The organism is Kitasatospora sp. Root107, from assembly GCF_001424875.1.
Taxonomy (GTDB): Bacteria; Actinomycetota; Actinomycetes; order Streptomycetales; family Streptomycetaceae; genus Kitasatospora.
In genome coordinates this window covers 504,304-559,893 of record NZ_LMCT01000012.1, presented here as the reverse complement: position 1 = coordinate 559,893, position 55,590 = coordinate 504,304, and the positions used below count along the sequence as shown (strand labels likewise).

Here is a 55,590-nt window from a genome sequence, read left to right as displayed (position 1 = left end):
CCTGGCGGTTGGGGGGCCGGGGCCGGGCGCTGCCGGTGGTGTGGGAGCGGGACGGCGCCCCGTACGCCCACTGGCAGCCCGCCCCGGAGCGGGCTGACCGGCGGGAAGCGGACGCGCTGGTCCGGGGCTGCCCGCCGGCCGTGCTGGCGGAGGGCCGGACCGGGGCTGCCGAGCTGGTCGCCGAACTGCTCGACCGCTTCGTCGACCAAGAGATCAGGACCGCGCTGGACGGGGTGGTGGCGCCGGTTCCTGACGGTGCGTCGGCGGCCTGGTGGGCCGCGCTGCACCGCGCCGACGGGCGGTTCCAGGCGCCTGAGGCCGAACTGGCCGAGCTGCGTGAGCAGTTGGCGGTCTGGCTGGCGGGCTCGCCCCCGGCGGACAGCCCGGTCCGGCTCTGCTTCCGGCTCTCCGAACCGCTCGGGCCCGCCGACGACAACCCCGAAGGGCGGCCGTCCGACGACGACTGGCGGCTCGACTTCCTGATCCAGGTGGTCGAACAGCCCTCGCTGCTGATCCCGGCCGCCGAACTCCTGGACGGCGGACCGGCGTTCGCCGCACTGGCCCGGCAGCTCGCCGACCCGGTGGAGAGCTACCTGGCCGAACTGGACCGGGCCGCCCTCCGTCGGCCCGAACTGCGCCCAGGCCGACGCCCGACCGGGTTGAAGCTCGACCGGGCCGGGGCGCTCGACTTCCTGCGCAATGCCGCACCCACCCTCACCGAGGCGGGCTTCGGCGTTCTGTTGCCGGCCTGGTGGCAGCGCAGGCCGGCCCTCGGTCTCGCCCTGACCGCCACCAGGACCGCACCGCCCGGCACGGTGGAACGGGCCGCCCAGGTCGACCGGGACGCCGTGGTGGACTTCCGCTGGCAGGCGGCGATCGGCGAAGTCAAGCTCAGTCAGCAGGAGTTGACCGACCTCGGGGCCGCCCAGCAGGGCCTGGTCCGGCTGCGCGGCCGCTGGGTCGAGGTGGACGCCGGGCAGATCGCCGCGGCCGTCGGCTTCCTGGCCCGGCACGGCTCCGGCTCGCTGCCGACCGCCGAGCTGCTGCGGCTCGCCCTCGACCCGGCGGCCACCGTCGCCGGTCTCCCGGTCACCGAGGTCACCGCCACCGGACCGCTCGGCGAACTGCTGGCCGGCCGGACCCAGGACACCGCTGCGCCCGCCCTGCCGCCGGACTTCGGCGCCACCCTCCGCCCGTACCAGGAACGGGGGTTGGCCTGGCTGCACGGGCTCGCCCGGCTGGGTCTGGGCGGCGTGCTGGCCGACGACATGGGCCTCGGCAAGACCGTCCAGACGCTGGCCCTGCTGGCTGCCGAGCAGTACGCGGGCACCGCGACCGGCCCCACCCTGCTGGTCTGCCCGATGTCGCTGGTCGGCAACTGGCAGCGCGAGGCGGCCCGGTTCGCACCGATGCTCCGGGTGCACGTCCACCACGGCAGTGAGCGGGGCTCGTCGATTCCGTCCGCCGACCTGGTGATCACCACGTACGGGGTGCTCCAGCGGGACGCCCGGGCGCTGGCCGGGACCAGCTGGCGGCGGGTGGTCGCCGACGAGGCGCAGTACGTCAAGAACTCCGCCACCGCCCAGTCCAGGGCGCTGCGTTCGCTGCCGGTGACGGTGCACCGGATCGCGCTCACCGGCACGCCGGTGGAGAACCGGCTGTCCGAGTTGCACGCCCTGCTGGACTTCGCGAACCCGGGTCTGTTCGGCAGTACGGAGTCGTTCCGGGAGCGGTTCGCCGTGCCGGTCGAGCAGCACGGCAGCGCGGACGTCGGATCCCGACTCCGGCGACTCAGCGGCCCGTTCGTACTCCGGCGACTGAAGACCGACCCGCTGATCGCCGCCGAACTGCCCGCCAAGCAGGAGATCACCGTCTGGTGCAACCTCACCGCCGAACAGGCCGGCCTCTACCAGGCGGTGGTCGCCGACGTACTGCACCGGGAGCAGGGCATCCGGGGCGTCGAGCGCAAGGCCACCGTGCTGGCCGCGATCGGCAAGCTCAAGCAGGTCTGCAACCACCCGGCCCAACTCCTGCACGACCGCTCGCCGTTGGGGGACCGCTCGGGCAAGGTCGCCCGGCTGGAGGAACTGCTCACCGAGGCGCTGGCGGAGGGCGACCGGGTGCTGGTCTTCACCCAGTACGCCGAGTTCGGCCGGCTGCTCCAGCCGCACCTGACCGAGCGGCTCGGTGAGGAGGTGCTCTACCTGCACGGCGGCGTCCCCAAGCACCGGCGGGAGGAGCTGGTGGCGCGCTTCCAGGCCCCCGGCGGCCCCCGGGTGTTCCTGCTCTCGCTCCGGGCCGGCGGCACCGGGCTCAACCTCACCGCCGCCAACCAGGTCATCCACCTGGACCGCTGGTGGAATCCGGCGGTCGAGGACCAGGCCACCGACCGGGCCTTCCGGATCGGCCAGCGGCGCGACGTCCAGGTCCGCCGCCTGGTCTGCGTGGGCACCGTCGAGGAACGGATCGCCGACCTGATCGAGGCCAAACGCGCCCTGGCGGAGGCCGCCGTCTCCACCGAGGAGCAGTGGCTCACCGGCCTGGACCCCAGCACCCTGCGGGAGTTGGTCACCCTCTCCGCCGAAGCGATCGGAGCCGACTGATGGAACCCGACCCACTCGCCCGCTTCTGGGACGGCGACTTCACCCTGCGCGCCGCCCCGCCCGCACCGGCCCCGGTCGAGGGCTTCCCGACCGAGGGCCTCGGCCCGGCCGGTATCCGGATCGGCGGCCGGGACCTGGGCACCCTGCTGGCCGAGACCTACCGCCGGCTGTCCGAGCAGGACGGGAGCAGTGCCTGACACCGGCTCAGCCCTGCGCTTGGTAGGGTGCGGTCTCGGCAGTACACGACGCGACCCCGGAGGTGACACCCATGACCGCTCGACCCGCACGGGTGCTCTCCTCCGTCGCCCCGCCGCACTGACCGGCAGGCCACGAGGGCGCCCTTCGTCCGCTCGAAAGGCCGCTGTCATGTCGTACGCCACCATCGTCACCACCCTCCGCGCCGCCGGCTGTGTCTTCGCCGAGGACGAGGCAGACCTCCTGCTCGCCACCGCCACCACCCCCCAGCAGCTCGCCGCCATGGTCGACCGCCGGGTGGAGGGCCACCCGCTCGAGCACGTCCTCGGCTGGGCCGAGTTCTGCGGCCTGAAGCTCGCCGTCACGGCCGGGGTCTTCGTGCCGCGCCGCCGCACCGAGTTCCTGGCCGTCACGGCCGCCGCCCTGCTCCGCCCGGACGGCGTCGCCCTCGACCTCTGCTGCGGCGCGGGCGCCGTGGCCGCCGTGCTGGCCGCCACCGTGCCCTCGGCGGAACTCCACGCCGCCGACCTCGACCCGGCCGCCGCCGCCTGCGCCCGCAGCAACCTCCCGGCCACCGCCACGGTGTACCAGGGCGACCTCTACGCCCCGCTGCCCGCCGCCCTGCGGGGCAGGATCACCGTCCTGGTCGCCAACGCCCCGTACGTCCCCACCGACGCGATCCCCTACCTCCCCGCCGAGGCCCGCGACCACGAACCGCACTTCACCCTCGACGGCGGCACCGACGGCCTGGCCGTCCAACGCCGCGTCATCGCCGAGGCCCCCCAGTGGCTCGCCCCTGGCGGCCACCTGCTGATCGAGACCAGCACCCGCCAAGCCCCCGGCACCGCTGCCGCCATGGCCACCCACGGCCTGACCCCCACCACCCACACCTCCGAGGACCACGACGCCACCGTCGTGATCGGCACCCTCGGGGTCTGACCGCCGCCGTCCCCCGGGCACCTGTACCGGGGGACGGCCTGGTAGCGTCGCGCTCTTCGCCGGTCGCCCGGACGGAGTCCCCCGGCAGGCAGCCATGACGGACCTTCAGCAACGTTTGACGCTGGCTCTTGACGACCTCACCACCGCCCTCGGGCCCGACCGGCCAGTCCCTGTCGTGGGATGCCTGCACTGCTACAGCGAGGACGACCTCCGGCGGCTCTCCGGATCGGTCGATCAGCTGCCCGAGCGGCTGTTCAGCTCCGTGGCGGCCAAGAACCCCGACCACTGGGACGACTTCCCGGCCCTGTACCGCCGCCTGCTGCCGCGGATTCTCCGGACCTTCGCCCGGGGCGAACTCCTCCTGGACGCCGGGCTGGTGGCGACCCGGATGTGCCAGGCCGGCTGGCGGGCGTGGTCCCTGCCCGAACGGGCGGCCGTGGCCGAAGTGTGGCAGGCACTGCTGGAGCTGACCCTGCATCAGCACCCGAGCCCGACGCCGATCGCCGAGGTGCTGGAACTGATGGCGGTGAGCACCGGGGTCCTGCAGCCCTGGCTCGACTCCTGTGCCGACACTCGCACACCCTCCGCCGACCGGCATCTGACGGACCTGATCGACACCTGGGTGGTTCACGACCATCCGGCCGGTCTGAAACTGGGCTTCTATGGCGAGATGCCCGCCGCGCCCGAACTGCTGCCCTGGCTGCGACGTCTGGACCCGGCCCGGCTGAGCGAGACCCAGCGCTACCTGCGCGACCTGCACCTGGCCGAGTGGGACGCACTGCCGCCGAGATGACCGTTGTCGACTCAGCTCACGTCGGCCAGGAGGTCGCGCAGGCGGCGGGCGTAGGCGCGCGGGTGGGAGAGGTTGCCGTTGTGGCCGCCGGGGAACTCCCGGACCTGCTCGCCGACCAACTCGGCCAGGGCGTCCGCACACTGGCGGTCGAAGACGTTCCGGGGCGTGCTGCGCCCGGCGGCCGGGATGATCCGGGTGGGGGTGGTGCGCAGGGTGTCGGGCTCCAGGGTGTCGTGCACGATCGCGCTGAAGTCGTGCCGGATGAAGTGGTCGAAGTTGGCGATCCGGCGGGCGTCCATCGGGTGCGGCGTCAGGTCCTGCTCCGTCGCCGCCTTGAGGTCGATGCCCAGCACCCGGGCCATCTCGGGCAGGGTCGGGCCGAGGCCGTGCTGCCGGTAGTGGTGCTGCAGTTCTTGCAACTCCCCCTCGTGCTTGGTGCGTTCGGCAGGCGGCAGCAGGAGCGGCGTAACGGGCTCGTGGGCGATCAGCGCGCTCAGCTGCTCCGGGTGGCGGGCGGCGAGGTGCAGCCCGATCGCGGCGCCGAGGCTGCACCCGAGCATCAGCGCGGGCGCATCGGTGACGGCGGCCAGCAGCCGGTGCACGTCCTCGGCGTGCTCGGCCAGGCTCGCGCCGCGCTCGGGCTCGTCCAGCCGGCTGCGGGACAGGCCCCGCCGGTCGTAGGTGACCACGGTGTACGCATCGGTGAGCCCCGCCACCAGGCCGGTGCTGCGGTCGGCGTCGCCCTCGCCGCTCTGCGAGACGAGCAGGACCGGGCCGGTGCCGCGCACCTCGTAGTGCAGGGTCGCGCCGGGGACGGTGAGGCTGTCGGTGGACATGGTGGATTCCCCCTCCGGGCGCTGACGGTCCGTCCGTTGCGCTTGCCTTCACCGTAGTGCATCCAAATGGATGCATCAATATAGATGGATCAATTTGGATGTACCGTGTCCTCATGAACGGCGTCGAACTCTTCCTGTTGGGCCGAACCCTGATGAAGATCGGCGAGAGCGCCATCCCGGAGCCCCCGGGCGGCACCGACGGTCAGCCGGGCAGTACCCGCGCGGTCCTGATCGTCGCCACCGACATCGCCGCCCATCCGGGCACCACCGCCAGCGAGATCGTGGCCCGCACCGGCCTCCCGCAGAGTCAGGTCTCCACCGCCGTCGCCCGTCTCCGGGAAGCCGGCTCGATCAGCACCGCCGCCGATCCCGCCGACGGCCGCCGCACCCTGATCCACCCCGCCGCCGAACCGTCCCCCCGGGTCGCCGAGATCCGCGCGAGGACCATCGACGACGCCCTCGCCGCCACCCTCGGCGGCAGCGACCCGGCCCGGTTGCGCGAGGTCACTGATGCTCTGGCCGTCCTGGCCCGGCATCTGACGCCCGGTCGGCGCTGAACGGAGCTGCGGGGCTGCGGGCCGGTCACTCCGCCGCCCGGCGGGCCTCCCGTACCGCGCGGTGGATCGCCCAGGCGTCCGCCACCGGGCCCAGGTGCCCGAGCTTGTCGGGGTTGAGCACCAGGCGGATCGCCTGGATCCGGCCGTCGAGGACCTCGAGCGTCAGGGCCTGGAGCACCTTGCCGTCCCGGTCGCGGAAGATCGCACCCGGCTGTCCGTTGACCTCGTGCGGCTCGAAGGTCACGTCGATCCGGGCCAGCAGGGGGAAGACGGCGGCGAGCAGTCGGGCCACGTTCTCGGTGCCCATCACGGCCCTGGCCAGCTGGGGTGTCTTGCCGCCGCCGTCGCCGACCATCGAGACGTCGGCGGCGAGCAGCTCCTGCAGGCCGAGCACGTCGCCCTCGCGGAGGGCGTCGAAGAACCGGGTCGCCAGCTCCTGCCGCTCCTGACGGTCCGCCTCGAACCGGGGCCGCCCGGCCTCCATGTGCCGCCGCGCCCGTACCAGCAGCTGCCGGCAGGCCGCCTCGGACCGCTCCACCGTGGTGGCGATCTCGTCGAAGCCGAAGCCGAACACCTCCCGCAGCAGGAAGACCGCCCGCTCCAGCGGGCTGAGCCGCTCCAGCAGCAACAGCGCCGCCATCGACACCGAGTCGGCCAACTCCGCCGAACGCGCCGGGTCCTGGTACGGATCGCTCAGCAGCGGCTCGGGGAACCACGGCCCGACGTACGCCTCCCGCCGCACCCGCGCGGAACGCAGCACGTCGATCGAGATCCGGGTCACCGCAGCCGACAGGAAGGCCTTGGTCGATGTCGGGACAGTTGCCGAACCGTCAAAACGCAGCCAGGTCTCCTGCACCGCGTCCTCGGCCTCGCTCACGCTGCCCAGAATCCGGTAGGCAATCGAGAACAGCAGCGGCCGCAGCTCCTCGAACTCCTCGATCTTGCTCATGCCGAATCCCCCTGAAAAAGCTGTCTTCCGATGATCATCCGGATCACCCGCGGGCCAGCGTAAACGCCCCGGGTTCGGGGCTCGGAGTCCGCCGTTGGACTCCGAGCCGGTTACTGATGTCCGATCAGTGGAACTGCCCGACCTGGTAGTTGCCCGCCGGCTGCCGGGTGATGATGTTCACCCGGTTCGCCATGTTCATGAAGCAGATGTGGATCACCAGGGCGCCGAGCTGCTCCTCGTCGTAGTGCTTGGCGGCGTTCGCCCACACCTCGTCGCTGACCCCGCCGGCCGCGTCCGCGACCCGGGTCCCCTCCTCCGCCAGCTCCAGCGCGGCCCGCTCGGCCTCGGTGAAGACCGTGGCCTCCCGCCAGGCCGCGACCAGGTGCAGCCGTACCTGGCTCTCGCCGGCGGCGGTGGCGTCCTTGGTGTGCATGTCGATGCAGACGGCACAGCCGTTGATCTGGCTCACGCGCAGCGCCACCAGCTCCTGGGTGGCGGCCGGCAGCGGGGAGTCCTTGATCACCTTGCCTGCCGCCATGACGTGCTTGAGGACCTTGCCCGCGGTCGGGTTGGCGAAGAAGTTCAGTCGCGCGTCCATGGGGTGCTCCCTCGTGGTGGTCGGTGCCTGTGCAACCTGAGACGAGACGGCCCGCTCACCTGTGACACGGCCGGATGTGACCTGCGTCTCCCGGCGGTCGGTGTCTGGAAGGATCGTCCTCATGAACTGCGCCGCACTGCTCGTCGATGCGCTCGGCCGGGTCCGTGAGGCCGTCCACGGGGCGGTGGCCGGGCTCGAGCCCGACGAGTTGGCGGAGCGCCTGGACGCGAAGGCCAACTCGGTCGCCTGGCTGGTCTGGCACCTGACACGGATCCAGGACGACCATGTGGCCGACGTCGCGGGCACCGAACAGCTCTGGACCGCCCAGGGGTGGCACGACCGCTTCGGCCTGCCCTTCCCCGTGGCCGCCACCGGCTACGGGCACACCACCCGCGACGTCGCGGCGGTCCGGGTCGACTCCGCCCGACTGCTCACCGGCTACTACGACGCCGTGCACGAGCACACGCTGTCGTACGTGAGCGGGCTCAGCGGTTCATCCCTCGACCGGATCGTGGACGAGAGCTGGACCCCGCCGGTGACGCTGGGCGTCCGGCTGGTCAGCGTCGTCTCCGACAGCCTCCAGCACGCGGGCCAGGCGGCGTTCATCCGTGGCGTACTCCGGCGGCGGTAGCCTGCCCCGCGAAGAGGCTCTGTTCGACGTGCTGGGTGTCGGTGTACTCCCGGACGGAGACGATGGCGCCGCCCCGCACGACGAAGACGCCGAGGCAGGTGTTGTCGTACACCCGGCCGGTCGCAGCAAGGCCCTTGGAGGTCCATTCGGCGACGACCTGCTCGCCGTCCGCGATCACGTTGGTGAGCGTCACGACGGGGATGCCGCCCGGGGCGAATAGGCTGCCGGCGCCGCCGAGGAAGTCGTTGACGATGGCGTCGCGTCCGCTCCACACACCAGTCAGCGGGACGTTACCGGGGTACGTCCAGCTGGCGTCCTCGGCGAAGCTCGCGACGATCGTGTCGAGGTCGCCCTCGGCGACGGCGTTGACGTAGCGGGTGACGACGGTACGGGGGTCGAGCTCGGTCATCGGAGTGCTCCTCGGAAAGCTGGGTGACGGTGGATCAGGAGATGCTGAGGACGGCGTTGCCGCGGATCCTGCGGTCCCGCAGGTCGGCGAGGACTCCGGGGGTGTGCTGCCAGTCGGCGGTGCGGCCGAGCTCGGGGTGCAGGCGGTCCTCGGCGACCAGGCGGACGAGTGTTTCGAGGTCGGCGGCGTCCGGCTCGTCCACATCGGCGTAGCTGAAGTGGCGGACGGTGGCGGAGACCGGGCCGGCGAAGAAGTCGAAGAAGTCCAGGACGGCCGGCTCCCGGCTCGCCTGGCCGAACCAGACCAACTGCCCGCGCGGGGCCAGCCGGCAGAGCGCCGACGGGAGGTTCTTGCCGCCGGTGGACTCCAGGACGAGGTCGAAGGTGCCCTGCGCGTCGTCGACCTCCGGGACGACGGCAGCGGCGCCGAGCGCGGCGAGCCGCTCGCCCCGCTCGGCCGACGCGCTCACCGCCGTCACCGACGCGCCTGCGGCGGCGGCCAGTTCGGTGAAGTAGTGGCCGACGCCGCCGGACGCCCCGGTGAGCAGGATGCGCCGGCCCGCCACGCAACCGGCCGTCCGCAGCAGCCGCAGGGCGGTCAGCCCGGCCAGCGGAAGTGCGGCGGCCTGAACGGCCGTCACCGAGGCCGGCAGTAGGGCCAGACCGCCGACCGGCACCGCGACGAACTCGGCCCAGCCGGAGGAGGACGGGTGGCCGACCACGCGCTGCCCGACCTGGGGCCCGGAGCCGTCCGGCGCCGCCTGCACGACCAGCCCGGCGATGTCCTTGCCGGGCCGTGCGCCCTCCGCCGACTGCTCCAGCTGGAAGATCTCGCCCCGGTTCACCGAGTACGCGTCCACCTTCACCAGCGCCTCGTCGGGGCGCTGGACCGGCTCGCCGACCTCGGTCTGTCGGATCAGCGCCGCCGGGTCCCCGGTTGCCACGAATGCCTTCATGTCGCTCTCCTCCTGCTGTTCCCGTCGGTGCTGCCCGACCGGTGTCCAGCAAACCGCCGGGGCTCGTCGGCGGTCCAACAACCGGATGCCGGTGGTGACAACCAGCGGTTGTCGGCCAGGATGGCGGGCGTGGATCTCGATCTCGTCCGGGTGCGCGCCTTCGTCATGACGGCCGAACACCTGCACTTCGGCCGGGCGGCGCAGGCGTTGTCGCTGAGTCAGCAGGGCCTGTCCAAGCGGATCGCCCGACTGGAGGAGGGCCTCGGGGTCGCCTTGTTCGAGCGGGGCGCCGGTGGTGTCGGCCTCACCCCGGCCGGCATTCGCTTCCTCGGGCCGGCCAGGGCGCTGCTCGCCGCCGGGGAGGCAGCCGTGGCGGCTGCCCGCGAGGAGGAGCGGCCCGTCCGGCTCGATGTCTGGGGCCATCTGTTCGCCCCACTGCGGACGGTGCGGGAGGCGTTGGACGACGTGTCAGCCGAGGCCCTGCACGCCGAGGTCGGCCCCGGCCGTGACCTGCCGGCGGTGGCGGCGGCTCTGCTGCGAGGGGACGCCGATGCCGGCTTCGGGCGGTACCACCCGTTCGGGGACCGCCGCGACGAGGCACTCGCCCACCGCCTGGTCCGGCTGGAGCCGGTGGACGCGATCCTCGCCGCCGACCACCCGCTGGCACGTTCCGAGGCACTGCGGCCGACCGACCTGACGGCCAGTCGACTGGTCCTCCCGGCAGCGGCCGGACGCCTCGACTTCCTGCGGCGGTTCGCCGAGCAGTTCGCCGTGCCGATGCTGCCGGGCGAGGCCAACCTCGGCTTCGACCACCTGTTGGAGCGGATCCGCAACACCCCGGGCGGCTTCACCCTGTTTCCCGCCGAAGTGCCGTTGCCGGAAGGCTCCGGGCTGGTCGCCGTCCCCCTGGTCGAGCCGACTCCGCTGTACGCCTGGTCACTGCTCTGGCCGCGTCGTCAGGCCGCTTCGGGCGTGGCCGAGCTGGTGCGGGGGTTCGCCCGGAGCGGCCGGCGGCGGCGTTGGCTGGAGTACCGGCCCGGCCGGGACTGGCTGCCGGAGGCCGATCAGGAACAGGTACGGGCGCTGTGAGGCGGTGCCCTGCGGAGCGTCGGAGCGTCCCGGTGGCGCGGGCTGTCCTGTCTCGGTGAAGGTGAACCATGCCGAGCCGGCTCCGCCGTCAGGCGAGCGGCGGAAGCTGTTCGCCCGGACGGCCTGGAGGTCGATCCCGACGCGGACCGTGGTGCCGCCGACGCCGACGGCCCGGCGCGCACGCCACGGGTGGGTGGCGTAGCTGCCGGGCCGTCAGTCACTCACGCGGTCTCACTTCCCGTGCAGAGCCTTGCGGCGACGTCCGCGAAGCACCAGGACGCTTCCGGCAGCGACGGCCAGCAGGCCACCGACGGCGCTGTACGTGACAGCGTTGCTCATCCCGGTGGCAGCCAGGCCGCCGGACGTGCTGCTCGGGCTCGGGCTCGGGTGGCCGACAGGTACGCCTTTCGCCGCCTGCGCACGGGTGCCGATCGTGCCGGAGGCGGAGACAACCGGCGTGACGGCGGTCGGCATGGCAGCGGTCGGCGTGGGGGCGGGCGACGGCTTGGCAGCGCCGGCAGTCCCCGACGCGGGCTTCAGCTGAAGAGTCGTGATCGAGTACGGCGGCAGCGTCTGCGCGACCGCCGTGCCCCGCTCCGCCGTCGTCAGGGCGGTGCCTCCCGTGGCATACGAAACGGTCGTGACCGCCCCTGCGGCCGGGGTGAATCCGGCGTACGAGAGCGACACCTCCGCCGCGTTCTCCGGGCTCTTGTTGGTCAGCATGACGTTCAGACCGCCGTTGCTGCTCCGCACCGCGTGCACAGTGACCGACGAGTTGCCCGAGGACGACTTGACGATGGTGTCGCCAGGCTGCGCCAGTGCGGTCAGCGAGCGGATGCCCCAGTAGGTGGGGAAGGTTGTGTCGCGCGGCGGTTGGCACTTCCCCCCGGCGCAGGTTCCAGCGGAGAGAATGCCCCCGTCCTGGTAGTCGGTCTGGCCGTGGACGGTGGTGGGTGCTTGGTCCGTGCCGTTGTGCAGGTTCCACCAGTCCACGTGGGTGGCACCCTGCTCGAACCAGGTCATGTAGGTGTCCGGCGCGAACAGGGCCGCGGCCTGGCTGGTCAAGGCGGGCGAGCCGACGCTGTCGGTCTCGGTGACCGCGATCTCCACCGAAGCGGCGCGCGAGCCCGTGTACTTGGCGATCAGCGAGCGCAGCTCGGACGTGGTAGCGGCGATGTTGGAGGGGGTGTTCAGCAGGTCGGCCGTGGTGGTGCCGCCCGGATACCAGTGGACGATGACGAAGTCGATCGAGCTTCCCGCGATGGAGAGCACCGTGTTGTTCCAGTCGGCGGTGTCACCGGGAGCCTTCTCCTTGTCCGGCCAGCCGCCGGGGGTGGTGAGCACCGCTCCGATCTTCACCGTCGGGTCCACGGCCTTCATTGCCTTCGAGTAGGCGACCAGGTTCTTCCCGTACTCCCTCGGGCTCTTGTCGGCGTGATCGTCCCTTTCCCAGCCCTTGCCGTTGCCGTAGTGCCCGTTGCCGTAGACCTCGTTGCCGATCTCCCAGTACTTAACGCCGTAACCCTTGTCGACGTTGGAGTACTTGACCCAGTCGGCGGCCTCCTGGACGGTGCCGGAACCGTAGTTCGCGGTCAGGATCGGCTGGGCGCCGACCGTCTTCGCGGTGGCCATGAAGCGGTCGAAGTTGGTGTTGGAGGGGATCCAGCCGCTGCCGTCGCCGGAGGTGTGGGTCTTCCAGTGGTAGTCGTCCGCGCCGGAGCCGCCGGGATAGCGCAGCTGCCGAACTCCCGCGGCCTTCATCAGCGATGTCACGTTGGCGTCGCCCATGTGCTCGTCGCCGAAGCCCGTGTTGAGGCCGACACCACTGCTGGGCACCGTGCCCAAGGAGGTACCGGCATCCACACTGATGCGGACGGTCGGCGCGGCGCCCGCGCTGGGCGCCAGGGCGCCGACACCGGCCGAGGCGGCGAGCAGCGCCGCCGCCCCCACGGCAGAATGCCGGAGCATCCGGCTACGGCGGGGCGTGCGACCCCAAGGCATCGGCTGCTCGGCGGATCGCGGGTCGTCTGGTGACACGTGGGGCTCCGATCGGGTGTTGACACAGATGGCGTAGCGCCGCTGACCACGGCTGGCCCTCGTCGGTACACCCCTAAGTGGCCACTCGGAGCGGAAAGGTTGCCGTCCGTCTCAATAGTTTTTTCGCCGAGACGCGGTCGCACCGTCTCACCGGACCCCGTGGCCTGGTGACACGCCCGGGCGTCCTTGGTGCGTACGCCGCAGCGCGATCAGATCGCGGTCCACGTCGTCCAGGAAGAAGAAGCGCTCCAACCCCGGGCGCGTCGGCTCCTCGACGAACCTCCCGTACGCCTCGGCCTGGTCATCCGTCAGAAATTCCACCGGCGTGCGGCGGAGCCGACCACCCGCCGCTACAGAGACCCCGGCCGGGTGGTTGCTGGTGTTAGCACCCTGCTTGCAATTGCAAGCAGGGTGGGGCAGAGTGCTGGCATGGCTTCACTGAAGGTCGGCTCGCTCGGGGAGTACATCCGGGAGCAGCGGCGGAACGCGCAGTACTCGTTGCGCCAGCTGGCGGAGGTGGCGGGGGTTTCGAACCCGTACCTGAGTCAGATCGAGCGCGGGCTGCGGAAGCCGAGTGCGGAGATCCTGCAGCAGATCGCCAAGGCGCTGCGGATCTCGGCGGAGACGCTGTACGTGCAGGCCGGGATGCTGGAGGAGCGGCAGGGTGAGGGGCTCGAACTGCGGGCCGCGATCCTGGCCGATCCGTTGATCAGTGAGCGGCAGAAGCAGGCGCTGCTCGCGGTCTACGACGCCTTCCTGAAAGAGAATCAGGACAGCGTCGGGGAGCCCGGGAAAGCAGGAGAGGGACAGGCCGACCGCCGGACTGTCGAGGGATAGCAGGAGGACCGGTCATGCCGATCACCGACGAGATCAAGAAGACGCTGAGCGACCCGACCCCGCTGTACGCGATCGCGGGCGCCGGGGACCTGGCGTACGAGAAGCTGCGCGAGGTGCCGGCCAAGGTCGAGGCACTCGCGGCCGACCGCAAGGGCGCCCAGGAGAAGGCCACGGCCCGGCTCCAGGAGGCGCAGACCCGGCTGGTCGAGGCGCAGGCGAAGGTGACCGAGACGGTCTCCACGCTGCCGGGTGACCTGAAGGGGCTGCAGGAGAAGGCGCAGGGCTTCGCGCTCCAGCAGGTCGGACTGGCACTGGAGTTGGCCGTGAAGGCCAAGGAGGCGTACGAGGAGCTGGCGGTCCGGGGCAAGGCCGTGGTGGAGGGTCAGCAGACTCCCCCGACGGAGCAGCCGGCCGCCGAGGTCGAGGTGGACGGTGAGGTCGAGGTCGTGGTCGAGGCCGTGCTGGTGGACTTCGAGCCGGACCTGGAGTCGGAGCCCGCCGCCGAGCTGGCACCGAAGCGGGCGCCCCGGGCGCGGAAGAGCAACGGCGACACCGAGAAGTAGCCCAAGCGGAAGCCGGGAAATCAGGCGGGGCACAACCGGGCGTACCGGTTCGTTGTCCCGGGTACGGTCGTCCGGCCGTGCCAGGATGGGCGGCGGTGTCGCCGGAGCCGCAGTGAGGAGTCCGCAGTGTTCGAGATCCTGCAGTTGGATTACCTGGATCCGTTCTGGTGGCTGGCCGTGGCGATCGTGGGCTTCAAGCTGTTCGCCTTCGTGGACGCGGTGACGCGTCGGGAGGATGCCTTCCGGGCGGCGGACAAGAAGACCAAGCCGTTCTGGCTGATCATTCTCGGGCTGGCGCTCGGGCTGGACCTGCTGCTCGGCGCGGCGGTGTTCAGCATCCTGACCCTGGTCGGGCTGGTCGCCGCGATCGTCTACATGGTCGATGTCCGGCCCGCGATCAAGCAGTTGACGGACGGTCGGGGCAACGACAGCAAGCGGAACATGGGGCCGTACGGACCCTGGTGACGAAGTGTCACCGTCGATGGGGAGCAGCCACCCGGCTGCTCCCCATCGGCATGTCAGCCCATGATGACCGGGGCGGGGTTGCGCTCCAGCAGCAGCACCGCGACGTCGTCGGTGAGCGCGCCGCCGTTCAGCTCCTCGACCTCGGCGATCGCGCTGTCGACCAGCCGGCCCCTGGTCAGGCCGTCGGCCTGGTGGTCGCCGATCAGCTCGACCAGCCCGTCCTGGCCCAGTCGGCGGGAGCCGGCGCCGACCCGGCCCTCGACCAGGCCGTCGGTGTAGAGCAGCAGGCTCCAGCCCGGGTCGAGGGTCAGCTCCTCGGCGGGCCAGGCGGCTCCGGGATCGTCGCAGTGCAGCAGCCCGAGGGCCGGGCCCGCCTGGTCGGCGGAGAGCAGGGTGGGTGTGCCGCCGGGGCCGAGCAGCAGCGGCGAGGGGTGCCCGGCGAGATAGAGCCTGGCCTGGTCCCGGCCGGCCAGGGCCGCAGGGGTGTCGGTCTCTGCGGGGGAGAGCACCAGCATGCAGAGCGTCGCGAAGATCTCATCGCTGCGCCGCTCGTGCTCCAGCACGTGCTGGAGGGTGGTGAGCAGGGCCTGCCCGGTCAGCCCGGCGAAGACCAGCGAGCGCCAGGCGATCCGGAGCGCGACCCCGAGGGCGGCCTCGTCCGGCCCGTGCCCGCAGACGTCGCCGATCACCACGTGGACCATGCCGTCGTCCGTCCGGACGGCGTCGTAGAAGTCACCGCCGAGCAGTGCCCGGCTGCGGCCGGGGCGGTAGCGGCGGGTGAAGGAGAGCCCGGCGCCGTCGAGCAGCGGGGTGGGCAGCAGGTGGCGCTGGAGGCGGGCGTTCTCCTGGCCGCGCAGCTCGGCTTCGACCAGGCGGCGCTGGGACTCGTCGGCCCGCTTGCGCTCCACCGCGTACCGCAGTGCGCGGGCCAGCAGGGGCCCGTCGGTCTCGTGCCGGATCAGGAAGTCCTGGGCTCCGGCCGCCACGGCGGCGGCGCCCAGCTCGGCCCCGGCCGCGTCGGTGAGCACCACGACGGCGGTCTGCGGGGCGTGCCGGAGCAGCTCGCGGAGCCCCTCCAGGCCTTGCAGCGGGCCTCGCTGGTCGGCCGGGTCGGCGAGGTCCAGCAGGACGCAGCCGAACTCGGCCTCGCGCACTCGGCCTCGCCGGGGGCCGGGCCGGGTCAGCCGGGTGGTGGCGGAGGCCACGCCCTGGGCCCAGTGCAGCTCGATCGCCGAGCCGCTGTCGGCGACCAGCTGCTCCAGGAAGGCCGCGTCGGTGAAGTCGTTCTCGATCACCAGCAGCCGGAACGGGGCGTCCGGTGTGCCGGCGGTGGCCCGGGGGTGCGGTATCGGACTGTGCCCAGCCTCGACCGCCTCCGCGCGCGTACTGCGCGTTTCGGTGAGGGCGCCCGGCCGGTGCGTGGCACGTGGTGCCCGCCCGTCTCCCGTTGCGGGCATTGGTCGGTCCTCCCTTTCCCCGACTGGGCAACGGCTGAGGTCCGCGCGCAGTGCCCGCATGGCACTGTGTGTCGGGGAGCTTCCCGCGACCATAACGTGATCTCCGGAGTTTTCTCCGGCCGACCGGCGACTCTGTGGCTATTGCCACGCCGCGGTGGCCGAGCGTTCGGCTGACGGCGGGCACCGCGACTACGGTGCTCGACAGGGAATGTGACGGAAGGTCGGTACGGTGACGCGGATCACTCTGGTCGAGGGTGACATCACGGAGCAGCGGGTGGACGTGGTGGTGAACGCCGCCAACTCCTCACTGCTGGGCGGCGGCGGGGTGGACGGCGCGATCCACCGCAAGGGCGGTCCGGAGATCCTGGCCGACTGCCGCAGGCTGCGCGCCTCGCACTACGGCAAGGGCCTGCCGACCGGCCGGGCCGTGGCCACCACGGCCGGCCGGCTGCCGGCCCGCTGGGTGGTGCACACGGTGGGGCCCGTCCACCTGCCGGAGGAGTACGAGGAGCGGGCCGGGCTGTTGGCGTCCTGCTATCGGGAGTCCCTTCGGGTCGCGACAGAGCTGGGTGCGCGGACGGTGGCCTTCCCGGCGATCTCGACCGGGGTGTACCGGTGGCCGTTGGAGGACGCGGCGCGGATCGCCCTCGCGGCGGTGGCGGAGTTCACGGACGGTGGGTCGGAGCTGACGGAGGTGCGGTTCGTGCTGTTCGGCCGGGAGGCGTACGAGGCATTCGAGCGCGCTGCGGAGCAGAGGAGCTGACCGAGGCTGGGACAGCCGCCGGCCGCTCGTGCGGTGTCCCTATGGTGGCGTGACGAGGCGTCAGCACACCAGAGGTATTCGATAACTCGTTCGAGTGAATCGTGGCGGGCCATAGAACGGATGACCGAGTAGACGGTCTACGGGGCCAACGCACTCCACGGCACGGTGACCTCGCCCTGCCGCCACCGCCCGCGCGCGTCCACCAGCGGCCAGCTCCCGCCCAGCGCCCCGCACGCGGCCACCCAGCGCTGCCTGGCCCCGAACGCCCCGTACGGCGCCGCCGCCGACCAGGCCCGGTCGAAGTCGGCGAGGAAGGTGTGCACCGGACGGCCTGGCACGTTGTGGTGGATCAGCGCCTTCGGCAGCCGTTCCGCCAGGTCGGACGGCCGCTCCAGGCTGCCCAGCCGGGCCGCGAAGGTGACCGTCCGGGGGCCCTCGGGGCCGAGCGCGACCCAGACGTGCCGCCGCCCGATCTCGTCGCAGGTGCCCTCGACCAGCAGCCCGCCGGGCGCCAGCCGTCCGCACAGCCGCTCCCAGACCGCCGCCACCGCCGACTCCTCGTACTGCCGCAGCACGTTGGCGGCCCGGATCAGCAGGGGCCGCTCCCCGCCGTCCAACGGCACCTCGAAGCCGCCCCGGCGGAAGGTCAGCAGCGGCGGATCGGCGTACGGCAGCGCCGCCGCGACCCGCTCGGGCTCGATCTCGATGCCGACCGTCCGGACGTCGGCCCGTACGGCGCGCAGCCGGCCGGCCAGCTCGACGGCCGTCCACGGCGCGGCGCCGTAGCCGAGGTCCACGGCGACCGGCGGCCGGTCGGCGGAGCGCAGGGCGGGCCCCAGGGTGTGGGCGATCCAGCGGTCCATCCGCCGCAGCCGGTTGGTGTTGGTGGTGCCCCGGGTGACCGTTCCGACCGGTCGGTCCCGCCGCCCACGGGCGGCGGAGCTGGAGGGATCGAACGAGGCGGCCATGCCGAGCAGCCTACGGCGGGGCCGTCGGACAGTCCCACCAGGTGGGCGGGAATGCCGTCCGCACCTTCGGCGGTTGTCACACTGGACGAATGCCCACGTGCCCGTGGGCGGCAGACGGGGAGCAACCAAGGAGGCCTCCGCAGGTGACCCAGCACCCTGCTCGAACGGCTCSCCGTGCCCAGCTTCTGCCCCCCGCGCGGGGGCGGTTGCAGGCTCTGGTGGGTGGCCGTTCCCGTCGGCCGCGCCGGATCGCGATGCTGAGCGTGCACACCTCCCCGCTGCACCAGCCGGGCACCGGCGACGCGGGCGGAATGAACGTCTACATCGTCGAGCTGGCGAAGCGGCTGGCCCAGCTCGACATCGAGGTCGAGGTCTTCACCCGGGCGATCAGCTCCGACGACGCGCCGACCGTCGAGCTGGCGCCGGGGGTGCTGGTCCGGCACGTCACGGCCGGTCCGTTCGAGGGCTTGGTCAAGGAGGACCTGCCCGCCCAGCTGTGCGCCTTCACGCACGCGGTGCTGCGCACCGAGGCGGGCCACCGGCCCGGCCACTACGACCTGGTGCACTCGCACTACTGGCTCTCCGGCCAGGTCGGCTGGCTGGCCGCCCAGCGCTGGGGCGTCCCGCTGGTGCACACCATGCACACCATGGCCCGGGTGAAGAACGCCGCGCTGGCCGAGGGCGACACCCCCGAGCCGGCCGCCCGGGTGATCGGCGAGAGCCAGGTGGTCGAGGCCGCCGACCGGCTGATCGCCAACACCGCCGAGGAGGCCGCCGAGCTGGCCTTCCACTACGCGGCCCGGCCTGACCAGCTGGCCGTGGTGCACCCCGGCGTCAACCTCGACGTGTTCCGCCCCGGCGACCGGCAGGCCGCCCGGGCCAGGCTCGGCCTGCCGCAGGATGCCGCCGTGCTGCTCTTCGCGGGCCGGATACAGCCGCTCAAGGCGCCGGACGTCCTGCTCCGGGCGGTCGCGGTGCTGCTGGACCGCGAGCCCGAGCTGCGCAGTCGGCTGGTCGTGCCGGTGGTCGGCGGCCCGTCCGGCAGTGGCCTGGCCAAGCCGGAGAGCCTGCAGAAGCTGGCCGCCGAGCTCGGCATCTGTGACGTGGTCAGGTTCCACCCGCCGGTCGGCCAGGCCGAGCTGGCCGAGTGGTACCGGGCGGCAACGGCCCTGGTGATGCCCTCGTACAGCGAGTCCTTCGGGCTGGTCGCGCTGGAGGCGCAGGCCTGCGGTACCCCGGTGGTGGCGGCCGCCGTCGGCGGGCTCCCGGTCGCGGTCCGGGACGGTCGGACGGGTGCTCTGGTGAGCGGCCACGACCCGGGCGACTGGGCCGGGGCGCTGCGTCCGTACGTGACCGACACCGAGCTGGTGCACCGTCAGGGGGCGGCCGCCGCCGCCCATGCGGCCGCGTTCGGCTGGGAGACCGCCGCGGCGAGCACCGGCGAGGTGTACACCTCGGCGATGCACCGGTCGGGGCTGCGCGGCGGCCTTCGGCTGGCCTGAGGTCAGCTTGAGGGCCTGTCCCGGGTCCGGCCTGACGGGGAGTCATCACGCCGGCCGCGGTACCGCCGAGTAACGTCTCCCCCATGGCAATCCGTACCAAGGACGACGCCCTCGCGCTGCTCCGGACCGCGCTGGACGAGGCGGGCGTGGCCTGGGAGCCCGCCGCGACCGATCCGTACACGCTGGTCGCGACGCTGCCCGGGACGCGCAAGCTGGCCACCCCGTGCGCCCTGCGGGTCGGTGACCACACCCTCTCGGTGAACGCCTTCGTGGTCCGGCGGCCGGACGAGAACCACGAGGCGGTCTACCGCTGGCTGCTGGAGCGCAACACCAAGCTGTTCGGTGTCGCGTACGCGATCGACGCGCTCGGCGACGTCTACCTGGCGGGCCGGCTGCCGCTGGAGGGGCTGACCACCGAGGTGGTGGACCGGCTGCTCGGCACCGTGCTGCAAGGGGCCGACGAGCCCTTCAACACCCTGCTGGAGCTCGGCTTCGCGACCGCGATCCGGCGCGAGTGGGCGTGGCGCACCAAGCGCGGCGAGTCCACTGGCAACCTGGCGGCCTTCACCCACCTGGCCGGTCCCACCGGGGAACGGCCGGAGACCGACTGACCGTCAGACGACGGCGGGCCGGCGCTCCGGCTCGGCCGCCGGGACCGGGGTGGCGGGGCGGCGGCCGACCAGCAGGAACCCGAGCGCGGCGGCGGTGCCCAGGCCCGCGCAGGTGCCCCAGACCGCGACCCCGCCGCCGTGTTCGAGCAGCAGCCCGCCGCCCACCGGGCCGAGGAACGCGGCCAGCGACCAGGAGAGCGAGAACACGCCCTGGTAGCGCCCCCGGGCCAGGGCCGGGGAGTGCTCGGCGATCAGCGCCATCATGGTCGGGGTGTTCATCATCTCGCCGACCGTCCAGACCACCACGGTGAGCGCGAAGAGCACCGCCGAGGAGCCGGCGAACATGGTCAGCCCGAAGCCCCAGCCGGTCAGCAGCACGCTGGCGACCAGCATCGCGGTGCGGTTCCGGCCGGTCATCAGGCGGGTCAGCGGGAGCTGGAGCAGCACGATCAGCAGTCCGTTCAGGCCGATCACCAGCCCGTACTGCGAGGCCGGGACCCCGGCCTGGCGCATGTCGAGGGCGAGCGTGCTGTTGCTCTGCTGGACGATCAGGGCGAGCAGCAGGTTGATGCCGACGATCGCCATGAACCGGCCGTCCCGGAACACCGTGCCCAGGCCGACGGTGGGCGCCGAGCGCTCCACGGCGGTGACGGCGGGCTTGGTCTCGGGGATCCGGACGAAGATCACCACCGCGCAGGCCAGCGTGCTGGCCGCGTCCAGCAGGAAGAGCGTCAGATACCCGTGCCCGGCGAGCAGCCCGGCAGCCGCCGCAGCGACGCTGAAGCCCAGGTTGATCGCCCAGAAGTTCAGCGAGTACGCCCTGACCTGGTCCTCGGCGGGCACCAGGTCGGCGATGATCGCCGACACGGCCGGGCGGGAGGCGTTGCTGGTCAGACCGACCAGGAAGGCCACCACCGCGATCGCGACCTGGCCGTCGGTGAAGCCGAGCACCGCCATGCTGACGGCGGTGGACAGCTGGGCCGCGAGCAGCGTCGGCCGCCGTCCGATCCGGTCGGTCAGCACCCCGCCGCCGACCGCCGCGATCGCCGAGCCGAGCCCGAAGAGCGAGGCGACCAGGCCCGCGTACGTGGTCGAGTAGCCGCGCTCGGAGGTCAGGTAGAGGGCGAGGAACGGCACCACGAAGCCGCCGATGCGGTTCACCAGTGTGCTGACCCAGAGCCACCAGAACGCCCGGGGGAGTCCACCGGCCGTCTCCGATAGTGAGACGCGCAGGCGTTGCAGAGCGGGCATGTGGGGGCTCCCGGGTGGCACGGAGTCCCGCTGAGCGGTTCGGGGCAGGGCAGGGCGGCCGCTCAGCGCGACGGTAAGTGGCTAAATTCCGATGCGAACATTACTGCTGGACCTCCGTCCCGACCAGCGGTTATTCGCCTCTATTAAGCTGACCCCCATGGCTGACACGACCTACCGACTGATCCTGCTCCGTCACGGCGAGAGCCAGTGGAACCAGAAGAACCTCTTCACCGGCTGGGTCGACGTCGACCTCAACGAGAAGGGCGAGAAGGAGGCCGCACGCGGCGGCGAGCTGCTCGCCGCCGAGGGCTACCTCCCCGACGTGCTGCACACCTCCCTGCTGCGCCGCGCGATCCGCACCTCGCAGATCGCCCTGGACAAGGCCGACCGGCACTGGATCCCGGTCAGCCGCAGCTGGCGGCTGAACGAGCGCCACTACGGCGCCCTCCAGGGCAAGGACAAGGCCCAGACCCTGGCCGAGTTCGGCGAGGAGCAGTTCCAGCTCTGGCGCCGTTCATACGACACCCCGCCGCCCGCGCTCGAGGACGGCACCGAGTACTCGCAGTCCGGCGACGCCCGCTACGGCGACATCCCGAGCGAGCTGCGTCCGCGCACCGAGTGCCTCAAGGACGTCGTCGACCGGATGCTCCCGTACTGGTACGACGCGATCGTCCCCGACCTGGCAGCCGGCAAGACCGTCCTGGTCACCGCGCACGGCAACAGCCTGCGCGCGCTGGTGAAGCACCTCGACGGCATCTCCGACGAGGCCATCGCCGGCCTGAACATCCCCACCGGCATCCCGCTCGTCTACGAGCTCGACGCCGACTTCAAGCCGCTCACCAAGGGCGGCCGCTACCTGGACGCGGACGCCGCCGCGGCCGCCATCGAGGCGGTCAAGAACCAGGGCAAGAAGTAAGTCCGACGCACTGACGGCCCCTCACCTGCGCGGATCGCGCGGGTGAGGGGCCGTCGCCGTTCCCGGGCCCTCTGTGGGCCGTCGGCCGACGAAAAAGTTCGTGCGGCGCCTGCCGGGCAGGGGCAGGATCGCCCCATGACGGACATGCGAGCGTTCCGGGACGCGGTCACCGGTTGGGCGGCGGGCGGTCCCGGCGGGCCGGCGGGTGAGCTGGCCGCGCGGCTGGGGGTGCGGACCGCGGTGCTGTTGGAAGGGCCGAGCGACCTCGCGGCCGTGGAGACGCTGGCCGCGCGCCAGGGCCGGGACCTGGCGGCCGAAGGGGTGTGCGTCACGTCCATGGGCGGAGCGATGAGCGTCGGCCGCTACGCCGGCCTGCTCGGGTCGCCGGGGCTGGGACTGCGGCTCGCCGGACTGTGCGACGAGGGCGAGCTGGGGTACTACGACCGCGCCTTCGAGAGCGCTCGCGCGCCGCGCCACGGGTTCTTCGTCTGCGTGGCGGACCTGGAGGAGGAACTCATCCGCGCGCTGGGCGTGGCGAGTGTCGAGGAGATCCTCCGGGCCGAGGGTGACTTCGTGGCCTGGCAGATCTTCGGGCGCCAACCCGCACAGCAGGGCCGGCTCCCGGAGCGGCAGTTGCGGCGTTTCCTCGGTACGAAGAAGGGCCGCAAGATCCGCTACGGCCGCCTGCTGGTCGAGGCCCTCGACGCCGAGCGGGTGCCTGCTCCCCTGCGCGATCTGCTCGCGAGCCTGTGACCTGAGCCCGGGAGGTCGGCCCGAGCTCGGCCGACCCCTGCGTCAACTCGCCGCTGTGGGGCGGTGGTTCAGACCATTGACGGGTCGGCTGTGCGCTCCTACGGTATGCACCAGCGCTGGCGCGAGCACGCCAAGATCCCCCACCGGCGGCCGTTCGCCAGTCATGCACTCCATCCACCCCCACAGCTCGCTCCGGCCTGCCCGGAGACGAGTCCGGAAGGAGCACCATGCGTAAGCGCCACCTGTTCGCGGCCCTCGTCGGGGCCCTGGCCGTACCGGTCGCCACCGCGATCCCGGCCTTCTCGCACGGCTACATCAGCGGCCCGCCGAGCCGGGCCGCGTACTGCGCCGCGGGCACCGTCACCGGCTGCGGCGACATCCAGTGGGAGCCGCAGAGCGTCGAGGGGCCGAAGGGCTTCCCGAGCGGCGGCCCGGCCGACGGCAAGCTCTGCGCGGGCGGCAACAGCCGGTTCGCCCAGCTGGACAACCCGCGGAACGGGGCCTGGCCGACCACCAAGGTGACGGCGGGTCAGAAGCAGAACTTCACCTGGAAGTTCACCGCCAGGCACGCCACCGCCCAGTACCGGTACTTCCTCACCAAGCCGGGCTACAGCGCGGCCTCGGTGCTGAGCCGGAGCAACCTCAACCTCACCCCGCTGCTGACCGTCCCCGGCAACAACGCCCAGCCGCCCAGCACCCTCACCCACAGCGTGCCGCTGCCGGCCGGGCTGACCGGGCACCACGTGTTGCTCGCGGTGTGGGACGTCGCCGACACCACGAACGCCTTCTACTCCTGCGTCGACCTGCAGTTCTGAGACCGGAGCCGCAGACCTGCACCGGCCGGGCATACGTCGGCCGGGCGCCCCGCTCAGGACAGGGGCGCCCGGCCGACGGGCGGGACGGTGGGACCGGCCAGGGTCAGTGGCCGCTGCAGCAGCCCCCGGTGACGCCGCCGCACTGGCAGGGCGCACCCGACTGGCAGCCGCAGCCGCAGCCGCCACCACAGCCGCACCCGGCGGCGAGGATCGGCAGCAGGGCGGGGGTGGTCGGCTCGACGACGCTCGACGGTGAACTGGTCGGAGCGGTGGTTGCCTTCATCGCGCTGGGCCCTCCTTGGCACTGGCACACTGCGGCGCACACGGAGGTGTGCCCACCCCCTGAGTGAAGCCCCGCCGGTGACGGGGCGTCAACGGGCGCGCAGGGGCGGTTCAGGACCGCCCCGTGCGCCCCCGCGCCGTTGCCGGTCGGACTGCCGGGTCGGACTGCCCCTACTCCGCGGACTCGGAGTTGGCGACGAATTCGGCCACGTGCTCGCCGGTCACCAGGAAGACCACACGCTTGGCCACCGAGACCGCGTGGTCGGCGAAGCGCTCGTAGTACCGGCCGACCAGGGTGACGTCCACCGCGGTCTCGATGCCGTGCTGCCAGCGGTCGTCCAGCAGGTGCGAGAACAGCTCGCGGTGCAGTGCGTCGATCGCGTCGTCGTCCTGCTCCAGCTCCAGCGCCTTCTCGACGTCCTTGGTGGCGATCACCTGGCCGGCCTTGGCGACCAGCCGCTGGGCGAGCTGCCCCATCTCCAGCACGATCGGGTGCAGGTCGTTCGGGACGGCGGTCTCCGGGAAGCGCAGCCGGGCCACCTTGGCCACGTGCCGGGCCAGGTCGCCGCAGCGCTCCAGGTCGGAGCTCATCCGCAGCGAGGTGACCACGATCCGCAGATCGGTGGCGACCGGCTGCTGACGGGCCAGCAGGTCGATGGCCCGGTTCTCCAGGTCGTGGTGCAGGGCGTTGACCTTGTCGTCGGCGGCTATCACGCTCTCCGCCAGCGCCAGGTCGGCGTCGAGCAGCGCGGTGGTGGCCCGACCCATGGCCGAACCGACCAGCCGGGCCATCTCGACCAGGCCGTCGCTGATCGAGTCGAGTTCCTCGTGGTACGCGTCGCGCATTGCTGCTCTCCTCAGTAGCTCTGTCGGTGGCGGTGCCGACCGGCCATCTCACATGACAGACGAGCCCGTCTGACGATCGGGACGGCCGCTGCTGGTGGCGGCATCGTAGTGCCGTCACCGCCCGGACGGGCTGCGCCACCCACCCTGGGCCGTTTGGGCGACCACGCACGGCCGGTGTAGTGAACCGGTGGCAGCGTGAAGGTGAATTCTCGGCAACGCGCGGCCGATGCCTTGATCTCACCCCGGGGGTGGGCCGCCATCATGCGCTTACGCTGGCCACATGGACGTGAACGTGGCTCTCGCCGCAGCCTGCGCCATAGCCGGGCTCGGTGTCGGTCTCACGGCCGCGATCGCCTTCCGCTGGAGTGAGCGGGAGCAGGCCAGGGCAGGTAGCGGAGGCAAGGTCGGAAAGACAGGCGTAAGCACGCCGACGCAGGAACCGCCGCTCCCGCCGGGGGTGGACACCGTGCTCTCGGTGCTGCGCTCGTGCGCGATCGTGCTCGGCGAGGGCGACGAGGTGGTCAAGGCCAGCTCCGCCGCCTATGCGATGGGCCTGGTCAGGGGAGGGGCGATGGCCGTGGAGCAGATGCTCTCGCTGGCCCGCGCCACTCGCCGGGACGGCGAGATCCGCCAGGTCGAGCTGGAGGTGCCCAAGCCCGGTGCGGCCCGCGCCACCGACCCGCTGGCGGTCTCCGTCCGGGTCGCCCCGCTCGGCTCCCGGCTGGTCCTGGTGCTGGTCGAGGACCTGACCGAGCGCCGCCGGATCGAGGCGGTCCGGCGGGACTTCGTGGCCAACGTCTCGCACGAGCTGAAGACCCCGGTCGGCGCGCTCTCGCTGCTCTCCGAGGCGGTCGCGGACGCGTCCGACGATCCGGAGGCGGTGCAGCGCTTCGCCGGCCGGATGCAGATCGAGGCGACCAGGCTGGCCAGCCTGGTGCAGGAGATCATCGACCTGTCCCGGGTCCAGGACGACCAGTTGATGGTCGACCCGGAGCCGGTCCCGGTGGACACCCTGATCGCCGAGGCGATCGACCGCTGCCGCCAGCCCGCCGCCGCCAAGCAGATCCACATCGCGGCCGGCGGCATCGGCGGCCTCTACCTGCACGGCAACCGCGGCCAGCTGGCCGCCGCGCTGGGCAACCTGGTGGAGAACGCGGTCAACTACAGCCCGCCCCGTACCCGGGTGGCGATCGCCACCCGGCGGATCTCCAGCGCCGCCGCCCTCGGTGAGGCGGACGGCGAGCTGATCGAGATCTCGGTGACCGACCAGGGCATCGGCATCTCCGAGAAGGACCGCGAGCGGATCTTCGAGCGCTTCTACCGCGTCGACCCGGCCCGCTCCCGGGCCACCGGCGGAACCGGCCTCGGCCTCTCCATCGTCAAGCACGTGGCGGCCTCCCACGGCGGCACCGTGTCGGTGTGGAGCGTCGAGGGCCAGGGTTCCACCTTCACCGTCCGACTCCCCGCCGGTCAGGCTCCGGCGGCGAGCCAGCAGAGCCCCATCATCCTCCCCAACCCCCATCCTGCCCCGGAGGCCCGATCGTGACCCGAGTACTGGTGGTCGAGGACGAGGAGTCGTTCAGCGACGCCCTGTCGTACATGCTCCGCAAGGAGGGCTTCGAGGTGGCCATCGCCGCCACCGGCCCCGACGCGCTGGAGCAGTTCGAACGCAACGGCGCCGACCTGGTGCTGCTCGACCTGATGCTCCCCGGCCTGCCCGGTACGGAGGTCTGCCGTCAGCTCCGGGTCCGCTCCAACGTCCCGGTGATCATGGTCACCGCCAAGGACAGCGAGATCGACAAGGTGGTCGGCCTGGAGATAGGTGCCGACGACTACGTCACCAAGCCCTACTCCACCCGCGAGCTGGTCGCCCGGATCCGCGCGGTGCTCCGCCGCCGCGGTGAGGACGGCGGCCCCGGCGAGAACGGTGGCGGCCCCGGTGCCCTGGAGGCCGGTCCGGTCCGGATGGACGTCGACCGGCACGTGGTGACGGTGGACGGCGCCAAGGTCGACCTGCCGCTCAAGGAGTTCGACCTGCTGGAGATGCTGCTCCGCAACGCGGGCCGGGTGCTCACCCGGATGCAGCTGATCGACCGGGTCTGGGGCGCCGACTACGTCGGTGACACCAAGACCCTGGACGTCCACGTGAAGCGCCTGCGGGCCAAGATCGAGCCGGACCCGGGGGCCCCGCGCTTCCTGGTGACGGTCCGTGGCCTGGGCTACAAGTTCGAGCCGTAAACCGACGTACCGAAGGCCCCCGCTCGCACCGAGCGGGGGCCTTCGGCATGACGTGCGGTCAGTGCGAGGCCGCGGTGGTCGACGCCGACGGCGAGGTCGACGCGCCGGCGGACGGCGACGCGGAGCCGGAGGCACCGGCCGAAGCGGACGCCGAAGCCGAGGCCGACGGCGACGCGGAGGCGGAGGCGGACGGCGATGCCACGTGGTCGGTGGCCGGGCCGTAGCCCTCGTACACACCGGTGGCGGGGTGCACCTGGGCCCTGACGCCGACCTTGCCGGCCTTGGCGAACGAGAACGCGGTGGGGGCGAAGCCGCCGACCTCCAGCTTGGCCGAGGCGAACTTGGCGACCGGCTGGCCCTCGCTGCCGATCGCCACGGCGCTGCCGGCCGGAATGACGATCTCGGACAGCGCGGCGCCCTTGGCGTCCGTGAAGGTCGCGGTGACGCCCTCGCCGACGATGACCGACTGCAGGGTCTCGGCGGTCGGGCCGGTGTTGCTGATGTTCACCGCGAGCTGGGCCGGGCCGGCGTGCTCGGAGCTGGAGCCGGCCGCGGTCACCACCACGATGTTGTTGAGCTTGAGGTTGTCCCCGATCGACGTCGCGGCGTTGTCCGGCTTGATCTGCAGGGTCTCCGGGGTGTTCCCGGCGGCACAGGCGGACAGCGGGAGGATCGCGGCGAGGGCGATCACGGCGATCGCGCCGCGTCGAAGGCTGCGGCTCACGGCGGCGGCATCTCCTTGGTATCTCGGGTCGGTGGTCAGGGTCAGGTTACCGACCGCAGTTATCCGGTTCTCACGGGGTGGCCCCGTGTCGCGGGTGGAGTCCGGGGAGGGGGCCCCGCCGAGGCCCGCCGGGGGCCGCGACCGCGTATACGGCAAAAACCCATGATCCAATCATGGTTTCGGGAGTGTTGCCAGAGGTTTCGTCAGGTGTGTATACCGCCTCCGACCTGCGGTAAGGCCCCGTCGAACACCGGTCGCAGCACGCCGAAGGGGCCCTTGTCAAGCCCCGAGACCGGCTCTGACCTGCGAAAACGCCCTTCGGGTGGGCTGGGAACCGTGTTATTCTGGTAAGCCACGGAAGGGGCCCTGTCACATGACGTTCAAGGTTGGCGACACGGTGGTCTACCCCCATCACGGGGCTGCGCTGATCGAGGCCATTGAGATTCGCCAGATCAAAGGTGTGGACAAGACCTACCTGGTGCTGAAGGTGCAGCAGGGAGACTTGACGCTGCGCGTGCCCGCGGAGAATGCGGAGTTCGTCGGTGTGCGCGACGTAGTTGGCCAGGAAGGCCTCGACCGAGTGTTCGAGGTCCTGCGTGCGCCTTACACGGAGGAGCCGACCAACTGGTCGCGCCGGTACAAGGCGAACCTCGAGAAGCTCGCCTCCGGCGATGTGATCAAGGTGGCCGAGGTCGTCCGCGACCTGTGGCGTCGCGAGCGTGAGCGCGGTCTCTCGGCCGGAGAGAAGCGGATGCTCGCCAAGGCGCGCCAGATCCTGGTCAGCGAGCTCGCACTCGCGGAGAACACCAATGAGGACAAGGCGGAGACGCTGCTCGACGAGGTCTTGGCTTCGTAGTTCAGCCCCCGCAGGTCGAAGCGCCCGATGTCGGTGCGTCACCATGGTCACGTACGTGATCCAGGTGGTCACCCGGCACCTCGGGCGCTTCGGCGTACCCGGGCACTGGTCGAACGGTCTGACGGAGACCCGGTGCTTGCGGAAGGGGCCGGGGCACCGTCGGGCGTTCGCCTGGGCCATACCCATCGCGCCGAAGGCGCGAAACCTGACCGCGAAACTTGGAAGAACCGGCACAGCGCCGAAGGAGCGAAACCCTGAACGGCACAGCAGCAGTCGCAGCAGCCGTGGTCCCCGCCGCAGGGCGGGGCGAGCGGCTCGGCCCCGGTGCCCCGAAGGCGCTGCGTGAGCTCGGCGGGGTTCCCCTGCTGGTGCACGCGGTCCGGGCACTGGCGCGCAGTCGGGCGGTCGGCCTGGTGGTGGTGGCGGCCCCGCCGGAGGGGGTGGCCGAGGTGATCGCCCTGCTGGACAGTCACGGGCTGGACGGCAAGGACATCCGGGTGGTGGCCGGCGGTGACACCCGGCAGGAGTCGGTCCGGCTCGGCCTGGCCGCGATCCCGGCCGAGGTCGGCATCGTGCTGGTGCACGACGCGGCCCGGCCGCTGGTCCCGGTCGAGGTGGTGGACGCGGTCGCCGCGGCCGTCCGGGCCGGAGCCGAGGCGGTGGTGCCCGCGGTGCCGCTGGCCGACACCGTGAAGCTGGTCGAGCCGCAGAGCGGCGGCCGTCCCGAGCCGGTGCTGGACACGCCCGACCGTTCGACGCTCCGCGCGGTGCAGACGCCGCAGGGCTTCCGCCGGGACGTCCTGGCGGCGGCGCACGAGCGGGCACTCACCGAGCCGGTGGCGGTCACCGACGACGCCGGGCTGGTGGAGCAGTTCGGCGGCAAGGTGGTGGTGGTGCCGGGCCACGAGGAGGCGTTCAAGGTGACGCGTCCGCTGGACCTGGTGCTGGCCGAGGCCGTCCTCGCCCGGAGGAGGGCTTCCGATGGCTTCTGACACTCCTCTGATCCCGCTGGTCGGGATCGGCACCGACGTGCACGCCTTCGAGGCCGGCCGCCCGCTCTGGGTGGCCGGGCTCGAGTGGCCGGAGGCCGAGTTCGGGCTGGCCGGGCACTCGGACGCGGACGTGGCGGCGCACGCCGCCTGCGACGCGCTGTTCTCGGCGGCCGGGGTGGGCGACCTGGGTGCGCACTTCGGCACCGACCGCCCCGAGTGGTCCGGCGCCTCCGGTGTCGCGCTGCTCACCGAGGCGGCCCGGATCGTCCGGGCGGCGGGCTTCGAGATCGGCAACGTCGCGGTCCAGGTGATCGGCGTCCGGCCGAAGGTCGGCAAGCGCCGGGCCGAGGCGCAGGCCGCGCTCTCGGCGGCGGTGGGCGCGCCGGTCTCGGTCTCCGGCACCACCACCGACGGTCTCGGCCTGACCGGCCGGGCCGAGGGTCTGGCCGCGATCGCCACGGCGTTGGTGTACCGGGTCTGAGGGCCGCTCTTCCGGATCGGCCTGCTCTCGTCAACGTGCCGGACCACCCGTACCGGTGCCTGGAGCTGCACCGGGAGGTGACCCCGTGGTGGTCCGGCTGTCGCCCCGCAAGGCGGTCGGCAGCGCCTGAACCCGGCGCAGTTGACGTCCCCGTGGGCGAAAGGTGGCGGGGCACCCCCTGTAGCCCACTACGCTTGACGCTGTGAGCCTTCGCCTGTACGACACCAGCACCCGCCAGGTACGCGACTTCGTCCCGCTTGTACCGGGCTGTGTCTCCATGTACCTGTGTGGCGCGACCGTCCAGGCGCCCCCGCACATCGGACATATCCGGTCCAACCTCAACTTCGACGTGATGCGCCGGTGGTTCGGCTACCGCGGCTACCAGGTCACCTTCGTCCGGAACGTCACGGACATCGACGACAAGGTGATCGCCAAGGAGCGCGAGCTCGGCACCCCGTGGTGGCAGATCGCGTACACCAACGAGCGTGCCTTCAACGAGGGTTACGCGGCGCTGGGCTGCCTGCCGCCCTCGGCGGAGCCGCGGGCCACCGGCCATGTGCCCGAGATGATCGAGATGATGCAGACGCTCATCACGAAGGGCCACGCCTACGAGTCCGAGGGCAACGTCTACTTCGCGGTCACCACGTACCCCGAGTACCTGGCGCTCTCCAACCAGGAGCTGGACAACCTCCGGCAGCCGGAGAGCACCGGCGAGACCGGTAAGCGGGACGCGCGTGACTTCGCGATGTGGAAGCGCTCCAAGGAGGGTGAGCCCAGCTGGGAGACCCCGTGGGGCCGCGGCCGTCCGGGCTGGCACCTGGAGTGCTCGGCGATGGCGCACAAGTACCTCGGGAAGTCCTTCGACATCCACGGTGGCGGGCTCGACCTGATCTTCCCGCACCACGAGAACGAGATCGCGCAGTCGAAGGCCTTCGGCGACGACTTCGCGAACTTCTGGGTGCACAACGCCTGGGTCACCATGAGCGGCGAGAAGATGTCGAAGTCGCTCGGCAACTCGGTGCTGATCTCCGAGATGGTCCAGCGCTGGCGCCCGATCGTGCTCCGGTACTACCTGGCCGGGCCGCACTACCGCTCGATGATCGAGTACAGCGAGGAGTCGGTGCGCGAGGCGGAGACCGCGTTCGCCCGGATCGAGGGCTTCATCCAGCGGGTGACCGAGCTCTGCGGTCCGGTGGACGCGGCCCCCGAGGTGCCGCTGGCCTTCGCCGAGGCGATGGACGACGACCTCGGGGTGCCGCAGGCGCTGGCCGTCGTGCACACCGCCGTCCGCCAGGGCAACAGCGCCCTGACCGCGGACGACAAGGAGAACGCGGTGGCGCGTCTGGCCGAGGTCCGTGCGATGCTCGGTGTACTGGGTCTCGACCCGCTCGACGACCACTGGGCCGGCGCCGAACGTGGCGACGACCTGCACGGGGTGGTGGATTCGCTGGTCCAGCTGGTGCTGGAGCAGCGGCAGGCCGCCCGGGGCCGCAAGGACTTCGCGACCGCGGACGCGATCCGCGACCGGCTGGTGCTGGCGGGCCTGTCCATCGAGGACGGCCCGACCGGCTCACGCTGGACGCTCAACAACCAGTAACCCCGCTTTCCGGGGTGAGGGTGGGCCGTACCGGACCGGTACGGCCCATCCGCATGACGCAGAGCATGCCGTCGGCGGTCGCCGCCGGGGCGTGCGAGACAGACAAGGGAAGTACAGCCATGGCCGGCAACAGCCAGCGCAGGAACCGACGCAACCCCGACTCGAAGAAGGGCGCGAGTGTCGGCACCGGCGGGCACAGCCGGAAGGCGCTCCAAGGCAAGGGTCCGACCCCGCCCGCCTCGGCTCGCAAGGGTCACATCAAGCAGCGGCAGGCCAACGCCGCCGTGAAGCGGGAGATGGACGCCAAGTCGCGGGCCGGCATGCGCCGGGCCGGGGCCGGTGGCCGTGGCGGCCGTGGCGGATCGGGCGCGGCCGAGCTGGTCTTCGGCCGTAACTCGGTGGTCGAGGCGCTGCGCGGCGGCGTGCCCGCCACGGCGCTGTACGTGCTCCAGTTCATCGACACCGACGACCGGGTGCGCGAGGCGCTGCAGGCCGCCACCGAGCGCGGTGTGCCGCTGATGGAGGCGCCGCGCGTCCAGCTCGACAACATGACCGGTGGGATGAACCACCAGGGCATGGTGCTCCAGGTCCCGCCGTACGAGTACGCGCACCCGGAGGACCTGCTGGCCGACGCCGCCGACAAGGGCGAGGACGCGCTGGTGATCGCGCTGGACGGGGTCACCGACTCCCGCAACCTCGGTGCCGTGGTCCGCTCCGCCGCCGCCTTCGGGGCGCACGGCGTGGTGATCCCGGAGCGCCGGGCCGCCGGTATGACCGCCGGGGCGTGGAAGACCTCCTCGGGCGCCGCGGCGCGACTGCCCGTGGCGCGCGCCACCAACATGACCCGCGCGCTGGAGGCGTACCAGAAGGCCGGCCTGATCGTGGTCGGCCTGGCGGCCGACGGCGAGGCGGAGATCGGCGATCTGGCGGCGCTCACCGGACCGGTCGTGATCGTGGCCGGCAGCGAGGGCAAGGGCCTCTCCCGGCTGGTCTCGGAGACCTGTGACATCCGGGTGCGGATCCCGATGCCGGGGGCGACCGAGTCGCTGAACGCCGGTGTCGCGGCGGGCATCGTGCTCTACGAGGCCGCCCGGCTGCGGGCCAAGGGCGTCTGAACCACCGGAGCTTGACGCTCATTTGTCGTAGTGAACCGATCGGGCCTGGTCAGGCCCGGTCGGTTTACTCATGATCACTTCAATCCGGGTCAGGAATCCACCCGGGAGAGTGTCCTAACCGGCCGTCACCCGGTTAGACGGGTGTGGACACCAGAACACCTCGGCGCCCCGCCCCGGGCGGCATGGCGGGAATAGATGCCGGCCCCGGCCTCAACACGGTCAAGGTGCCGTCCGACCCGGCTCGGCTCAGCAGTACCCAGGCCAGCTTCCGGGTCCGGCTGGCCGCCCCGGTGGCCCCGCTGATCGACACCCCGGCGGGCGCGGCCTTCGGCGATCCGTACGCAATGGCGGGCTTCACCCCTCGCCCGATGGTCACCCCCCAGGTCGTGGTCGGCGGCCTCCAGGTCCCGGCGCTGGCCGGTGCGGGCGGCGCGGTGGTGGCTGGTGCCACCCCGATCCGGCGCAAGGGGCGGGTCACCGCCGTCACCTGGAGCGGCCAGGCGGCCCCCGGCGACATGGCGGCCACCCAGCTGCTGGAGGCGGTCCGCCTCAACACCGTGCCGGCCCCGGCCGGGCCGGTCGGCGGCGACGACACCGAGCAGCTCCGGGCGTACCGGCAGAGCCCGGCCCGTCCGCCGCTGCCCGAGCCGGTGGAGAGCTGGGCCCCCGCGGGCGAGCTGCCGGAGGTCTCGGCGACCGGCCCCGACTCCAGACACGCCTGGTACCCCGGCCGCAAGGTCGACCTCGGTCTGGTGCTGCTGCCGCTGCGGATCGTGCTCGGCTCGCTCTCGGTCTACGCCGGGTTCAGCAAGCTCTGCGACCCGGTGTACTTCGACGGCGGCGACCGCGGCTCGATGATGCGCTGGCTGGCTTCGCTGCACCCGTGGGGGGTGGCGCAGCCGCTGCTGGACTTCGCGATGGCCCACCCGGTGGGCTCCGGGCTCGCGGTCGCGTTCATCCAGATCGTGGTCGGCGTGCTGTCGATCCTCGGCCTCTGGCAGCGGGCCGCGGCCGGGACGGCGATGGCCCTGTCGGCCGCGCTGCTGTTCACGGTCAGCTGGCGGGCGGTGCCGGTCTACGACACCCCCGACCTGATCTTCCTGGCGGCCTGGAGCCCCCTGCTGATCGCCGGGGCGCCGTTCGGTTCGCTGGACGGCCGGATCGCGCTGGAGGCCTGGCGCCGGTACGGCTCCTCGGCCCCGGCCGCGCTGCGGCGGCGGATCCTGCGCCGCAGTGGCGTGGTGACCGCCGTGGTGGTCGGGCTGACCCTGCTGCTCGGCTCCATGCTCGGCGCGGCGGTCCGTACCGGCGGCCGGCCCGACCCGGCGCCGGTCAAGCCCCCGACCGACTTCGGTTCGCCGATGTGGCCCGGCAACGGCCCCTCGCCGACCCCGGCCCCGGTCACCCCGGCACCGAAGACGCCCGCCCCGACCCCGACGCCCGCGCCCAGCAAGAGCGGGAGCGGCAAGCCCCGTTCGACCAAGTCGGAGTCCGGTTCGGTCGCCCCGGCCGCCACCCCGGCCAAGGGCAGTTCGGCCGGCTCCACCACCACCGGTACCGGCACGGGCGGCACCGCACCCAAGCCGGCCTCCAGCAGCAGCTCGGGTGGGCTGCTGGGCGGGGTGCTCGGCGCCCCGCTGCTGGTGGGGATGGGATCGGGGACCGGTCCCAGCGGGGTGGACGCCTGAGCGGCGGCCTCTCCGGAAGCGGTTGAAGCGCGGTGGACCTCCCCGGTCCACCGCGCTTCTGCCTGTCCGAGCTCTGAGCTGCCGTCAGGAAGCGGTCGCCGCCAGCTCCTTGGCCGCCTCGGTGAGGTCCTTCGCGGTGTCGATCGCCCGCCAGTAGCACCCCTGCGGCAGCTGGTAGCCCGCCAGCCGCTTGCTGCGGGCGAGTTGGGGGAAGGTGGTGCGCTCGTGGTCGCCGACGTCCGGCAGCAGCTCCTGGAAGCCGGGACCGAAGACGTACAGCCCGGCGTTGATCAGGAAGGGCGAGGGCGGCGACTCGATGAAGTCCAGCACGTTGCCGAACTGGTCGGTCTCCACCGCGCCCCAGGGGATCCGCGGCCGGGCCAGCGCGAGCGTCGCGAGGGCGTCCCGCTCGTGGTGGAAGGCGGCCATGTCGCGCAGGCTGAACCTGGTCCAGATGTCGCCGTTGGTGGCGTACCAGGGCTCGGTGGGGCGGGGGAGCGCCTTGGCCGCGTACTTCAGGCCGCCGCCCCGGCCGAGCGGGACGGTCTCCACCACGGTGCTGACGGCGAGCGGCAGGTCGGCCTGGTCGAGCCACTCCTGGAGCACCTCGGCGAGGTGCCCGCAGGAGATCACCACGTCGGTCACCCCCTCGGCGGCGAGCCAGCCGAGCTGGTGGCCCAGGATGGGCATCCCGGTACCCGGGATCTCGACCAGCGGCTTGGGCCGGTCGTCGGTGTACGGGCGCAGCCGCGAGCCCTGCCCGCCCGCCAGGATGACGGCCTGGGTCACGGCGGGGGAGTGCGGGTGCGATGCGGTCGAGTCAGCGGTCATGACAGCACTCTAGGGCTGCCGGGGTGACCGTACGGGGCGCGTGGGTTCCACGCCCCGCGGGTGGCTGCTCCCTAGCCGACCACGCCCGCCGCGAACGAGCCGTCGCAGACCGGGCGGGCGAACGAGCGGGCCCGCTGCGCGTCGCCCTGGTACTTGCGCACGGCGGCCTTGCCGAGGTCGGCGGCCAGCGTGCTGCAGTACGGGGTGAGCGTGGGCTTCTCCCGCATGGTGCGCTCCAGCAGGTCGAGTGCGGTACCCGGGTTGTGGGTGCGCAGCTCGTCCATCAGGTCGACCCGGAGGGCGTCCTGCGGGGCCATGCCCTGCGTGTTGGTGGCGGCCGCGCTGCGGCCGATGGTGCCGTCACCACTGGAGGCGGCCACCACCTGCTGGTCGAGGCCGGTCGGTGGCGCCCAGGGGACGCGGGTGACGGCGAGCGTGCCGGTGGTCACCAGGATCACGGGCAGGGTCAGGGCAACGGTCTGGCCGATGCGGCGCACGAGCTGCTTCACGGTCAGGAGCGTAGCGGTGTGTGGGGTCGAGGTCGCCCTCCGTTACCCCAATGAGTGAAGCGTGTCCTGTTTCGTCCTGCCATCCGGTTGACGCACGGCGCACGGACGACCGAACCCCCGACCGGATCAGCTCCGGTCGGGGGTTCGTGATGTCGACAAGTCGTCAGACGCCTCGGTGGGCGCCGACGGGCCGTCAGGCGCTCAGGCGGGCACCGGTGGTGGTGTTGAAGACGTGGGTCTCGCTGCCGTTCGGGACCACGTGGATGGTCTCGCCCTTCTGCGGGATCTGGCGGCCGTGCACGCGCACGACGATGTCCTTGTCGTCGCCACCGATCTTGGTGGTGCCGTAGACGAAGCCGTCCGCGCCGAGCTCCTCGACCACGTTCACCGTCACCGCGACGCCCTCGATGCCGCCCGCCGGGACGATCTCGAAGTGCTCCGGACGGATGCCGACGGTCACGCTCGTGTCGGTGCCGGCGCCGGCCAGCTCCTCACGGGAGATGTTGATGACCGAGCCGCCGAACTTCACGCCGCCGTCCACCAGCGGGACGTCGACCAGGTTCATCGCGGGCGAGCCGATGAAGCCGGCCACGAAGAGGTTGCCCGGGCGGTCGTACATGTTGCGCGGGGTGTCGACCTGCTGCAGCAGACCGTCCTTGAGCACCGCGACGCGGTCGCCCATGGTCATGGCCTCGACCTGGTCGTGCGTCACGTAGACGGTGGTGATGCCCAGGCGGCGCTGGAGCGACGCGATCTGGGTACGGGTCGAGACGCGGAGCTTGGCGTCCAGGTTGGAGAGCGGCTCGTCCATCAGGAAGACCTGCGGCTCACGGACGATCGCACGGCCCATGGCGACGCGCTGGCGCTGACCGCCGGAGAGCGCCTTCGGCTTGCGGTCCAGGTAGTCGGTCAGGTCGAGGATCTTGGCGGCCTCTTCGACCTTGGCGCGGATCTCGGCCTTGTTCACGCCGGCGATCTTGAGCGCGAAGCCCATGTTGTCCGCGACGGTCATGTGCGGGTAGAGCGCGTAGTTCTGGAACACCATCGCGATGTCCCGGTCCTTCGGCGGCAGGTGGGTGACGTCGCGGTCGCCGATGCGGATCGCACCGCCGTTGACGTCCTCGAGGCCCGCGAGCATCCGGAGGCTGGTGGACTTGCCACAGCCGGAGGGGCCGACCAGGACGAGGAACTCGCCGTCCTCGACGTGCAGCTCCAGGGCGTCCACGGCGGGCTTGGTGCCGCCGGGGTACAGCCGGGTCGCCTTGTCGAACGTGACAGAAGCCATGGCTTTTACACTCCTTCACCGGCAGGAACGTGCCGGACGATCCGAGTAAAGGTGGGATTGTCGTCCGCCGCCCCTGTCAGTGGTCTGAACCACTGCCGAGACGGCTTCCCGCGACGCTACCTGGCGGATCGTCGGATTGTCAGCCCCCTGGGCGACCGATTCAGGCATCAGTCCGATCACGACCGGGCCGCCCGGCTCCCGATATCCCTCCCCACCACGGCATGCCCGCCCGGTACACTGCCCACTGGTGCCGCCGTGGCCTCGCCGCGGACGGTCGCCGTGCCCCCTTAGCTCAGTTGGCCAGAGCACCGCTCTTGTAAAGCGAAGGTCGTCGGTTCGAATCCGACAGGGGGCTCAGCGCTTGCAGCGTCCACGGGACGCAACTGAGGGCCGGCTCGCTGGGGGTTCCCCGGGGAGTCGGCCCTTCGCCGTCGAGTGGCTTCGAGAGGTCTCTGTCATTCGCGCGGCACCGTCCCGAACTCCCGCATGGAGCCTCTCGCATTGTCGAGGACCCGGTTTCCCTGCTGATCGATCATGCGGGTGATGGACTCCTGGGCGATGCCGAAGAATATCGCCCAGGCTGCGATCTGGCCGCTGTTGTCCAGGTACGTGAGGCCCGGAATGAACTCGCCCCGAATGAGAATTATTCCGAGCAGGGCGGAAAGGGCTCCGAGTGGTATCCGCAGCAGCATGAGCACCATCGGCACCATGTAGGGCGTTGCGGTGCCCTGTATGTGTCGCAGGGAAATCGCGCCGGCAACGGCCGCTGCACACATTCCGATGAACTCCACGAGCATCAGATCGACACCAGATGGTTCACCGGCTCCGACCGGGCACTGTCGTACGCCGGCGGGATAGAAGCACGTCTTCTCCGCCAGTGCCCCCGGGGCGGCGAATCCCCAGATCACCGACAGGGAAGCGAGTACCGTCAGGGCGAGGATCGAGCTCAGCAGGAAATTGCGAAACGTCCTGACCTGGGCCCGCTCGGAGTCCGCCGCGTCATTGGCGGCGTGCAGCGTGCGAACCGCCAAGTCTCGGAAGTTCTCGTCGAGTTGGTGGCTGTTGTCGCCCAGGTGGCTTTCCAGTAGTTTCCGCTGGGGGTCCTTGATCCCCAGATGCTGCTCGGCTTTGGCGAGGACGGTCGCTCCGCACCATCTGAGGTCGCCCGTGGGGGATATTCTGAGAATTGCCTCTTCGGTCTTGTGCAGATTCGGCCAGGCCCGGTCCACTGCCGATCCTGACCAGATCGAGCGCAGTCCCCCTGGTGTCGTGACGGCCTGCCGGGCAGCTTCCAGATGCCTGTCCGCCATTTCAGCGATGCTTCGGTTTTCGGGCGTCACAGAGGGTCGTAATCTGTCGACCTGAGATTGTAGGTCGGCAATGTACGATGCACATCTCTGCCGCCATGACGACTTACCGATGCCGGTAACATCCGAGTGCCTTGTCTCGGTCGTAGCCCTCACCGCCATGGATCCTCCATGGGGCTGCGCAGTAATTGAGTGTTTGCAGTTCAAGCCTCGACCCGGGTGATCGGCCGTGCAAGTGCGGTCCGGTGTCGGCGGTGGCAGGCCGACACCGGAGGCTCACCCGAGGATGACCGGGTCGTGGGCGAGGTCGGCGATGAGGGCGTCCAGTTTGGTGCGGTCGACCGAGGACATCAGGAAGACGTGGGCGTAGCTGCGGCGGGTGGATTCGTCGCCGGGAGTGGGGAGGACGTCCTGGGAGGAGAGGGACCACTTCTCGACCAGGGCGGGGCTGGGTCTGCGGAAGCGGACGGTGATGGCTCCCGGGGTGCGGGTGGGCCAGAGGGTGACGGAGTGGGACAGCTCCAGGAGGCGGAGTTGGTGTTCGAGGTAGGTGGCCAGTTCCTGGGCGCGGCGGATCCGGTCGACCTGGTCCTGGTAGGAGTGGCGGGAGAGGTGGTCCCAGAGGATCAGGGGGGAGAAGCCGTTGCGTGAGCCGGCGAAGGTGGTGTCGGGGGCGCCGGTGTAGTCGGGCTGGGACGGCGGGGATATCTGGTACTTGACCTTGGTCATGTAGATGCCGCAGGGCCAGGGTGCGCCGGGCCACTTGTGGCCGCTCATGGCGATCGAGGAGACCATGTCGAGGTCGCCGAACTCCCGGGTGGGGAGGGTGAGTCCGAAGTCGAACTCGGGGAGATCGGTGTCGGGGGCCCAGCCGAAGGCCGGGTCCGCGGCGGCCATCCGTACGAACGGCGCGTAGCCGGCGCCGAGCGCGCCGTCCACGTGGATCCAGAAGCGGCGGCGCAGGTCGGTCAGGGGTTCGCCGGTGTGCGGGTCCCGGCCGTGGGTGACCTGAGCCTGGATCAGGCCGTGGCGTTCGAAGATCGGGAGCAGACGTTCGCAGGCCGCTCGGACGTCGTCGTGGGCGCCCTTGAAGGTGCTGCCGAGGTTGAGGCTCACGAAGATCGGGTGGCCCTTGGCGGCGAAGAACTCGACCAGCGCGGCCAGGGCGTCGATGTCGATCTCGCCGGTGCCGTCCCAGGAGTGGCCCGAGGGGCCGGGGCGGGAGGGCACCTCCGTGGGCCACCCGTGCTGGAGGGGGCTTTCGTCGGGGTACTGCTCGGTGCCCACGGCGTGGAAGGTGTCGACGCCCAGGACCCGGACCGCCTTGGCGAAGGAGTAGTGGGTGTCCTCGGAGTAGAACGCCACGGGCCGGCGGGAGTTGGGGCTGACGGGGGTGGGTGCGAGGGAGCCGCTGGAGGGCTGGATGAGTTGCTTGCCGGTCAGGTAGTCGCGGGCGTTCCAGAGCGCGTACATGTTGCCCTCGGTCGAGCCCATGGAGAGCACGTAGCCCCAGTACGACTCCGGGTCGGCCGGGTCGTGCGGCCCGTTCGCGTGCCACAGGTCGGCGTAGTAGTCGAGCACCGCGCGCTCGACGACCTTGGTGTTCGGCTTGTAGCCGCCGCTCTGGAACGGGTCACCGAGGTTGTTGATGTTGTGCTGCATGAACCGGCCGAGGTCGAAGGCGCAGCCGCCCATCTCCTGGGTGGCCTGGTAGCCGAGCAGGTTGCGGCGCTTCCTGGTCAGGTAGCCGTCCAGCCGGTCGAGGGCGCGCAGGCGCTGCTCGTTGCCCAGGCCGGCGGCCGGGATTTCGAAGTCGGCGGAGTCCGGCTCGTCGGCCTGCGGAAGGAGGGGGACGGGTCCGTCGAGAAGGTCGGTTCGGCTCATGGCAGCTCAGGATGGAACCTGTGACGGTGAAGAGGGAAGCCGTCCGCAGAAGATTCGGAATCAGGCGCCAGAACCTTGTGGATCGTCGGAAGGATGGGCGAACCTGTGCGCTGTGCCGAACTATTCTCACGCCCACCGGGCGCCCCTCGACGACGTGGACCGGGCCATCCTGCGGATCCTGGTCGACAACGCCCGTACGCCGAACAACGCACTCGCCGAGGCGGTGGGGATAGCCCCGTCGACCTGTCTGGCCCGGGTGCGGGCGCTGCGTGAGCGCGGGGTGATCCGTGCGTTCCGGGCCGAGATCGCGCCTGCCGCGATCGGGCTCCCGTTGCAGGCGATGATCTCGGTCCGGCTCCGGGCGCACACCCGGGAGCAGAACGAGAGCTTCCGTGACACGGCTCCCGACATGCCCGGTGTGGTGGCGGTGTTCCACATGGCCGGCTCCGACGACTACCTGCTGCACGTCGCGCTCGCGCACCCCGACGCCCTGCGCGACTTCGTGGTGGACCACCTGACCACCCATCCGGCGGTGGCCCAGACCCGGACCAACCTGATCTTCGAGCAGATCGCCGGCCGTCGGCACCTCACCCCGGAACTGTGAGGCGGAAAAGGCACAGGTCAGGGGGCGGGCAGGGCTGCTGCCGCCTGGTGCCAGGCCGGGTCGAGGGCGAGGGCGGACAGCTGCGCCCCGGTCAGCAGCGGCGGATTCGGGTAGGGCTCCCGCCGGTCGGAGCCCGGGCCCGGGATGTTGCCGGCACCGGCCAGCACCGTGGTTCCGTCGGGCCGTTGCAGGGTGGCCCGCCAGTCCTGTTCGCCGCCGACGGCTCGGGGGGGCAGATAGAGCGTCAGGACGCTGCCGTCGGGCTGGGCGGTGACGGTGCAGCCCGGGATGCTGCAGTCCTGGGGGCGTACCTTCCCGTTCGGTGACGGGGTCGCGCGGCTGACGTCGATCCGGACGGTGCCGGTGCCGGTGCTGTTCGAAATGGTGTAGGCGGCGGCCTGCTGTTTGATGGGGAAGCCCGAAGTGCGGTCCAGCTTCCACGGGTTGCTCAGCTGCAGGCCGGTGGGCAGCTTCGACTTGAGCAGCTCCAGGAGCCGGTCGGGGGTCGATACGGGGGGCGTGGCGGTGGGCGTCTCGGCGGACGGCGTGGTCGATGCGCTCCGGGCGGCCGAGAGCGGTGGGGGTGCCTGGGGCGTGGGGCCGGGGACCAGGGCCAGGGTCACCGCGCAGACCAGGGCGAGGCCGCCCGCTCCGGTGGCGGTGCCGGTGAGGGTACGCAGCCGTCGGGCGCGCCGGCCGCGGTGCAGCAGCTGAGCCAACGGTACGGGACCGGTGGGTACTTGGCGGATCGTCAGATCTTGCAGCGCGCGCGAGATCCGTTCGTCGTCCTCGGTCACGGTGTGGCCTCCTGGTTCGTAAGCAGGGCGGTGCGCAGCCGGGCCATCGCCCGGGCGTTCTGGCTCTTCACGGTGCCGACCGAGCAGCCGAGGGCGGCGGCGGTGGCTTTCTCCGACAGGTCTTCGACATGGCGCAGGACGACCACGGCGCGTTGGCGTTCGGGGAGTGCGCGCAGGGCGAGGTGGAGCTCGTCCAGCTCGTCGAGCCGGTCGCCGAGCGGGTCCACGGCCCGGTCGGCCCTCTCGGGCAGGTCGGCGGTGAGCAGTTCGCGCCGCCGACGGCGCCACCAGCTGACGTGGTTGTTGACCAGCATTCGCCGCAGGTAGGCGTGCGGGTCGTCGGTGGCGGCCCGGCGCCAGCGGACGAAGAGCTTGACCAGGCAGTCCTGGAGCAGCTCTTCGGCGCGGTGCCGGTCGCCGGTCAGCAGGGTTGCGGTGCGCAGGTGCCGGTGCCAGGCGGCCTCCACGAAGTCCGCGTAGGCGGCGTCCTCGGTTTCTCGACTCACGACGGACAGACGCAGGAGGGGTGGTGAAAGGTTGTCACGACTGTGGCTGTCCAGTTTTTGCGAAATACTGTCGACATCTTGTGGTCATCTGTCGAGCGGTGGTTAAGTGGCGGAGCCGCCGGAAGAGCACTCAGCACTGCGGCACCCACCCCACCCATGCCCGCAGAAGGGTTCCTCCGTCATGAGCAGAACTGGGCTCGTCCGTAGATCCGTCGTTGTCGCCGTGGCCGCCGGGATGAGCATGTCCCTTGCTGCCTGCGGCAGTTCGGGTACGGGCGGAGGTGACGGGGCGTCGAAGGTGACCGTCAGCGTGGACTGCCAGCCGCCGGTGACCAAGGCGGCGGAGCGCAAGCAGTGGGACGAGGACGTCGCGGCGTTCGGCAAGCTGTACCCGAACGTGACGATCAAGAGCAAGGACGCCTCGCCCTGCGAGGAGCCAGCCCCGTTCACCGCCCAGCTCAAGGGCAAGACACAGACCGACGTCTTCTACACGTACTTCACCGACCTCGCCCAGGTGCTGGACGCGGGCGGCGCCGAGGACATCAGCGCCTACGTCAACGAGACCACCGTCCCGGCACTGAAGGACATCGACCCGTCGGTGCTGGCCACCCTCAAGGACGGCGGCAAGCTCTACGGCCTGCCGACCTCGAACTACAAGATGGGCCTGCTCTACAACCGCAAGCTGTTCAAGCAGGCGGGTCTCGACCCGGAGAAGCCGCCGGCCACCTGGGCGGAGATCCGGGAGGCGGCGAAGAAGATCGCGGCGCTCGGCAACGGCGTGAACGGGTACGGCGAGTACAGCGCGACCAACCAGGGCGGCTGGCACTACACGGCCGAACTGTACGGCCTGGGCGGCACGATGGTGAGCGAGGACGGCAAGAAAGCCGCGTTCAACACCGCCGAGGGCAGGCAGGTCCTGCAGAACCTCTACGACATGCGCTGGACCGACAACACCATGGGTGCCGCGCAGAGCCTCAAGTGGCCCGACCTGATGACCCAGATGGCGGCCGACAAGCTCGGCATGTACGTCGGGGCGCCGGACGACATCACGTACATGGTGCAGACCCTCAAGGGCGACTACGAGGCGTACGGGATGGGGCCGATGCCCGGGGCCAAGGCGGCGCTGCTCGGCGGCAACGACTACATGTTCAAGAAGGGCTCCAGCCCCGAGCAGATCAAGGCGGGCATCGCCTGGATCAACCTCAAGTACCTGACCCTCGGCAAGGGCCAGTTCGACTACGCCAGGACCAAGGCCGACGGTCTGCCGGTCGGCCTGCCGCAGCCGTTCTTCTTCACCGGTGCCGGCCTGGCGGCGGACAACAAGGCGAAGGCCGCCAGCGCCACCGTGCCGGTGCAGAACTACGCGCCGTACCTGGCCGCCTCGGTGCCCGGAAAGACCGAGCCCGCCCACGCGCAGCAGATCTACAAGGTGCTGGACAACGCGGTCTCGGCGGTGCTGACCGACAGGAACGCCGACATTCCCAAGGTGCTGGCCGACGCGGAGACCCAGGTCAACCAGGTGCTGGCCAGCCTCCAGTAGCGGTCGCAGGGGCCGGCCGTCGGGGCCGGCCCGGTGACGGGGAGTACCGACGAACCAGCGGGAGAACGAAGCGATGGCAGTGATCAGTGTCGCCGGGAAGGCGGCCAGACCCACCACCCACGAGGGCCGGGACCGACGGTGCCGGAAGGTCCGGCAGAACCTCACCGCGCACGGCTTCCTGCTCGGCGCACTGCTCTGCTTCGGCTTCTTCACCTGGTACCCGATGGTCCGTGAGGTGGTGATGAGCTTCCAGAAGACCAAGCGGGGGAGGACCAGCTGGGTCGGGCTGGACAACATCGACCAGCTGCTCCAGGATCCGGAGTTCTGGCAGGCCTGGCGCAACACCCTGCTGTTCACGCTGCTGGCGCTGGTGTTCGGCTTCGCGGTGCCGTTCTTCGTCGCGGTGCTGCTGAACGAGCTCCGGCACGCCAAGTCGTACCTGCGGATCCTGGTGTACCTGCCGGTGATGATGCCGCCGGTCGCCTCGGTGCTGCTCTTCAAGTACTTCTACGACCCGGACTTCGGGCTGTTCAACAGCATCCTGCACACCCTGCACCTGCCGACCTCGGCCTGGCTCAACTCGCCGGACACCGCGATGGTCTCCGTCGTGATCGCGTCCACCTGGATGAACATGGGCGGCGCCACGCTGATCTACCTGGCGGCACTGCAGGGCATCCCCGGGGAGCTGTACGAGGCCGCCGAGCTGGACGGGGCCGGCCTGTGGCGCCGGGTCTGGCACGTGACGATCCCGCAGACCCGGCTGATCCTCTCGCTGCTGTTGCTGCTCCAAGTGGTCGCCACCATGCAGGTGTTCGTCGAACCCTTCCTGCTGACCGGCGGGAACGGGCCGCAGGGGTCCACCACCACGGTGGTCTACCTCGTCTACCAGTACGCCTTCAACTTCAACAACTACGGCGCCGCCTCGGCGCTCGGCCTGATCATGCTCGTCGTGCTGGCCGGATTCTCCGCTCTGTACGTGCGCCAGTCCCGGAAGGCTGACTAGACCATGGACGAGCCGCTGACCCGGACGCTGATCTCGCAGACCCAACTCAACCGGCCGCTCGGCAGGTTGCTGTACCGGACCGTGCTGGCGCTGACCGTCGTCGGCTTCACCGTGGTCTTCCTCGGGCCGCTGTACTGGCTGGTGACCGGTGGGCTGAAGTCCACCGCCGAGGTGATCCAGAACCCGCCGACGCTGTTCCCGGCCGAGCTGCACCCGGAGACGTACGCCACCGCGTGGCGCCAACTCGGTATGAGCCGACTGCTGTTCAACACGCTGTACTACGCCTTCGGGGCGCTCGCGTTCCAGCTGGTGTTCGACGTGGCGGCGGCGTACGCGCTGTCCAAGCTGCGGCCGGTGCTGGGGAACCTGATCCTCGGCATGATGCTGGCCACCCTGATGATCCCGGCGGCGGTGCTGATCGTGCCGCAGTACCTGACCGTGCTGGACCTGCCGCTGCTGCACGTCAACCTGGTCGACACGCCCTGGGCGATCTGGCTGCCGACGGTGGCGAACGCCTTCAACATCTTCCTGCTGAAGCGGTTCTTCGACTCCATCCCGGAGGACCTGATGGCGGCGGCGGCGATCGACGGGGCCACCCCGACCCGGGCGCTGTGGTCGATCGTGCTGCCGATGTCGCGGCCGATCCTCGGGGTGGTGTCGATCTTCGCGGTGGTCAACGTCTGGAAGGACTTCCTCTGGCCGATGCTGGTCCAGCCGGAACCGGCCAACCAGACGCTCAACATCGGCATCAAGTCGCTCTCGATGGGCGTGCCGCAGAACGTGATCATCGCGGCGCTGGCGATCGCCTCGGTGCCGACCGTGGTGTTCTTCCTGATCTTCCAACGCAACATCATGTCCGGGCTCACCTCCGGCGGGCTGAAGGGCTGAGACCCGCAGCGCCGACCGGAGCCGAGCACGGGCGCCGACCCGAAAGGACCCCCACCGTGGGACAGCAATCCCGGCTCCCCTCCGAGCACCCGGACTGGTGGCGCGACGCGGCGATCTACCAGGTGTACCCGCGCAGCTTCGCCGACGGCGACGGTGACGGCACCGGGGACCTGTCCGGGGTCCGCGCCCGACTGCCCTATCTGGCCGAACTCGGCATCGACGCCGTCTGGTTCAACCCCTGGTACCCCTCGCCGATGGCGGACGGCGGCTACGACGTGTCGGACTACCGGGGCGTCGACCCGCTGTTCGGCACCCTGGACGAGGCCGAGAAGCTGATCGCCGAGGCTCTCGGCCTGGGCATCCGCACTGTGGTGGACATCGTCCCCAACCATGTCTCCGACCAACACCCCTGGTTCCAGCAGGCGTTGGCGGCTTCGCCGGGCAGCCCGGAGCGCGAGCTGTTCCACTTCAGGCCAGGCCGGGGGGAGACCGGCGAGCTGCCGCCGAACGACTGGGTGTCGGAGTTCGGCGGCTGCCCGTGGACCAGGCTGCCGGACGGCGAGTGGTACCTGCACCTGTTCGCCACCCAGCAGCCGGACCTCAACTGGGCGCACCCGCTGGTGCGTTCGGAGCACGAGGAGATTCTCCGGTTCTGGTTCGACCGGGGCGCGGCGGGGGTGCGGATCGACTCGGCCGCACTGCTCGCGAAGGACCCGGCACTGCCGGACTTCGTCAAGGGCCGCGACCCGCACCCGTTCACCGACCGGGAGGAGCTGCACAGCATCTACCGGTCCTGGCGGGCGATCGCGGACGAGTACCCGGGCGAGCGGATCCTGGTCGGCGAGGTCTGGCTGCCGGACGCCGAACGGTTCGCCCGCTACCTGCGCCCGGACGAGCTGCACACCGCGTTCAACTTCGACTTCCTGGCCCGCCCCTGGGAGGCCCGCGCCCTGCGCGAGTCGATCGACGGCACGCTCGCCCTGCACGCCCCGGTCGGCGCCCCGGCCACCTGGGTGCTGTGCAACCACGACGTGACCCGGACGGTGACCAGGTACGGTCGCCGGGACACCCGGTTCGACTTCGCCAGCAAGACCTTCGGCACCCCCACAGACCTGGCCCTCGGCCGACGCCGGGCCAGGGCGGCCGCCCTGCTCTCACTGGCCCTGCCCGGTGCGGTCTACCTCTACCAGGGCGAGGAGCTCGGCCTGCCCGAGGTCGAGGACCTGCCGCTGGCCCGGCGGCAGGACCCGATGCACCTGCGCTCCGGCGGCACCGACCCCGGCCGGGACGGCTGCCGGGTGCCGCTCCCCTGGTCGGGCGACCGACCCCCGTACGGGTTCAGCCAGGCTCCGGCCGAGCCCTGGCTCCCGCAGCCGGCCGACTGGGCCGACCTCACGGTCGAGGCCCAGTCGGCCCGGGCTGACTCGATGCTCACCCTCTACCGCACCGCGCTCCGACTGCGCCGCGCCGAAGTGGCGCTGTGCGGTGACACGTTCGAGTGGCTGGACAGCTCGGCGGAGGTGCTCGCGTTCCGGCGCGGGGCCGACTTCCGCTGCCTGGTCAACTTCGGGCCCGCGCCGTTGCCGCTGCCCCCGGAGCGGCAGGTCCTGTTGGCCAGCGGACCGCTCACCGAGGACGGACTGCTCCCCACCGACACCGCTGTCTGGCTGCGCGCCGGCTGAGGAGACTGCTGATGGCCCGGTCGCCACCTCGCTCGCCAAGGTTCCCAACTCCTCACCCCCACCCATCGTTCGGACGACGAGACAGAGGAAACCGTGAGAACCCGAGCACCGATCCCCCGACTGGTGGCCACCGCGGCCACCATCAGCCTGCTCGCCCTGGCAGGTCCGCTGCTGCCCACCGCCGCCTCGGCGGCCGGTGGTCCCAACCTGGCGGCCGGAAAGGCCGTCGCGGCCAGCAGCTCCACCGGCGGTCAGGCCGTCGGCAACATCAACGACGGCAACCAGTCCACCTACTGGGAGAGCAGCAACGGCAGCCTCCCGCAGTGGGTGCAGGTCGACCTCGGCGCGGCGGCCGGCGTGGACGAGGTGGTGCTCAAGCTGCCGGCCGCCTGGGGCAGCCGCACCGAGACGCTGGCCGTGCAGGGCAGCGCCGACGGCACCAGCTTCAACACCCTGACCAGCTCCGCGAGGTACAGCTTCGACCCGGGCGCCGCGAACACCGTGAAGATCGGCTTCCCAGCCGTCACCACCCGGTTCGTCCGGCTGGCGATCAGCGCCAACACCGGCTGGCCCGCCGCCCAGATCTCCGAGCTGGAGGTGCACGGCGCGACCGGCACCAGCGCCAACCTGGCCCAGGGCCGCAACCTCACCGCGAGCAGCTACAGCCAGACCTACACCGCGAACAACGCCAACGACGGCTCCCGGTCGAGCTACTGGGAGAGCGCCAACAACGCCCTGCCGCAGTGGATCCAGCTCGACCTGGGATCCTCGGTCGCGGTGAACAAGCTGGTGCTCAAGCTCCCGGCGGGCTGGGAGAAGCGGACCCAGACGCTCGCCGTCCAGGGCAGCTCCAACGGCACCGACTTCACCGACCTGGCCGCCTCCACCGGCTATGTCTTCGATCCGGCCACCGGCAACGCCGTGACGGTCGACTTCGGCACCGCGACCACCCGGTACATCCGGCTGAACGTCACCGCCAACACGGCCTGGCCGGCCGCCCAGCTGGCCGAGCTGGAGGCATACGGGCCGACCGCCGGGGACACCCAGGCGCCGTCCGCACCGGCCAACCTGGCGTACACCCAGCCGAGTCCGGGTCAGATCAAGCTGACCTGGGGTGCCGCGACCGACAACGTGGGCGTGACCGGCTACGACATCTTCGCCGACGGTGAGCTGCTCACCAGTGTGGGCGGCGGGGTGCTGACGTACACCGACACCCGGCCCGACAGCGCCACCGTCTCGTACTTCGTCCGGGCCAAGGACGCGGCCGGGAACCAGTCCGGGAACAGCAACACCGTCACCCGCACGGGCGCCGCCGGGGACACCCAGGCGCCGTCCGCACCGGCCAACCTGGCGTACACCCAGCCGAGTTCGGGTCAGATCAAGCTGACCTGGGGTGCCGCCACCGACAACGTGGGTGTGGCCGGCTACGACGTCTACGCCAACGGCGCACTCCGCAGCAGCGTCGCGGGCAACGTGCTGACGTACACCGACAGCCAGCCGGACAGCGCCACCGTCTCGTACTACGTGAAGGCGAAGGACGCGGCCGGCAACCAGTCGGCGAGCAGCAACACCGTGCTGCGCAGCGGCAGTACCGGCGGCACCAACCTGGCGGCGGGCAAGGCGATCACCGCCTCCTCCAGCATCTTCACCTTCGTCGCGGCAAACGCCAACGACAACGACGTCACGACCTACTGGGAGGGGAACTCCAACAGTTACCCCAACACCCTGACGGTGCCGCTTGGTTCGAACGCCGCCGTGGACTCCGTGGTGGTCAAGCTCAACCCGGCCTCGGCCTGGGGCCCGCGGACCCAGACCATCGAGGTGCTGGGCCGGGAGCAGAGCGCGAGTGGTCTCGCCAGTCTGGTGGCCGCGAAGAGCTACGCCTTCGACCCGGCCTCCGGCAACACCGTGACCATCCCGGTCGGTGCCACGGTGGCCGACGTCCAGCTGCGGATCACCGCAAACTCAGGTTCCGGTGGCGGCCAGGCGGCCGAGTTCCAGGTGATCGGCACCCCGGCGCCGAACCCGGACCTCGCCGTCACCGGCACCACCGCGACCCCGGCCAGCCCGGTGGAGACCGACGTGGTCACGCTGGCCGCCACGGTCAAGAACGTCGGCACGCTGCCCTCGGCCGCCACCGCCGTGGACCTGTTCCTCGGATCCACCAAGGTCGGCACCGCGCAGGTCGGCGCGCTGGCCGCCGGTGGTACCAGTACCGTCTCGGTCAACGCCGGGGCGCAGAACGCGGGCAGCTACCAGGTGAGCGCCAAGGTCGACCCGGCCAACACGGTGGTCGAGCGGGACGAGAGCAACAACGGCTACACCGCCCCGGCCGCCCTGGTGGTCAGTCAAGTCGCCAGCTCGGACCTGCTGGCCGCCCCGGTCAGCTGGTCGCCGGGCAACCCGGCCACCGGCAACGCCGTCACCTTCTCGGTGGCGCTGAAGAACCAGGGCACGGTGGCCTCGGCCGCCGGTGCGCACGGCATCACGCTGACCGTGGCCGACCAGAGCGGCGCGGTGGTCAAGACGCTGACCGGTTCCTACAGCGGCGCGATCGCGGCCGGTGCCACCACCGCCCCGGTCAGCCTGGGCAGTTGGACGGCGGGCAACGGCAAGTACACCGTGCAGACGGTGATCGCCAACGACGCCAACGAGCTGCCGGTCAAGCAGGCCAACAACACCAGCAGCCAGTCGCTGTTCGTCGGCCGCGGGGCCAACATGCCGTACGACATGTACGAGGCCGAGGACGGTGTGCTGGCCGGTGGTGCCGCGCTGGTCGGCCCGAACCGGACCGTCGGCGACCTGGCCGGCGAGGCCTCCGGCCGGCGTGCGGTGACGCTCAACTCCACCGGTGCCTCGGTCGAGTTCACCACCAAGGCGCCGACCAACACCCTGGTCACCCGGTTCTCCATCCCGGACGCGGCGGGCGGCGACGGCATCGACTCGAGCTTGAGTGTCTACGTCAACGGCAGCTTCCTGAAGACCATCGACCTGACCTCCAAGTACGCCTGGCTGTACGGCAGCGAGACCGGCCCGGGCAACTCGCCCAGCGCGGGTGGCCCGCGGCACATCTACGACGAGGCGAACGTGCTGCTCGGCACCACCGTCCCGGCGGGTAGCCGGATCAGGCTGCAGAAGGACGCGGGCAACACCTCGCAGTACGCGATCGACTTCGTCAGCCTGGAGCAGGCCACCGCGACCCCGAACCCGGACCCGGCCCGCTACACGGTGCCGGCCGGCTTCACCCACCAGGACGTGCAGAACGCCCTGGACAAGGTCCGGATGGACACCACCGGCACCCTGGTCGGCGTCTACCTGCCGACCGGTGACTACCAGACCGCAGCTAAGTTCCAGGTCTACGGCAAGCCGGTCAAGGTGATCGGTGCGGGCCCCTGGTTCACCCGGTTCCACGCCCCGGCCACCCAGTCCAACACCGACATCGGCTTCCGCGCCGAGGCCACGGCCAACGGGTCGACCTTCGCGGGGTTCGCCTACTTCGGCAACTACACCTCGCGGATCGACGGCCCCGGCAAGGTCTTCGACTTCTCCAACGTGGCCAACACGGTGATCGACAACATCTGGGTCGAGCACATGGTCTGCCTCTACTGGGGTGCCAACACCGACTCGATGGTGATCAAGAACTCCCGGATCCGGGACACCTTCGCCGATGGCGTCAACATGACCAACGGCAGCACCGACAACCTGATCAGCAACAACGAGGCCCGGGCCACCGGTGACGACTCCTTCGCGCTGTTCTCCGCGATCGACGGGGGCGGGGCGGACGAGAAGAACAACGTCTTCGAGAACCTGACCTCGATCCTCACCTGGCGGGCCGCCGGTGTCGCGGTCTACGGCGGGTACGCCAACACCTTCCGCAACATCCACATCGCGGACACCCTGGTCTACTCGGGCATCACCATCAGCTCGCTGGACTTCGGCTACCCGATGAACGGCTTCGGGACCGACCCGACCAACCTGCAGAACATCTCCATCGTCCGGGCGGGCGGCCACTTCTGGGGCTCGCAGACCTTCCCCGGCATCTGGGTCTTCTCGGCCTCGAAGGTGTTCCAGGGCATCCGGGTGAGCGACGTGGACATCGTCGACCCGACCTACCACGGCATCATGTTCCAGACGAACTACGTGGGCGGTCAGCCGCAGTTCCCGGTCAAGGACACGGTGTTCACCAACGTCTCGATCAGCGGGGCGCAGAGGAGCGGTGACGCGTACGACGCCAAGTCGGGCTTCGGGATCTGGGTCAACGAGGCGGCCGAGGCCGGTCAGGGCCCGGCGGTCGGCAACGCGGTCTTCAACAACCTGCGGTTGAGCGGCAACGTCCAGAACATCAGGAACACCACCTCCACCTTCACCCTGACCGTGAACCCGTAACACCCACCGAGAACGGTGCCGCCGGGAGTCCTGACCTCCCGGCGGCACTTCCGGCTGCTGGGGAAAGGCCTGTGTTGTCCGGAAAGGGCATGTCGTTCGCAACGCAAGAAAGCGCAAAAAACTTGCGCGGGAAGACGTACACTCGCGGCATGACACGACGACTTGCCCAGGTGGCGCAGAAGGTCGGGGTCAGCGAGGCCACGGTCAGCCGGGTGCTGAACGAGAAGCCCGGCGTCTCCGACGCGACCAGGGCGGCGGTGCTGACGGCGCTGGACGTGCTGGGCTACGAGCGGCCCACCCAACTCCGCGGTGAGCGGGCCAGGTTGGTCGGCATGGTGATGCCGGAGCTGCAGAACCCGATCTTCCCGGCCTTCGCCGAGGTGGTCGGCGGCGCGCTGGCCGGCCAGGGCTTCACCCCGGTGCTCTGCACGCAGACCGCCGGCGGAGTCTCCGAGGCCGACTACGTGGACCTGCTGCTCTCCCAACAGGTCTCCGGGGTGGTCTTCTTCGGCGGCCTCTACGCCCAGGCGGACGCGGCCCACGAGCACTACGAGCGGCTGGCCGAACGCAGCCTGCCCACCGTGCTGCTGAACGCGGCGATCGACGGCCTGGACTTCGCCCGGGTCTCCTGCGACGACGCGGTGGCGGTGGAGCAGTCCATCGGCCACTTGCGGCAGTTGGGGCACCGGAAGATCGGCCTGGTGCTCGGCCCGAGCGACCACGTGCCCTCCCAGCGCAAGCTGGCGGCGGCCCGGGTCGCGGCGGCGAAGGCCGGCCTCGAGCTGCCCGACCTGCACGTGGAGCGGGCACTTTTCACCCTGGAGGGGGGCCAGGCGGCCACCACCAGGCTGCTCCGGCAGGAGGTCACCGGCATCATCTGCGCGAGCGACCCGCTGGCCCTGGGGGCGGTCCGGGCGGTCCGCCGGGCCGGGCTCTCGGTGCCGGACGACGTCTCGGTGATCGGCTACGACGACTCGGCCTTCATGAACTGCACCGACCCGCCGCTCACCACCGTCCGACAGCCGATCGAGGCGATGGGGCGGGCCGCCGTGGACCTGCTGGCGGGGGAGATCGGCGGCGCCAAGATCACCCACGACGAGCTGCTGTTCGAGCCCGAGCTGGTGGTGCGCGGCTCGACCGCGCCGCCGCGCTCGCGCGGCTGACCGCGCAGCCTTGAAGGCCCTGGCACCCGATGAGGTGTCAGGGCCTTCGTGTGTGGTGGGTCAGGAGGCGTACGCCTGGATGTCGGACAGCTGGGCGGCCGGCCAGCCGGTGTTGCCGGTGAAGGTCACCCGCAGGTGGCGGGCGGCGGCGCCGGGGAAACTGACCGTGACGGTGTTGCCGGTGGCCGGGTCGAAGCCGTAGCCCGCAGAGGCCTTCGCGGTGGTCCAGGTGCTGCCGTCGGTACTGGTGAGCACCGAGAGCGTCTCGGTCCGCGCGCCCCAGCCGGCCGGCAGCCGGAGCACCAGACGGCCCACGGTGGACTGGCTGCCGAGGTCGGCGCTCAGCGACTGCGGGAACGCGTTGTTGGCGCTCTCCCAGTAGCTGTTCGGGTCACCGTCGTTGGCCCGGGAGACGGTGTAGACGTCCGCGTGGCTGGTCTCGGTGAGGGTCCGGCCCGCGAGCAGGTTCGGGTTGGCAGATGGGGTGGTCGTGGGGGTGCTGCCGGTGAGCACGGTCAGCTCCGCGAGCTGAGCGGCGGGCCAGCCGGTGTTACCGGTGACCGTGATCCGGATCCACCGGGCCTTGGTGGCAGCCAAGTTGACGGTCGCGGTGTTCCCGGTTGCCGGGTCGAGCAGTACTCCGCGCGAGGCGGCCAGCTCGGTGAACGAACTGCCGTCGGTGGAGCCGGAGACGGTGAGCGTCTCGGTACGGGCCTCCCAGTTCGGCGGCAGCTTCAGCTGGACACCGGTCACGTCGGTGGCGGTGCAGCGGTCGACCGTCAGCGACTGCGGGAAGGCGTTGTTGGTGCTCTCCCAGTAAGTCGCGGCGTTGCCGTCGATGGCGTTGGCCGCGCCATAGGTCTGGTTGCTGCTGGTCGCGGTCGCGCTCGGCGTGCAGACCGGCGGCGTGGAGGGGGAGGGTGACGGGCTGGGCGACGACGAGGGGGAAGGCGAGGGGGAAGGCGACGGCGAGGGCTGGGTGCCGTTGGACGGCCGCCCGCCGTAGGTGAACCTCGGGTCGGGCCAGACACCCGAGCAGGTCGAGCCCGACCAGCCGGAGTTGCCGCCGCCGTCGGTGATCACGAAGCCGGTGCCGACACAGTTGTGGGTCGGGGTGGCCGCCTGCGCGATGTTCTTCGCCGTCACGTTGGTGAACTTCATGCTCGCGTTGGCCTGCGCCTGGATCGCGTAGGTGCCCGCGCCGTCGATGTTCACGTTGGTGAGGTTGACCCCGTTGACCGCGCCTTCGATGGTCTGGATCGCCTCGTACGAGCTGTCCAGGATGTCGCTGTCGGTGATGTTGATGGTCGCGCCGCTGATCGCCTCGTTGAGGCCGCTGAACCAGACCGCGCCGACCCCGAAGTTCCAGTTGAAGTCGCTGTTGCCGGTCCGGATCAGGGTGTTCCGGGCGGCGGTGATGGTGCCCGCCACGGCGGTGCCGTTGCCCGAACTGACGCCCGGGTAGCGGTTGGCGATGTGCAGGCCGCCGCCGTTGCTGATGGTGTCGGCCATCACGTTGTCCGAGATGGTGAAGTCCTTGCCGCCGTACGTGACGATGTTGTTCGCCAGGATCGGCAGCACGACCGTGTTGTGGGTGAAGCTGTCGCGCACGTTCGGCACCCGCTCCGGCCAGGAGGCCAGGCCGTCGTCGCCGGTGTTGCGGACGAAGGTGTTGGTGACGGACGAGTCGGTGACCCCGGTGTGGAAGTTCACGCCGTCGGCGGTCTGGTCCAGGATCCGGCTGTTGCGGATGGTGAGGTGGTCCATCGGACCGTCCATCCAGGCGGCCACCTTGGTGTGCTGGATCCACAGGTTGTCGACCACCGAGTTGCTCATCGCGCCGCCGATGGCGTTCACCTGGTCGTCGTCGACCCGCTCCTGGATGTCGCCGATCAGGGCGAAGTCCTTGAGCGTGACGTTCCGGCTCGGACCACCCGCCTCGTGCGGCCGGACCGCGCCGCCGTAGCCGCCGCCCGGCACGTACTTGCCGTAGATGCCGGCCGCCCGGTTCCGGTTCACCGGGTCGCGTCCGCCGAGCACGCTGTACCAGGGACCGGCCCCGGCCAGCGTGACGCCGTCCACCACCACGTGGTCGTAGAGGGTGAAGCTGCCCGGCGGGATGAAGACCGTCTTCCCCTGCGCCTGCCCGGCGTTGACCGCCGCCTGGAACTTCGTGGTCGAGTCGGTGGCCCCGCTCGGGTCGGCGCCGAAGTCCGTCACCACGTCAAGTGCCCCAGCGGGCTTGGCGATCGGCGCGGCGACCTGCTCGAAGTCGGCCAGGTCGATGGTGAAGCTGGGCGACTGCGCGGTGGAGGAGACCTGCAGCCGGATCTTCGCTCCGGCGGGCAGGGTGGAGCCGAACATGGTCCGGGTCTCGTCGTAGAAGTGGTGCGGGTTGGTGTCACCGGGGTTGTTGTTGAACGGGTAACCCCCGTAGTACCAGCCGTACTTGGAGGTGACCGGCAGGTCCTTCAGCTTCGATCCGTTGACCAGCAGGTCGATCGAGGCGGTCCGCCCCCGGCCGTCGGCGGTGTCCGGCAGGCTGTACCGGAAGCTCATCGCGTTGGCCGGCGCGGCCAGGGTGAACTCCACGTACTGGCCGGTGGAGTTGAGCGTGACGGCCTGGCGTCCCGACGCCTCCGAGGGCAGGGTGCCGTAGCGCCGCTCGGGGCCGATCACGGTGCCGTTGGTGGCCGCGTACTCGGCCTCCTGCTCCCTGAACGGGACGGTGGCACCCCGGCCGGAGACGTCCAGCGGGGACAGGGTCGGTACGGCGGCGGCGTGCGCGGACTGGGCGGTCAGGCCGAGCAGGGCGGCGGAGCTCAGTGCGGCGGCCGTCAGCACGGCGAGCGGAGCGCGCAGGCGGCGAAGTGGGGGTGGCTGCATGGGGGATG

General features: G+C 71.1%; 51 protein-coding genes, 1 tRNA gene and 2 pseudogenes (1 of these 54 only partly in view). 32 read left to right on the top strand and 22 right to left on the bottom strand.

What is annotated here, in order from left to right:
* From ASC99_RS14325 to ASC99_RS14310, 4 genes are all read left to right on the top strand, one after another.
* Nucleotides 1-2,603: the 3' portion of a DEAD/DEAH box helicase gene (locus ASC99_RS14325; RefSeq protein ID WP_057231895.1), read on the top strand. 481 nt of this gene lie to the left of the window's left edge; the window shows 2,603 of its 3,084 coding nt (coding positions 482-3,084); its start codon lies beyond the left edge, outside the window; the stop codon is at nt 2,601-2,603.
* A complete protein-coding gene (locus ASC99_RS14320) occupies nt 2,603-2,800 on the top strand; it encodes a hypothetical protein (protein WP_057231893.1) in 198 nt (65 codons plus the stop codon). The genes ASC99_RS14325 and ASC99_RS14320 overlap by 1 nt, the downstream gene beginning before the upstream one ends.
* A gap of 169 nt (nt 2,801-2,969) precedes the next feature.
* On the top strand, nt 2,970-3,737 hold the full coding sequence (locus ASC99_RS14315) for a putative protein N(5)-glutamine methyltransferase (RefSeq protein WP_057231891.1): 768 nt from the start codon (nt 2,970-2,972) through the stop codon (nt 3,735-3,737).
* A 94-nt stretch (nt 3,738-3,831) separates the two neighbouring features.
* On the top strand, nt 3,832-4,530 hold the full coding sequence (locus tag ASC99_RS14310; protein WP_063857077.1) for a hypothetical protein: 699 nt from the start codon (nt 3,832-3,834) through the stop codon (nt 4,528-4,530).
* An 11-nt stretch (nt 4,531-4,541) separates the two neighbouring features.
* Here the strand turns inward: ASC99_RS14310 and ASC99_RS14305 are convergent, their stop codons facing one another.
* Entirely contained in the window at nt 4,542-5,366 is an 825-nt protein-coding gene (locus ASC99_RS14305) for an alpha/beta fold hydrolase (RefSeq protein ID WP_057231887.1), read from the bottom strand.
* A 98-nt stretch (nt 5,367-5,464) separates the two neighbouring features.
* Between ASC99_RS14305 and ASC99_RS14300 the strand changes: the two genes are divergently transcribed.
* Nucleotides 5,465-5,923 (top strand): MarR family winged helix-turn-helix transcriptional regulator, encoded by a 459-nt coding sequence (locus tag ASC99_RS14300; RefSeq protein ID WP_235502495.1) that lies wholly within the window; start codon nt 5,465-5,467, stop codon nt 5,921-5,923.
* Between the two features lie 25 nt (nt 5,924-5,948).
* On the opposite strand, the gene ASC99_RS14295 is transcribed toward ASC99_RS14300, so the two are convergent.
* Complete coding sequence (locus ASC99_RS14295; protein ID WP_057231885.1) at nt 5,949-6,872, bottom strand: RNA polymerase sigma-70 factor; 924 nt, start codon at nt 6,870-6,872, stop codon at nt 5,949-5,951.
* Between the two features lie 124 nt (nt 6,873-6,996).
* Nucleotides 6,997-7,470, bottom strand: a complete 474-nt coding sequence (locus ASC99_RS14290; protein WP_057231883.1) for a carboxymuconolactone decarboxylase family protein — start codon at nt 7,468-7,470, stop codon at nt 6,997-6,999.
* Nucleotides 7,471-7,591: 121 nt separating this feature from the next.
* On the opposite strand from ASC99_RS14290, the gene ASC99_RS14285 reads away from it, so the two are divergent.
* Nucleotides 7,592-8,101, top strand: a complete 510-nt coding sequence (locus tag ASC99_RS14285; RefSeq protein WP_057231881.1) for a DUF664 domain-containing protein — start codon at nt 7,592-7,594, stop codon at nt 8,099-8,101.
* Here the strand turns inward: ASC99_RS14285 and ASC99_RS14280 are convergent.
* Both ASC99_RS14280 and ASC99_RS14275 read right to left on the bottom strand, forming a co-directional pair.
* Nucleotides 8,073-8,510: a nuclear transport factor 2 family protein gene (locus ASC99_RS14280; RefSeq protein WP_057231880.1), complete on the bottom strand. Its 438-nt coding sequence runs from the start codon at nt 8,508-8,510 to the stop codon at nt 8,073-8,075. The genes ASC99_RS14285 and ASC99_RS14280 overlap by 29 nt on opposite strands.
* 34 nt (nt 8,511-8,544) lie before the next feature.
* Entirely contained in the window at nt 8,545-9,465 is a 921-nt protein-coding gene (locus tag ASC99_RS14275; RefSeq protein WP_057231878.1) for a zinc-binding dehydrogenase, read from the bottom strand.
* Nucleotides 9,466-9,594: 129 nt separating this feature from the next.
* Here ASC99_RS14275 and ASC99_RS14270 point away from each other — a divergent pair, with 129 nt between their 5' ends.
* Nucleotides 9,595-10,554 (top strand): LysR family transcriptional regulator, encoded by a 960-nt coding sequence (locus tag ASC99_RS14270; RefSeq protein ID WP_057231876.1) that lies wholly within the window; start codon nt 9,595-9,597, stop codon nt 10,552-10,554.
* 231 nt (nt 10,555-10,785) lie between these two features.
* On the opposite strand, the gene ASC99_RS14265 is transcribed toward ASC99_RS14270, so the two are convergent.
* Both ASC99_RS14265 and ASC99_RS39380 read right to left on the bottom strand, forming a co-directional pair.
* Nucleotides 10,786-12,522 carry an LPXTG cell wall anchor domain-containing protein gene (locus ASC99_RS14265; RefSeq protein WP_057231874.1) on the bottom strand — a complete coding sequence of 579 codons (1,737 nt, stop codon included), beginning with the start codon at nt 12,520-12,522 and terminating at the stop codon, nt 10,786-10,788.
* A 243-nt stretch (nt 12,523-12,765) separates the two neighbouring features.
* Nucleotides 12,766-12,912: pseudogene (locus ASC99_RS39380) on the bottom strand (DUF4158 domain-containing protein); the annotation flags it as partial.
* 108 nt (nt 12,913-13,020) lie between these two features.
* Here ASC99_RS39380 and ASC99_RS14255 point away from each other — a divergent pair.
* From ASC99_RS14255 to ASC99_RS14245, 3 genes are all read left to right on the top strand, one after another.
* Complete coding sequence (locus ASC99_RS14255; protein ID WP_057231872.1) at nt 13,021-13,428, top strand: helix-turn-helix domain-containing protein; 408 nt, start codon at nt 13,021-13,023, stop codon at nt 13,426-13,428.
* Between the two features lie 14 nt (nt 13,429-13,442).
* Nucleotides 13,443-13,991: a hypothetical protein gene (locus ASC99_RS14250; protein WP_057231870.1), complete on the top strand. Its 549-nt coding sequence runs from the start codon at nt 13,443-13,445 to the stop codon at nt 13,989-13,991.
* Nucleotides 13,992-14,126: 135 nt separating this feature from the next.
* Nucleotides 14,127-14,456, top strand: a complete 330-nt coding sequence (locus tag ASC99_RS14245; protein ID WP_057232189.1) for a DUF2516 family protein — start codon at nt 14,127-14,129, stop codon at nt 14,454-14,456.
* Between the two features lie 53 nt (nt 14,457-14,509).
* On the opposite strand, the gene ASC99_RS14240 is transcribed toward ASC99_RS14245, so the two are convergent.
* Nucleotides 14,510-15,913: a PP2C family protein-serine/threonine phosphatase gene (locus ASC99_RS14240; protein ID WP_057231868.1), complete on the bottom strand. Its 1,404-nt coding sequence runs from the start codon at nt 15,911-15,913 to the stop codon at nt 14,510-14,512.
* Between the two features lie 229 nt (nt 15,914-16,142).
* Between ASC99_RS14240 and ASC99_RS14235 the strand changes: the two genes are divergently transcribed.
* Entirely contained in the window at nt 16,143-16,676 is a 534-nt protein-coding gene (locus tag ASC99_RS14235) for an O-acetyl-ADP-ribose deacetylase (RefSeq protein ID WP_057231866.1), read from the top strand.
* 137 nt (nt 16,677-16,813) lie between these two features.
* On the opposite strand, the gene ASC99_RS14230 is transcribed toward ASC99_RS14235, so the two are convergent.
* Nucleotides 16,814-17,644 (bottom strand): hypothetical protein, encoded by an 831-nt coding sequence (locus ASC99_RS14230; protein WP_057231864.1) that lies wholly within the window; start codon nt 17,642-17,644, stop codon nt 16,814-16,816.
* 143 nt (nt 17,645-17,787) lie between these two features.
* Between ASC99_RS14230 and mshA the strand changes: the two genes are divergently transcribed.
* A complete protein-coding gene (gene mshA / locus ASC99_RS14225; protein WP_057231862.1) occupies nt 17,788-19,146 on the top strand; it encodes a D-inositol-3-phosphate glycosyltransferase in 1,359 nt (452 codons plus the stop codon).
* Between the two features lie 83 nt (nt 19,147-19,229).
* Nucleotides 19,230-19,757, top strand: a complete 528-nt coding sequence (locus ASC99_RS14220) for a YbjN domain-containing protein (RefSeq protein WP_057231861.1) — start codon at nt 19,230-19,232, stop codon at nt 19,755-19,757.
* A gap of 3 nt (nt 19,758-19,760) precedes the next feature.
* Here ASC99_RS14220 and ASC99_RS14215 read toward each other — a convergent pair whose 3' ends face one another.
* Nucleotides 19,761-21,008 (bottom strand): MFS transporter, encoded by a 1,248-nt coding sequence (locus ASC99_RS14215; RefSeq protein WP_057231859.1) that lies wholly within the window; start codon nt 21,006-21,008, stop codon nt 19,761-19,763.
* Nucleotides 21,009-21,165: 157 nt separating this feature from the next.
* Between ASC99_RS14215 and ASC99_RS14210 the strand changes: the two genes are divergently transcribed.
* The 3 genes from ASC99_RS14210 to ASC99_RS14200 all read left to right on the top strand — a co-directional run bounded on the left by ASC99_RS14210 (nt 21,166) and on the right by ASC99_RS14200 (nt 23,492).
* Nucleotides 21,166-21,924 (top strand): phosphoglyceromutase, encoded by a 759-nt coding sequence (locus ASC99_RS14210; RefSeq protein WP_057231857.1) that lies wholly within the window; start codon nt 21,166-21,168, stop codon nt 21,922-21,924.
* 135 nt (nt 21,925-22,059) lie between these two features.
* Complete coding sequence (locus ASC99_RS14205; RefSeq protein WP_057231855.1) at nt 22,060-22,677, top strand: TOPRIM nucleotidyl transferase/hydrolase domain-containing protein; 618 nt, start codon at nt 22,060-22,062, stop codon at nt 22,675-22,677.
* A gap of 227 nt (nt 22,678-22,904) precedes the next feature.
* The gene (locus tag ASC99_RS14200) at nt 22,905-23,492 is read left to right on the top strand and encodes a lytic polysaccharide monooxygenase (RefSeq protein ID WP_057231854.1); all 588 of its coding nucleotides are present in this window, start codon (nt 22,905-22,907) and stop codon (nt 23,490-23,492) included.
* A 103-nt stretch (nt 23,493-23,595) separates the two neighbouring features.
* Here the strand turns inward: ASC99_RS14200 and ASC99_RS14195 are convergent, their stop codons facing one another.
* Both ASC99_RS14195 and phoU read right to left on the bottom strand, forming a co-directional pair.
* A complete protein-coding gene (locus ASC99_RS14195) occupies nt 23,596-23,775 on the bottom strand; it encodes a hypothetical protein (protein WP_057231852.1) in 180 nt (59 codons plus the stop codon).
* A gap of 170 nt (nt 23,776-23,945) precedes the next feature.
* Nucleotides 23,946-24,620, bottom strand: a complete 675-nt coding sequence (phoU, locus tag ASC99_RS14190; protein ID WP_057231850.1) for a phosphate signaling complex protein PhoU — start codon at nt 24,618-24,620, stop codon at nt 23,946-23,948.
* Between the two features lie 280 nt (nt 24,621-24,900).
* Here phoU and ASC99_RS14185 point away from each other — a divergent pair, with 280 nt between their 5' ends.
* Together ASC99_RS14185 and ASC99_RS14180 are read left to right on the top strand one after the other, a co-directional pair.
* Entirely contained in the window at nt 24,901-26,166 is a 1,266-nt protein-coding gene (locus tag ASC99_RS14185; RefSeq protein ID WP_057231848.1) for a cell wall metabolism sensor histidine kinase WalK, read from the top strand.
* Nucleotides 26,163-26,858, top strand: a complete 696-nt coding sequence (locus ASC99_RS14180) for a response regulator transcription factor (protein ID WP_057231846.1) — start codon at nt 26,163-26,165, stop codon at nt 26,856-26,858. The genes ASC99_RS14185 and ASC99_RS14180 overlap by 4 nt, the downstream gene beginning before the upstream one ends.
* 58 nt (nt 26,859-26,916) lie before the next feature.
* Here ASC99_RS14180 and ASC99_RS14175 read toward each other — a convergent pair whose 3' ends face one another.
* Nucleotides 26,917-27,582, bottom strand: a complete 666-nt coding sequence (locus ASC99_RS14175; RefSeq protein WP_057231845.1) for a hypothetical protein — start codon at nt 27,580-27,582, stop codon at nt 26,917-26,919.
* 373 nt (nt 27,583-27,955) lie between these two features.
* On the opposite strand from ASC99_RS14175, the gene ASC99_RS14170 reads away from it, so the two are divergent.
* The 6 genes from ASC99_RS14170 (at nt 27,956) to ASC99_RS14145 (ending at nt 34,311) form a co-directional block, all read left to right on the top strand.
* Nucleotides 27,956-28,438 carry a CarD family transcriptional regulator gene (locus ASC99_RS14170; protein ID WP_030244332.1) on the top strand — a complete coding sequence of 161 codons (483 nt, stop codon included), beginning with the start codon at nt 27,956-27,958 and terminating at the stop codon, nt 28,436-28,438.
* A gap of 284 nt (nt 28,439-28,722) precedes the next feature.
* Nucleotides 28,723-29,430 (top strand): 2-C-methyl-D-erythritol 4-phosphate cytidylyltransferase, encoded by a 708-nt coding sequence (gene ispD, locus ASC99_RS14165; RefSeq protein WP_082598311.1) that lies wholly within the window; start codon nt 28,723-28,725, stop codon nt 29,428-29,430.
* On the top strand, nt 29,420-29,911 hold the full coding sequence (gene ispF, locus ASC99_RS14160; protein WP_057231843.1) for a 2-C-methyl-D-erythritol 2,4-cyclodiphosphate synthase: 492 nt from the start codon (nt 29,420-29,422) through the stop codon (nt 29,909-29,911). Before ispD ends, ispF begins: the two co-directional genes overlap by 11 nt.
* A 202-nt stretch (nt 29,912-30,113) precedes the next feature.
* Nucleotides 30,114-31,508, top strand: a complete 1,395-nt coding sequence (gene cysS, locus ASC99_RS14155) for a cysteine--tRNA ligase (protein ID WP_057231841.1) — start codon at nt 30,114-30,116, stop codon at nt 31,506-31,508.
* 119 nt (nt 31,509-31,627) lie between these two features.
* Nucleotides 31,628-32,623, top strand: coding sequence for a 23S rRNA (guanosine(2251)-2'-O)-methyltransferase RlmB (rlmB, locus tag ASC99_RS14150; RefSeq protein WP_057231839.1), 996 nt, complete (start codon nt 31,628-31,630; stop codon nt 32,621-32,623).
* A gap of 182 nt (nt 32,624-32,805) precedes the next feature.
* Entirely contained in the window at nt 32,806-34,311 is a 1,506-nt protein-coding gene (locus ASC99_RS14145) for a DoxX family protein (RefSeq protein ID WP_057231837.1), read from the top strand.
* Nucleotides 34,312-34,395: 84 nt separating this feature from the next.
* On the opposite strand, the gene ASC99_RS14140 is transcribed toward ASC99_RS14145, so the two are convergent.
* From ASC99_RS14140 to ASC99_RS14130, 3 genes are all read right to left on the bottom strand, one after another.
* Nucleotides 34,396-35,142, bottom strand: coding sequence for a nucleotidyltransferase family protein (locus tag ASC99_RS14140; protein WP_057231835.1), 747 nt, complete (start codon nt 35,140-35,142; stop codon nt 34,396-34,398).
* Nucleotides 35,143-35,213: 71 nt separating this feature from the next.
* Nucleotides 35,214-35,651 (bottom strand): hypothetical protein, encoded by a 438-nt coding sequence (locus ASC99_RS14135; protein ID WP_057231833.1) that lies wholly within the window; start codon nt 35,649-35,651, stop codon nt 35,214-35,216.
* Between the two features lie 193 nt (nt 35,652-35,844).
* Entirely contained in the window at nt 35,845-36,936 is a 1,092-nt protein-coding gene (locus ASC99_RS14130) for an ABC transporter ATP-binding protein (protein WP_057231831.1), read from the bottom strand.
* 281 nt (nt 36,937-37,217) lie between these two features.
* Here ASC99_RS14130 and ASC99_RS14125 point away from each other — a divergent pair.
* Nucleotides 37,218-37,291, top strand: a tRNA-Thr gene (locus ASC99_RS14125).
* Between the two features lie 100 nt (nt 37,292-37,391).
* Here the strand turns inward: ASC99_RS14125 and ASC99_RS14120 are convergent.
* Nucleotides 37,392-38,276, bottom strand: a complete 885-nt coding sequence (locus tag ASC99_RS14120; protein ID WP_157531518.1) for a hypothetical protein — start codon at nt 38,274-38,276, stop codon at nt 37,392-37,394.
* Nucleotides 38,277-38,519: 243 nt separating this feature from the next.
* Complete coding sequence (locus tag ASC99_RS14115; protein ID WP_057231827.1) at nt 38,520-40,127, bottom strand: hypothetical protein; 1,608 nt, start codon at nt 40,125-40,127, stop codon at nt 38,520-38,522.
* A gap of 112 nt (nt 40,128-40,239) precedes the next feature.
* Here ASC99_RS14115 and ASC99_RS14110 point away from each other — a divergent pair, with 112 nt between their 5' ends.
* Nucleotides 40,240-40,731, top strand: a complete 492-nt coding sequence (locus tag ASC99_RS14110) for an Lrp/AsnC family transcriptional regulator (protein ID WP_235502494.1) — start codon at nt 40,240-40,242, stop codon at nt 40,729-40,731.
* Between the two features lie 17 nt (nt 40,732-40,748).
* Here the strand turns inward: ASC99_RS14110 and ASC99_RS14105 are convergent, their stop codons facing one another.
* Together ASC99_RS14105 and ASC99_RS14100 are read right to left on the bottom strand one after the other, a co-directional pair.
* On the bottom strand, nt 40,749-41,528 hold the full coding sequence (locus ASC99_RS14105) for a hypothetical protein (protein WP_057231825.1): 780 nt from the start codon (nt 41,526-41,528) through the stop codon (nt 40,749-40,751).
* Nucleotides 41,525-42,034, bottom strand: a complete 510-nt coding sequence (locus tag ASC99_RS14100) for a SigE family RNA polymerase sigma factor (protein ID WP_057231823.1) — start codon at nt 42,032-42,034, stop codon at nt 41,525-41,527. The genes ASC99_RS14105 and ASC99_RS14100 overlap by 4 nt, the downstream gene beginning before the upstream one ends.
* 181 nt (nt 42,035-42,215) lie before the next feature.
* Here ASC99_RS14100 and ASC99_RS14095 point away from each other — a divergent pair, with 181 nt between their 5' ends.
* The 6 genes from ASC99_RS14095 to ASC99_RS14070 all read left to right on the top strand — a co-directional run bounded on the left by ASC99_RS14095 (nt 42,216) and on the right by ASC99_RS14070 (nt 52,696).
* Nucleotides 42,216-43,574 (top strand): extracellular solute-binding protein, encoded by a 1,359-nt coding sequence (locus ASC99_RS14095; RefSeq protein WP_057231820.1) that lies wholly within the window; start codon nt 42,216-42,218, stop codon nt 43,572-43,574.
* Between the two features lie 73 nt (nt 43,575-43,647).
* Complete coding sequence (locus tag ASC99_RS38495; RefSeq protein ID WP_057231818.1) at nt 43,648-44,577, top strand: carbohydrate ABC transporter permease; 930 nt, start codon at nt 43,648-43,650, stop codon at nt 44,575-44,577.
* A gap of 3 nt (nt 44,578-44,580) precedes the next feature.
* Nucleotides 44,581-45,465, top strand: coding sequence for a carbohydrate ABC transporter permease (locus ASC99_RS38490; RefSeq protein ID WP_057231816.1), 885 nt, complete (start codon nt 44,581-44,583; stop codon nt 45,463-45,465).
* A gap of 56 nt (nt 45,466-45,521) precedes the next feature.
* Entirely contained in the window at nt 45,522-47,147 is a 1,626-nt protein-coding gene (locus ASC99_RS14080) for a glycoside hydrolase family 13 protein (protein ID WP_057231814.1), read from the top strand.
* Between the two features lie 93 nt (nt 47,148-47,240).
* Nucleotides 47,241-51,533, top strand: coding sequence for a discoidin domain-containing protein (locus ASC99_RS14075; RefSeq protein ID WP_157531517.1), 4,293 nt, complete (start codon nt 47,241-47,243; stop codon nt 51,531-51,533).
* A gap of 149 nt (nt 51,534-51,682) precedes the next feature.
* Nucleotides 51,683-52,696, top strand: coding sequence for a LacI family DNA-binding transcriptional regulator (locus ASC99_RS14070; protein WP_057231812.1), 1,014 nt, complete (start codon nt 51,683-51,685; stop codon nt 52,694-52,696).
* 60 nt (nt 52,697-52,756) lie between these two features.
* Here the strand turns inward: ASC99_RS14070 and ASC99_RS40455 are convergent, their stop codons facing one another.
* Together ASC99_RS40455 and ASC99_RS14065 are read right to left on the bottom strand one after the other, a co-directional pair.
* Nucleotides 52,757-53,209, bottom strand: coding sequence for a discoidin domain-containing protein (locus ASC99_RS40455; protein ID WP_235502516.1), 453 nt, complete (start codon nt 53,207-53,209; stop codon nt 52,757-52,759).
* Nucleotides 53,201-55,582: pseudogene (locus tag ASC99_RS14065) on the bottom strand (discoidin domain-containing protein); the annotation flags it as partial. The pseudogene ASC99_RS14065 and the gene ASC99_RS40455, both read right to left, overlap by 9 nt.
* Nucleotides 55,583-55,590 lie beyond the last annotated feature (8 nt).

What these genes read in the sequence shown, in the direction of transcription:
- ASC99_RS14320 (WP_057231893.1), top strand. Translation starts at nt 2,603, where the DNA reads ATGGAACCCGACCCACTCGCCCGCTTCTGGGACGGCGACTTCACCCTG.
- ASC99_RS14315 (WP_057231891.1), top strand. Translation starts at nt 2,970, where the DNA reads ATGTCGTACGCCACCATCGTCACCACCCTCCGCGCCGCCGGCTGTGTC.
- ASC99_RS14310 (WP_063857077.1), top strand. Translation starts at nt 3,832, where the DNA reads ATGACGGACCTTCAGCAACGTTTGACGCTGGCTCTTGACGACCTCACC.
- ASC99_RS14305 (WP_057231887.1), bottom strand. Translation starts at nt 5,366, where the DNA reads ATGTCCACCGACAGCCTCACCGTCCCCGGCGCGACCCTGCACTACGAG.
- ASC99_RS14300 (WP_235502495.1), top strand. Translation starts at nt 5,465, where the DNA reads ATGTACCGTGTCCTCATGAACGGCGTCGAACTCTTCCTGTTGGGCCGA.
- ASC99_RS14295 (WP_057231885.1), bottom strand. Translation starts at nt 6,872, where the DNA reads ATGAGCAAGATCGAGGAGTTCGAGGAGCTGCGGCCGCTGCTGTTCTCG.
- ASC99_RS14290 (WP_057231883.1), bottom strand. Translation starts at nt 7,470, where the DNA reads ATGGACGCGCGACTGAACTTCTTCGCCAACCCGACCGCGGGCAAGGTC.
- ASC99_RS14285 (WP_057231881.1), top strand. Translation starts at nt 7,592, where the DNA reads ATGAACTGCGCCGCACTGCTCGTCGATGCGCTCGGCCGGGTCCGTGAG.
- ASC99_RS14280 (WP_057231880.1), bottom strand. Translation starts at nt 8,510, where the DNA reads ATGACCGAGCTCGACCCCCGTACCGTCGTCACCCGCTACGTCAACGCC.
- ASC99_RS14275 (WP_057231878.1), bottom strand. Translation starts at nt 9,465, where the DNA reads ATGAAGGCATTCGTGGCAACCGGGGACCCGGCGGCGCTGATCCGACAG.
- ASC99_RS14265 (WP_057231874.1), bottom strand. Translation starts at nt 12,522, where the DNA reads ATGCTCCGGCATTCTGCCGTGGGGGCGGCGGCGCTGCTCGCCGCCTCG.
- ASC99_RS14255 (WP_057231872.1), top strand. Translation starts at nt 13,021, where the DNA reads ATGGCTTCACTGAAGGTCGGCTCGCTCGGGGAGTACATCCGGGAGCAG.
- ASC99_RS14250 (WP_057231870.1), top strand. Translation starts at nt 13,443, where the DNA reads ATGCCGATCACCGACGAGATCAAGAAGACGCTGAGCGACCCGACCCCG.
- ASC99_RS14240 (WP_057231868.1), bottom strand. Translation starts at nt 15,913, where the DNA reads ATGCCCGCAACGGGAGACGGGCGGGCACCACGTGCCACGCACCGGCCG.
- ASC99_RS14230 (WP_057231864.1), bottom strand. Translation starts at nt 17,644, where the DNA reads ATGGCCGCCTCGTTCGATCCCTCCAGCTCCGCCGCCCGTGGGCGGCGG.
- ASC99_RS14220 (WP_057231861.1), top strand. Translation starts at nt 19,230, where the DNA reads ATGGCAATCCGTACCAAGGACGACGCCCTCGCGCTGCTCCGGACCGCG.
- ASC99_RS14215 (WP_057231859.1), bottom strand. Translation starts at nt 21,008, where the DNA reads ATGCCCGCTCTGCAACGCCTGCGCGTCTCACTATCGGAGACGGCCGGT.
- ASC99_RS14210 (WP_057231857.1), top strand. Translation starts at nt 21,166, where the DNA reads ATGGCTGACACGACCTACCGACTGATCCTGCTCCGTCACGGCGAGAGC.
- ASC99_RS14205 (WP_057231855.1), top strand. Translation starts at nt 22,060, where the DNA reads ATGACGGACATGCGAGCGTTCCGGGACGCGGTCACCGGTTGGGCGGCG.
- ASC99_RS14200 (WP_057231854.1), top strand. Translation starts at nt 22,905, where the DNA reads ATGCGTAAGCGCCACCTGTTCGCGGCCCTCGTCGGGGCCCTGGCCGTA.
- ASC99_RS14195 (WP_057231852.1), bottom strand. Translation starts at nt 23,775, where the DNA reads ATGAAGGCAACCACCGCTCCGACCAGTTCACCGTCGAGCGTCGTCGAG.
- phoU (WP_057231850.1), bottom strand. Translation starts at nt 24,620, where the DNA reads ATGCGCGACGCGTACCACGAGGAACTCGACTCGATCAGCGACGGCCTG.
- ASC99_RS14185 (WP_057231848.1), top strand. Translation starts at nt 24,901, where the DNA reads ATGGACGTGAACGTGGCTCTCGCCGCAGCCTGCGCCATAGCCGGGCTC.
- ASC99_RS14170 (WP_030244332.1), top strand. Translation starts at nt 27,956, where the DNA reads ATGACGTTCAAGGTTGGCGACACGGTGGTCTACCCCCATCACGGGGCT.
- ispF (WP_057231843.1), top strand. Translation starts at nt 29,420, where the DNA reads ATGGCTTCTGACACTCCTCTGATCCCGCTGGTCGGGATCGGCACCGAC.
- rlmB (WP_057231839.1), top strand. Translation starts at nt 31,628, where the DNA reads ATGGCCGGCAACAGCCAGCGCAGGAACCGACGCAACCCCGACTCGAAG.
- ASC99_RS14145 (WP_057231837.1), top strand. Translation starts at nt 32,806, where the DNA reads ATGGCGGGAATAGATGCCGGCCCCGGCCTCAACACGGTCAAGGTGCCG.
- ASC99_RS14140 (WP_057231835.1), bottom strand. Translation starts at nt 35,142, where the DNA reads ATGACCGCTGACTCGACCGCATCGCACCCGCACTCCCCCGCCGTGACC.
- ASC99_RS14130 (WP_057231831.1), bottom strand. Translation starts at nt 36,936, where the DNA reads ATGGCTTCTGTCACGTTCGACAAGGCGACCCGGCTGTACCCCGGCGGC.
- ASC99_RS14115 (WP_057231827.1), bottom strand. Translation starts at nt 40,127, where the DNA reads ATGAGCCGAACCGACCTTCTCGACGGACCCGTCCCCCTCCTTCCGCAG.
- ASC99_RS14095 (WP_057231820.1), top strand. Translation starts at nt 42,216, where the DNA reads ATGAGCAGAACTGGGCTCGTCCGTAGATCCGTCGTTGTCGCCGTGGCC.
- ASC99_RS38495 (WP_057231818.1), top strand. Translation starts at nt 43,648, where the DNA reads ATGGCAGTGATCAGTGTCGCCGGGAAGGCGGCCAGACCCACCACCCAC.
- ASC99_RS38490 (WP_057231816.1), top strand. Translation starts at nt 44,581, where the DNA reads ATGGACGAGCCGCTGACCCGGACGCTGATCTCGCAGACCCAACTCAAC.
- ASC99_RS14070 (WP_057231812.1), top strand. Translation starts at nt 51,683, where the DNA reads ATGACACGACGACTTGCCCAGGTGGCGCAGAAGGTCGGGGTCAGCGAG.